This window comes from Kineococcus sp. AC630 (assembly GCF_979255925.1).
In genome coordinates this window covers 1-44,994 of sequence record NZ_CEEDMJ010000034.1, presented here as the reverse complement: position 1 = coordinate 44,994, position 44,994 = coordinate 1, and the positions used below count along the sequence as shown (strand labels likewise).

Sequence of the window (44,994 nt, the reverse complement as noted above, 5' to 3'; positions counted from 1 at the left end):
GGCCCCCGCAGCCGTCCCCGAACCCCGGGACCCGTCCCGCGACCGACCGCCTCCCGAACCGGTCCCGTCCTGCTCCTCACCGACGACGACGAGCTCGCCGCCGCCGTCGTCAGGTTGGCGGCCGCGGCTGGGTGCGTCCTCCGGCGCACCTGTGCACCGTCGGAGGAACCGGCCCTCGTGCTCGCCGACGCGGGCACCGACCCCGCGGAACTCGACGCGTTGCGACGGCCCGGCCTCGCCGTGGTCGTCGTGGGCAGCGCCCCCGTCGGGCCCGCCTGGTGGCAAAGCGCGGCGGGGGTGGACGCCGACCACGCCGTCCTGCTCCCCGAAGCCGAGGACTGGCTGCTAGAACTCCTCACCGACGCGGCCACCGGACCCGGCGGGTCCGGCACCCTGCTCGCGGTCGTCGGCGGCGCCGGCGGTGCGGGGGCCAGCGTCCTCGCCGCCGGACTGGCCCGGGCGCTCGCGGACACCCTGGGTGGTTGCCTCCTCGTCGACGCCGACCCGCGCTCCGGCGGCCTGGACCTGCTGCTCGGTGCGGACGCGCTGCCCGGGCTGCGCTGGGGCGACCTGGCCGGCGTCGACGGGCGCATCAGCCCCGACGTGCTGCGCGCCAGCGTCCGCCTCGGGGCCGGGCTGCAGGTCCTGGCGACCGACCGCCGCGGAGGCCGGGGACCCGCTCCGGACCAGCTGTGGGCCGTCGTCGAGGCCTCCCGCCGGGCGTTCGCGGCGACCGTCCTCGACCTGCCCCGAGCGGGGTTGGACGGGCTGGGACCGGTGCTGGGGGCGTGCGCGGAAGTGCTCGTCGTCGTCCCGGGGACGACCCGGGCCGCGGCGGCGGCCTGCGTCGTCGTCGACGAGTTGCGGGCCGCGACGACCGCCCCGGTGCGGTTGGTGGTGCGCGACGTCGGGACGGGGACGGACGCCGAGGACGTGGCCGACGCCGCCGGGGCACCGCTGGCCGGGGTGGTCCGCCCCGACCGCGACCTCGACGTCGGCATGGAGCGGGGGGAGGGCGTCCCCGGCGGCCGCCGCAGTGGGCTGCGCAGCTTCGCCCTGGCCTGCGCCCGCGACTGGGTCCAGACCTCGTGAGACTGCCCGAGGAGGAGTTCTTCCACCTCGTCCAACGGGTCCGGGACCGTCTGGCGCGCAACGGGTCGACCCCCGATCCGCCGACGGTCGCCGCTGCCGCGCGGGCCGAGGGGGTCGTGCTCGCGGCGCCCGACCTGTTGCGGTTGCTGGACGGGGTCGGGGCCGCGGTGCGCGGCGCCGGGCGGTTGCAGCCGCTGCTGGAACTCGACGGGGTCACCGACGTGCTGGTCAACGGCGGGGGAGCGGCCTGGATCGACGACGGGGACGGTCTGCGTCGCGCCGACGTCACCCTGGACGGTGAGGCGGAGGTCCGGACCCTGGCCGTCCGGCTCGCCGCCGGCGCCGGACGACGCCTCGACGAGGCGAGCCCGTTCGTCGACGCCCGGTTGCCCGACGGGACCCGGCTGCACGCGGTGCTGCCCCCGCTCTCCCCCGACGGGACGCACCTCAGCCTGCGGGTACCGGCCGTGCGACGTTTCGGCCTCCCCGAACTCCTCGCCCGCGCAGCGGTCCCGGCCGGGTGGGAACCGGTCCTGCGCGCTGTCGTCGCGCGCCGGACGTCGTTCCTCGTGAGCGGCGGGACGGGCAGCGGCAAGACGACGCTGCTGCAGGCCCTGCTGGGTCTCGTCGGTAGCGGCGAACGGATCGTGCTCGTCGAGGACTCCGGCGAACTGCGCCCCGACCACCCCCACGTCGTCCGCCTCGAGGCCCGGCACGGCAACGTGGAGGGTCGTGGTGCCGTCGGCCTCGACGTCCTCGTGCGGCAGGCCCTGCGGATGCGCCCGGACCGCCTGGTGGTGGGGGAGTGCCGCGGCGCGGAGGTCCGCGACCTGCTCGCCGCCCTGAACACCGGGCACGCCGGAGGGGCCGGGACCGTGCACGCCAACACCGCCGCCGACGTCCCGGCGCGCCTGCACGCGCTGGCCTCGACGGCCGGGCTGACCCCCGGGGCGGTCGACGCCCAGGTGCTGGCGGGGATCGACGTCGTGCTGCACGTGGCCCGCCGAGCGGGGGCCCGCGGGCTCGTGGAGGTCGGCGTGGTCGCCGCCGAGGGCGGACGGGCGGTCGTGGTCCCGGCGCTGGTGGCCGGGCGGGAGGAGCCGGGCCCGGGCTGGCAGCGCCTCGCCGGGCTGCTCGACCTCCCCGGTGAGGTGCGGGGGTGAGCGGGCTCCTCGTCGGCGGGCTGCTCGGGGCCGCGGTCCTGGTGGCACCCGGACGGCGGGCTCCGCGCGCCCCCGACGTCCGCAGCCCGCGACCACGGCGGGCGAACCGGCCGAGGGCGGGTGACGAGGCCCTCCTCGGAGCCCGCCAGGCCGAGCGGGCCGCCGCCCTGCTGCGGGCCGGGATCGCCCCCGCCCTGGTCTGGGAGCACGCGGGGGGAGGTGTCGAGGGGCCGGCGGAGGCCTCCCCGGTCGCGGTGCGCGCCGTCTGGCGACTCGTCACGGCGACCGGTGCCCCGGCCGCCGACGCGCTCGAGGCCGCCGCCGAGGGGTTGCGGGCCGACGCTGGCGCCCGGGCCGCGGTCCGCACGGCGCTGGCGGGGGCCCGGGTGAGTGCACGGACGGTCTCGGCCCTGCCCCTGCTCGGCCTCGCGCTCGGTGCCGCCCTCGGCGCACCCCCGTGGGAGGCCCTCGGCTCCGGACCGGGGCGGCTGGCCGGCGCCGTCGGCGGGGTCCTGCTCGTGCTCGGCTGGTCCTGGAGCGCCCGGCTGGTTGCGTCCGCCGAACGAGCGGCCCGGTGAGCGGTCTGCTGGTGGCGCTCGTCCTCGGGGCCGCGGTCCTGGTCGCCACGGGCGGGGGCCCCTCCCGGCCCCGGCTGCCCCGGGGCCGGCTGCGGGCCCTCCGTGGCCGCCTGGCCCGGGCGCCCGGGGTGCGTCGGGGGAGCGTCGAACCGGCCGACGTCCCGCTCGTCCTCGACCTCGTCGCCGCGGCCGTGCGGGCCGGCCTGCCCCCGGGGCGGGCGCTGGAGGCGACGCTCGACGCGCTCTCGGCCGCCGGGGTGCCCGAGGACCCGCCCCTGCGCCGGGTCGCGGTGCAGTTGTCCTGGGGTTCCGCGCCCGAGGAGGCCTGGAACTCACTGACCGCGCAGACCGCCCGGTGGGACGAACTGGCCGAGGCGTTGCTGCTCTCCACCCGCACGGGTGCGCCCGCGGCCTCGCTGCTCGCCTCGGCGGCGTCCTCGGCCCGGGCCACCCGCCGGTGGAACGCCGAGGCCGCCGCGGCCAGGTTGTCCGCGTTCCTCGTGCTGCCGCTGGGGTTGTGCACCCTGCCGGCGTTCCTCCTCCTCGGGGTGGTCCCCGTCGTGCTGACGCTCGCCGGGGAGGTCCTCGGGACGGGTTCGTGACGCCGCGGTCTCCACAGGGCCGGACGGCGGCGGCTCCGTCCACAGGTGCCGGAAGCACACCGGAAACCCCCGTCCTCCGGGTCGAGAGTGGTTGCGGGCCGGAGGATCCGGCGCCGAACCAGAGGAGGTCGAGTTGAACCAGGACGTCGAGGAACCGGTGGAGGAGATTCCACGCGATGCAGGCGATGCGGGCATGGCGACGGCGGAGTACGCGATGGCGACGCTGGCGGCGTGTGGTTTCGCCGCGCTGCTCATCGCGATCCTGCGCAGCGACGAGGTGCGCGGGATGTTGCTGGGCATCGTCCGGCAGGGTTTGAGCCTGGGATGAGGGGAGCAGGACGGGACACCGGTTCGGTCACCTCCGAGTTCGCGCTGGCGCTGCCGGCGGTGCTCGTCCTGCTGGCCCTGGCCCTCGGTGCGGTCCGTGTCGTGCTCACCCAGGTGCAGTGCGTCGACGCGGCCCGCGCCGGGGCCCGGGTGGCCGCCCGCGGGGAGGACCCGGACGTCGTCCGCGCCGCCGCCGCGGCCCTCGCCCCGGACGGCGCCGGCGTCTCGGTCACCCGTTCCCCCGGTCACGTCGTCGTCGAGGTGAGCTCCGCCGCGCGACTGGTCGGGCCGCTCGGCGGTTCGGTGCCGGCCCGGGCGAGCGCGACCGCGGCGGTGGAGGGGTGAGACGCGACGAGGGGAGCGGGAGCGTCCTCGTGCTGGGGATCTGCTCGGCGCTGATCTCGCTGCTCCTGCTGGTGCTCGCGCTCTGTGGCGCGGTGCTGGCCCGGCACCGGGCCGAGGCCGCGGCCGACCTCGCGGCGCTCGCGGGCGCCGACGTGGTCGTGGGTCGGGCCGCGGGTGACCCGTGCGCCCGGGCCCGGCAGGTGCTGCTCGCGCAGGGCGCGGCCCCGGCGGGGTGCGTCGTGGCGGGCGACGGTTCGGTGCTCGTGGGTGCGAGCGTCCGGCCGTCGGGTCTCGCCGGGGTCCTCGGTCCGGCCCGGGCCCAGGCCCGCGCGGGTCAGGCGACCGAGACCGCCCCGGGGACGGACCCGAGGGCGTCGTGGTGAGCCACGAGCGCGGCGACGAGCACGTCGAGCACGGCGACGGCGCCCGCCTTGTCGAGGGGTTCGTTGCCGTTGCCGCACTTGGGCGACTGCACGCAGCCGGGGCACCCCTGCGCGCAGCGGCAGGAGGCCACGGCGTCGCGGGTGGCGGTCAGCCACTCCTCGACGCGGGCGTGGCCGCGGTCGGCGAAACCCGCTCCGCCGGGAACCGCGTCGTGCACGAAGACGGTGGGCAGACCGGTGTCGGCGTGCAGCGCGGTGGAGAGACCGCCGAGGTCCCAGCGGTCGCAGGTCGCCAGCAGCGGCAGCATCCCGATCGAGGCGTGCTCGGCGGCGTGCAGCGCACCGGGCAGGCGCAGGACGTCTCCGAGGACCCCCTCGGCGACGTCCTCGTCGAGGGTCCACCAGACGGCCCGGGTCCGCAGCCGGCGTTCCGGGAGGTCCAGCGGACGTTCGCCGATGACGGTCCCGGAGCCGACGAGCCGGCGCAGGAAACCCGTGACCTGGCTGGACACCTCGACCACCCCGGAGGAGATCGTGACCGGCCCGGCGCGGTGGGTCCCGTCGACGGCGAGGACCCGGACGTCGGAACTCGACCGGGCGTGGGTGGTGTAACCGGGTTCGGGTTCCGGGTGCACGGTCGCGAGGCCGTCCTCGAGGTCGAGGTGGTCCACGACGTAGGTCCGTCCCTGGTGCACGTGGACGGCCCCGTCGTGGACCTGGGAATCGGCCGAACTCGCCTCGATCGTCCCGAGGACCCGGCCGGTGCGTTCCTCGACGATCCGTACGCTGCCACCCGCGCCGCGCAGGTCGGTGAGGTCGCAGGCACGGTCGCGTCGGGTCCAGTACCAGCCGTTCACCCTGCGCCGCAACAGACCTCGTCGCACCAGGAGGTCGACGACGTCGCGGGCGACGGGGGAGAAGAGTTCCAGGTCGGCTTCGGTCAACGGCAGTTCCTGCGCCGCCGCGGCCAGGTGGGGGGCCAGGACGTAGGCGTTGTCGGGGTCGAGCACCGTCGCCTCCACGCCGACGCCGAACAACGACTCCGGGTGGTGCGCGAGGTAGGTGTCCAGGGGGTCGTCCCGGCAGACGAGGACCCCGAGCGCGGGGTTCCCCCGACGCCCCGCACGACCGACCTGCTGCCAGAACGAGGCTCGCGTGCCCGGCCACCCGGCGACGAGGACGGCGTCGAGGCCGGCGACGTCGACGCCGAGTTCGAGGGCGTTGGTGGTCGCCATGCCGACGACCCGTCCGGAACGCAGACCCTCCTCCAGCACCCGGCGGTCCTCGGGGAGGTACCCGCCGCGGTAGGCGAGCACCCGCTCGCCCAGCGACGGGTCGACCTCGGCGAGGCGACGCCGGGCCCCGGCCGCGACGGACTCCGCCCCGGCCCGGCTGCGGACGAAGGCCAGCGTCCGGACCCCGTCGGCGACGAGGTCGCCCAGCAGGTCGGAGGTCTCGGCCGTCGCGGTCCGGCGCGACGGCTCGGCGGGCTTCGACCCGTCGGGGCCCGCCGGCGCGGCGCGCAGCGGCGGTTCCCACAGCGCGACCGAGACCGGCGGCCGGGCGGAGGTGTCCTCGGCCACGACGTGGACGTCGACCCCGGTGAGCCGGCGGGCCGTCGTGGCCGGTTCGGAGACCGTGGCCGAGGCCAGCACGAAGACCGGTTCACTGCCGTAGCGCGCCGCGATCCGACGCAGCCGTCGCAGCACCGCGGCCGCGTGCCCGCCGAAGACCCCGCGGTAGGTGTGCAGCTCGTCGACGACCACGAAGCGCAACCTCCGCAGGAAGCTCGCCCAGTGCTCGTGCCCGGGCAGCACCGAACGGTGCAGCATGTCGACGTTGGTCAGGACCACGCCCGCGTGCTCGCGGATCCAGCGGCGCACCTCCGGCGGGGTGTCGCCGTCGTAGGTGCTGGTGATCGGCGCGTCCAGGCCCAGGGCGCGCAACCTCGCGTCCTGGTCGGCGGCCAGCGCCTTGGTGGGCGAGAGGTAGAGCGCGGTGGCGCCCTTGCCGTTGGGGGCGGCGGCCGCGGTGGCGCGCAGCGAGGTCAGCACCGGCAGCTGGAAGGCGAGCGACTTCCCCGACGCCGTCCCCGCCGAGATCACGGTCGAGCGCCCGGCCCAGACGGCGTCGGCCGCCTCGACCTGGTGGCGCCAGGGCAGCCCACCGGTTCCGCGTTCGAGGGCCGCCACGACCTCCGGGTCGGCCCACCCGGGCCACGGCAGCCGCTCACCGGTGCGCCCGGGGAGGTTCTCGACGTGGCGGACGCGGTCGCTGCGGACACCGGCGTCGAGCAGGTGCTGCCAGCGGGATTCCACGCCGCCAGTGTCCCCCCGATCGGCCCGGTCCCTGGGCGAGGCACTCCCCGGGGGGACGACGTGGCCGAAGTTGGACAAGCTGCTCACGGAGCGCGATGGTTGAATGCACGGGAGGGCAGCGCACGACGGCCCTCGCAAGGCAGCCCAGAGCACGCACGTCTGCTCCGCGACCAGCGAGCATCAACCAGCAGCGAGGAGGGTCCCAGTGGACCTGTCGGTGACCAGCCGCGAGGAGAGCGGCCGGACTGTCGTCGAGGTGTCCGGCGAGATCGACGTGTACACGGCACCGACCCTGCGCGAGCGGTTGAACGAACTCGTCGGGGCCGGCCACCACCACCTGGTGGTGGACATGGAGGGTGTCGAGTTCCTCGACTCCACCGGGCTCGGTGTCCTCGTCGGAGGCCTCAAGCGGGTCCGTTCGCACGACGGCTCGCTGCACCTCGTGTGCCAGCGCGAGAAGATCCTCAAGGTGTTCCGGATCACGGGCCTGACCAAGGTCTTCCCGATCCACGACACCGTGGCCGACGCGATCGCCGCCTCGTCGGCGACGGACGAGGCCAACGCCTCGTCCTGACCGAGCAAGCCCCGGATCCCCTCGAGCAACAGGAATCGTCGAACCCGTGCCCACCGTCACCCTGCGGTTCTCGCCGCTCGCCGAGCACGTACGCACCGCTCGGCTCGTGGCGGTCTCCGTGGCCCGGCGGGCCGGGTTCGGCGAGAACCAGCTCGACGAGATCCGGATCGCCATCGGCGAGGCGTGTGCGCGCGCCGTCGCCGGTGGCACCCGGACCTCCGCCCCGCCCGTCGGTCTCGTCGACATGCGGTTGTGCGACGACCAGGACCGCCTCGACGTGACGGTCGTGCAGTGCGACGCGCACGGTGAGCCCCTGCCCGACACGGGGTCCGACCTCTCCGAGACGGACTCCCTCTCGTTGGCGCTGATGGCCGGCATGGCCGACACCAGCGAGCAGACGGCGTCCGCGGACGGTGTCGCCCTCAGCTGGACCCGTCAGGCCGTCGAAGGCCCCGGGCACTACGCGCACTGACGCGCGTCGTCCCTTCCGCCGTGCCCTCGTGCGCGCGGTGACCTCACGCCCGAACCGCACGCCTCTCGCCGACGCCGTGATCATCGGCGATCGCAGGGTGTAGCACTCTCGGCGGTGCGGCCCTACGCTGCGTGTCAAGGTCATCACACGTCGAGGAGGACGGATGCCCCCCACCGTGCCCGTGAACCTGTCGAGTTCCGCGCAGAGCATCGCGATCGCTGTCGCGGTCGTCGCTGTCCTGTCGCTGGTCGCCGCCTGGGTCTTCCGACGACAGGTGCTGGAGGCCGGCGAGGGCACCGAACGCATGCAGGAGATCGCTGGTGCCGTGCAGAACGGCGCCGCGGCCTACCTGCGGCGGCAGTTCCGCACGCTGGTCTGGTTCGCCGTGGCCGTGCTGCTCCTGCTGCTGGCCCTGCCCGCCGACGGCTGGGACCTGCGCATCGCCCGCAGTGGCGCCTTCGTGCTGGGTGCGGTGTTCTCGGCGGCCATCGGCTACCTCGGGATGTCGCTCGCGGTGCGCGCCAACGTGCGCGTCGCGGCCGCGGCCCGCCAGGGCGTCGGGGGCCGGGAGACCGGCATGCGGATCGCGTTCCGCACCGGCGGTGTCGTCGGGATGACGACGGTCGGGCTGGGCCTGCTGGGCGCGTCGATCGCCGTCCTCGCCTTCGGCCCCGACGCCCCCACCGTCCTGGAGGGCTTCGGCTTCGGCGCCGCGCTGCTGGCGATGTTCATGCGCGTCGGCGGCGGCATCTTCACCAAGGCCGCCGACGTCGGTGCCGACCTCGTCGGGAAGATCGAGAAGGGCATCCCCGAGGACGACCCGCGCAACCCGGCCACCATCGCCGACAACGTGGGCGACAACGTGGGCGACTGCGCCGGCATGGCGGCCGATCTCTTCGAGTCCTACGCCGTCACGATCGTCGCCGCGGTCATCCTCGGCAGCACCGCCGTCGGGGAGGACGGACTCGTCCTGCCGCTGCTCATCCCGGCCATCGGGGCCATCACGGCGGCGCTGGGGGTCGTCCTGGTCCGGGCCCGGCCCGGGGTCAGCGGGCTCACCTCCATCCAGAACGGCTTCTACCTCTCCGCGGGCATCGCCCTGCTCGGTTCCGCGGTCGCGTGCTACGCCTACCTCCCCTCCCGCTTCTCCGGGTTCGCCGGCGCCGACGCCAGCGTCGCGGGCCTCAACGGCGATCCCCGGCTCATCGCCTCCGCGGCGGTGCTGCTGGGGATCCTGCTCGCGGTCCTCATCCTCTTCCTCACCGGTCACTACACCGGCACCGAGTCGAAGCCCACGCGCGACGTCGCGAACGCGTCGACGACGGGTGCGGCGACCGTCCTGCTCTCCGGGATCGGTCTCGGACTGGAGTCCGCCGTCTACACGACCCTCGTCATCGCCGGAGCCGTGTTCTTCGCCTTCGTCCTCGCCGGCGGGGTCCTCGCGCTGGCGATGTTCCTGGTGGCGCTGGCCGGGTGCGGGTTGCTGACCACCGTGGGGGTCATCGTCGCGATGGACACCTTCGGGCCGGTCAGCGACAACGCCCAGGGCATCGCCGAGATGAGCGGAGACGTCGACGAGGAGGGGGCCGCGGTCCTCACCGAGCTCGACGCCGTCGGCAACACCACCAAGGCGGTCACCAAGGGGATCGCCATCGCGACCGCGGTGCTCGCCGCGACGGCGCTGTTCGGCTCCTACCAGGACGCCGTCCTCACCCGGATCAACGAGGTCGCGGTCGCGATCGAGACCCCGTCGCAGTACCTGCAGCGCACCATCGGCGACTTCAGCGTCTCGACGCCGACGACGCTGGTCGGGGTCCTGCTCGGCGCGGCCGTCGTGTTCCTCTTCGCGGGTCTGGCCATCAACGCCGTCGGCCGCTCCGCCGGGGCGGTCGTCCTCGAGGTCCGGCGGCAGTTCGCCGAGCACCCCGGGATCATGGACGGGACGGAGAAGCCCGACCACGGCCGGGTCGTGGACCTCTGCACCCGTGACGCCCTGCGTGAGCTCGCGACGCCGGGCCTGCTCGCCGCCTTCGCCCCGATCGCCGTCGGCTTCGGACTCGGGGTCGCCCCGCTGGCCGGTTTCCTCGGCGGCGCGATCGGGGCGGGGGTGCTGATGGCGGTCTTCCTCGCGAACTCCGGTGGGGCCTGGGACAACGCCAAGAAGCTCGTCGAGGACGGGTTGCACGGCGGGAAGGGGTCCGCGGCGCACGAGGCGACCGTCATCGGCGACACCGTCGGCGACCCGTTCAAGGACACCGCCGGGCCCTCGATCAACCCGCTCATCAAGGTGATGAACCTCGTCGCCCTGCTCATCGCCCCGGCCGTCGTGACGTTGTCCATCGGGGCCGACGCGAACGCCTGGCTGCGCTACGGGATCGCGGTCGTGGCGACGGTGATCATCGTGGCCGCGGTCGCCGTCAGCAAGCTCCGGCAGGTCGACATGGCCGCTCCCACGGGCTCCGCAGCGGACCTGGACCTGCGCACCCAGGAGAACGTCGAACGCCTGCCTTGAGGCGGGTGCGGCAGACTCGCCCGACGTGAGCACTCCCATCACCGACCCCCGCGTCCTCGTCGCCGACCTGCGGGCGGACCTGCAGGCCGCGAACTACACCGTGGACGGGGTCGGTGCGCTCGTCGGCGACGTCGCCTCGGCGGCGCTGGACCGGGAGCAGTCCCTGCCTGCGCTGCGGGCGACGGAGGGGTCGAGCGATCCCGCGGCCGTCCTGCTGCGGGTCACGACCCTCGGGCGGGCCGTGACCCGGGCCGCCCTGGACGCGGCGCTGCCGCGGACCGGGACCGCCGGGGCCGAACGGCTCGGGCTGGTCCGGGCCGCGGGCCCGGGCCCCGACGACGAGGTGAAACCCCTCGTCGACCTCCGGCCGTACTCCGTCGACGACGCCCTGCCCGGCGGTGGGAGCACCGCGCACTGGTGGCTGGTCAGCGACCTCGGGGAGCTCGCGACGGGGGAGGCGCTGTCCGCCGACCACGTCCTGGGCGTCGGCGGCGCGTCGCTGACGCTGGCCTCGGCGACGATCCGCACCCCGGTCGAGCGCGTCCTCGACCTCGGCACCGGCTGCGGCATCCAGGCGCTGCACGCCTCCCGGCACGCCCGCCGGGTCACGGCCACCGACACCTCCGAGCGCGCGCTCGACCTCGCCGCCGTCAACGCCGCGCTCAACGAGGTCGCCCTCGACCTGCGCCAGGGCTCGCTCTTCGACCCCGTCGAGGCGGGGGAGCGGTTCGACCTCGTCGTCTCCAACCCGCCGTTCGTCATCACCCCGCGCACCGACGCGGTGCCGACCTACGAGTACCGCGACGGCGGGATGCCGGGCGACTCCCTCGTGCAGCGCCTGGTCGGCGGGGTGGGCGAGGTGCTCGCGCCGGGCGGCGTCGCGCAGCTGCTGGGCAACTGGGAACTGCACGACGGGCAGAGCTGGTCCCAGCGCCTGGAGGAGTGGCTGGCGGGGACCGGGCTGGACGCCTGGGTCGTCCAGCGCGAGGTCGCCGACCCGGCGCTGTACGCCGAGACGTGGATCCGCGACGGCGGGCAGAAGTCCGGGCCCCGCTTCGACGAGCTGTACACGGCCTGGCTCGACGACTTCGCCGCCCGCGGGGTCACCGGGGTCGGGTTCGGGGTGCTGACGCTGCGCCGGCCGCTGCGCTCCGGGGCCCCGCTGCGCCGCTTCGAGGAGAACTTCGCGACGCTCTCCGACCCGCTGGGCGAGGTGTTCGCGGCCGGGCTGGCCGTGCACGACCGCCTCGCCGGGCTCGCCGACCCGGACGACCTCGGTGACCTCACCCTCCAGGTCGCGCCCGACGTCACCGACGAGCGCTTCCACACCCCCGGGGACCCCGACCCGCGGATCGTGCTGCTGCGCCAGGGCGGCGGACTGCGCCACGTCGCGCAGGTCGACGGCGACCTCGCGGGACTCGTCGGGGCCTGCGACGGGGAGCTGACCGTGGGCCAGATCACCGCCGGGCTCGCCGTGCTGGGGGAGGAGGCGGTCGGCGAGGTTCGCACCCGCCTCTACCCCCGCGTCCGCGACCTGATCGCCGACGGGATCCTGCTGCTGCCCTGAGGCGGTCGGGGGCCGGGTCGGGTTCGGGTCGTGGACTCGACGCGACGAACCTAGCGGCGCGTGGAGTCCACGACCCACCCCCGGAGGGCGCGGGACGAGCGCCGGTTGCGGGGGACGCGACGCGGCGTGCGACATTGTCAGCGCGCTCGTTCGATGCACGGAGTGGCAGCACGGCGTGCGAGAGTGCACAGGGTGTGACGGCCCGGCGGGCCGCGCCCGGCACCCGAGCAGGGTGGACGAGAAGTCGAAGGTGAGAGGCAGGACCAGTGGCGGGCAAGTCCCAGGGAACGCGAGCGTCCGGCGACGGACTGCGCCGACTGGTGATCGTCGAGTCGCCGAGCAAGATCGACAAGATCTCGACGTACCTCGGGCCGGGTTACCAGGTGGAGGCCAGCTACGGCCACATCCGTGACCTCCCTCAGCCCTCCCAGCTGCCCGACGACGTCAAGAAGGGCCCGTACGGGAAGTTCGCGGTCGACGTCGACCACGGCTTCGAGCCGTACTACGTCGTCGACGACGACAAGAAGAAGAAGGTCAACGAGCTCAAGCGCGCCCTCAAGGACGCCGACGAGCTCATCCTCGCCACCGACCGCGACCGCGAGGGCGAGGCCATCGCCTGGCACCTCGTGCAGGCCCTCGAACCGCGCGTCCCCTACCGCCGCATGGTCTTCGGCGAGATCACCCGCGAGGCGATCCAGCAGGCCGTCGGCGAGCTGCGCGACATCGACGACCGCATGGTCGACGCGCAGGAGACCCGCCGCATCCTCGACCGCCTCTACGGCTACGAGCTCTCGCCCGTGCTGTGGCGCAAGGTCCGCGCGGGGCTCTCCGCCGGCCGCGTCCAGTCCGTCGCGACCCGCCTCTGCGTCGAGCGCGAACGCGAGCGGATGGCGTTCGTCGCCGCGAGCTACGCCGACGTCACGGGCACCTTCACGGCCGACGACGGCGCGTTCGGGGCCCGCCTGTCCAGCCTCGACGGCAAGCGCGTGGCCACGGGCCGCGACTTCGGCGACGACGGCCGGCTCAAGAGCCAGAACGTGGCGCACCTCGACGTCCCCGCCGCCCAGGCCCTCGTCGACGGTCTCGCCGGCGCGAGCTTCGCCGTGCGCGGGGTGGAGGAGAAGCCGTACACCCGCCGTCCGGCGGCGCCGTTCATCACCTCCACGCTGCAGCAGGAGGCGTCGCGCAAGCTGCGCCTCAACGCCCGCCAGGCCATGCGCACCGCGCAGGGCCTCTACGAGCGCGGCTACATCACCTACATGCGTACCGACTCCATCCAGCTGTCCTCGCAGGCGCTGTCGGCGGCCCGGGCGCAGGCGCGGGAGCTCTACGGCAACGAGTACGTGCCGGAGCAGCCGCGCGCGTACGCGTCGAAGTCGAAGAACGCGCAGGAGGGCCACGAGGCCATCCGTCCCGCGGGGGAGACGTTCCGCACCCCCGCGCAGGTCTCCGGTGAACTGCGCGGCGACGACTTCCGGATGTACGACCTGATCTGGAAGCGCACCGTCGCGTCGCAGATGCAGGACGCCCGTGGCACCACCGCGACCGTCCGCCTCGGCGCCACCACGGCCGACGGCCGCGACGCCGAGTTCTCCGCCTCGGGCACGATCATCACCTTCCGCGGTTTCCTCGCCGCCTACGAGGAGGGTCGCGACCAGACCCGCGACGCGGACACCGACAGCGGTGACGACGACCGTCGCCTGCCCCAGGTCAGCGCGGGGGACGCCCTGCGCGCCTCCGACCTCGCGACCGCCGGGCACGAGACCTCCCCGCCCGCCCGCTACACCGAGGCGAGCCTGGTGAAGGCGCTGGAGGAGAAGGGGATCGGGCGTCCCTCGACCTTCGCCTCGATCATCTCGACCATCGTCGACCGCGGCTACGTGCAGTACAAGGGCAACGCCCTGGTGCCGATGTGGCTGGCGTTCGCGGTGACGCGCCTGCTCGAGGAGCACTTCCCCAAGCTCGTCGACTACGACTTCACGGCCGAGATGGAGAACGACCTCGACGCGATCTCGCGCGGTGAGGCCGAACGCGTCGACTGGCTGACGAAGTTCTACTTCGGTGCCGACGGCCCGGCCGGCGGCGTCGTCGCGACCCCGCCGAACCCGGACGGGTCCAGCGGCGGCGCGACCGCGCTCAACGGCATCAAGGGCCTCGCCGACGACCTCGGGGCGATCGACGCCCGCGAGATCTCGACGATCCCCATCGGTGAGGGCATCGTCCTGCGGGTCGGGCGCTACGGCCCCTACCTCGAGGGCCCGGACCGCGAGACCGGGGAGCTGCTCAAGGCCTCCGTCCCCGAGGACATCGCGCCCGACGAGATGACCGTCGACAAGGCCTACGAGCTGCTCACGACGCAGTCCGAGGGCGACAACGTCCTGGGGCAGGACCCGGAGTCGGGGCGCACGATCGTGGCCCGCGTCGGCCGCTACGGCCCCTACGTCACCGAGCTCGTCGAGGACGAACCCGCGCCGGAACCACCGGTCGAGGGGGCGCCGAAGAAGCGCGCGGCGAAGAAGGCCGTGAAGGCGAAGCCGCGCACGGGGTCGCTGTTCAAGGACATGTCGGTGGAGTCCGTCACCCTCGAGCAGGCCCTCCAGCTGCTGTCGCTGCCGCGCGTCGTCGGTGCCGACCCCGAGTCCGGTGACGAGATCACCGCGCAGAACGGCCGCTACGGCCCGTACCTGAAGAAGGGCACGGACTCCCGGTCGCTGGAGTCCGAGGACCAGATCTTCTCGATCACCCTGCCCGAGGTCCTCGCGATCTACGCCCAGCCGAAGATGCGCCGCGGCCAGGTCGCCAAGCCCCCGCTCAAGGAGCTCGGCGCGGACCCCGAGTCCGGTCAGCCCATCGTGATCAAGGACGGCCGCTTCGGCCCGTACGCGACGGACGGCACCACCAACGCCACCCTGCGCAAGGACGACGACCCCGAGACGGTGACGCTGGAACGCGCCGCCGAGCTGCTCGCCGAGAAGCGGGCCAAGGGGCCGGTCAAGAAGACCGCACGCAAGACGGTGGCCAAGAAGACGACCGCGAAGAAGGCCGCCACGAAGACCGCGGCCACGAAGACCGCGGCGAAGAAGACCGCTGCGAAGAAGACCGTCGCCTCCGACGTCTGACGCCTCCTCCCGATCGGTGATCTCGCTGGGAATCCCGGCAAGATCACCGATCGGGGTGTGGCCGGTGGCCGGGGGGTGTCGGAGGTGGCGCTTACCCTGACGACGTGACTGAGACCGCGGCGCCCGACACGGCGGTTCCGAACCACGACGTCCGGGCGTTGCTGCGTCAGTACCCCGACTTCCGCCGCATGTGGCTCTCGCTCATGCTCTCCAGCTTCGGCGACTGGCTGGGCATGCTGGCCAAGCTGGGCACGGCCGCCGGGCTGACGGTGGGGAACTCGACCCAGACCAGCGTCGCCGTCTCGACGGTCTTCATCCTCCAGCTGGCGCCGGCCGCCCTCCTCGGGCCGCTGGCCGGAGCGTTGGCCGACCGCCTCGACCGGCGGGCGACGATGGTCGTCGGTGACGTGCTGCGCTTCGGGCTGTTCATCTCCATCCCCATCGTGGGCAGCCTCACCTGGCTCTTCGTCGCGACGCTGCTCATCGAGCTGGTGACGCTGTTCTGGGGCCCGGCCAAGGACGCGACGGTGCCGAACCTGGTGCCGAAGGAACGCCTCGAGGTCGCCAACCAGATCAGCCTCGTCGCGACCTACGGCTCCGCCCCGGTCGCCGGGCTCGCCTTCATCCTGCTGACGCTGCTCACCGGGGTCCTGGACAACGCCCTGCCCTTCCTCGCGGGCAACCAGTCGAACCTCGCGATGTACGTCAACGCGTTCACCTTCCTCATCGCCGCGGTGGTCATCTGGCGCCTGGACATCCCGCCGCGCCCGCCGCGTCCGCGCGAGGGCGGGCTCGCCCCGACGCTGGGCCGCGACATCGTCGAGGGCTGGAAGTTCGTCGGGGGGTCCCCGCTGCTGCGCGGCCTCGTCTTCGGGATGCTCGTCGCCTTCGGCGCCGGCGGGGTCGTGCTCGGGCTCGGCCGGGCCTTCGTGACCGGGCTCGGCGCGGGTGACCCGGGCTACGGCGTCGTGGTGATGGCCGTCTTCGCCGGCGTCGCGCTCGGGGTCTGGCAGGGGCCGCGCTGGCTGTCCGGGCTGAGCCGCCGGCGCACCTTCGGGCTCGCGCTCTCCGCGGCCGGGGTCGCCCTCGTGCTCGTCGCCCTCGTCGGCAACATCGTCGTCGCCTCCCTCTTCGTCGTCGCGCTGGGGCTGTTCACCGGGCTCGCCTACGTCTCGGCGTACACGCTGCTCGGCCTCGAGGTCGACGACGACGTCCGCGGCCGGACGTTCTCCTTCGTCGGCTCCAGCACCCGCGTCGTGATCATCGCCGTCATGCTCGTCGCCCCGTGGGTGGCGCGCTTCCTCGGCGACCGCACGATCGCCCCCAGCGCGCACTGGTCGGTGACGTACTCGGGCGCCTCCCTCGCGATGGCCGTCGCCGGCGTGATCACCGGGATCGCCGGGTTCGTCTCGCTGCGCCAGATGGACGACCGGCGCGGCACCAGCCTCTGGGCCGACCTCCTCGACGCCTTCCGGCGCGGGGAGACGCCCGCCCTCGACGCCCCCGCCCACACGGCGCGCACCGGTGGCGGGTGCTTCGTCGCCTTCGAGGGCGGCGACGGGTCGGGCAAGACGACCCAGGCGAGGTTGCTCGCCGAGTGGCTGCAGGACCTCGGCCACGAGGTCGTGATCACCCGTGAACCCGGCGGCACGGCCACCGGTCGGGAGCTGCGCGAGGTCCTGCTCAGCCACCGCGGGGACGAGCAGCCGCTGAGCCCGCGCGCCGAGGCCCTGCTCTTCGCCGCCGACCGCGCCCAGCACGTCGCGGAGGTCGTCCGGCCCGGGCTGGCCCGCGGGGCGGTCGTGCTGAGCGACCGCTACGTCGACTCCTCCCTCGCCTACCAGGGCGCGGGTCGCGACCTGCCCGCCCACGAGGTCGAGCGGCTGTCGGGCTGGGCCACCGAGGGCCTGCTGCCCGACGTCACCGTCGTCCTCGACGTCGACCCGGTCACCGCCGCCGCCCGCCGGGCCGGGCGCGCCGCCGACGACCGGATGGAGGCGGAGTCGCAGGCCTTCCACGCCCGGGTGCGCGAGCAGTTCCTGCTGCTGGCCGCCCGCGACCCCGGGCGCTACCTCGTGCTCGACGCGACCGCCTCGCCGGGAGCCGTGCAGGAGAAGCTGCGCACCCACCTCGCGACCCGGCTGCCCGCACCGGCCAGGGTGGCCGCGCGGTGAGCGTCTGGGACGACGTCGTCGGGCAGGGCCCGGCCGTCGAGGTCCTCGCCCGGGCGGCGCTCGCCGCCCGTCGAGGGACCAACGGGATGACCCACGCCTGGCTGCTCACCGGCCCGCCGGGGTCGGGGCGGTCCACCGCGGCGCGCGCCTTCGCGGCGGCGCTGGAGTGCGAGGACCCGGTCGAGATCGGCTGCGGAGTGTGCAGCGGCTGCCGGACGGCGCTGGCCGGGTCGCACGCCAGCGTCACGGTCTTCACGACCGAGCACACCTGGATCCGCCGCGAGAACGTCGAACCGCTGATCCAGACCGCCCAGCGCCGTCCGTCGGTGGGGCGCTGGCGGGTCATCGTCATCGAGGACGCCGACCGGCTCAACGAGACGTCCGGCAACGTCCTGCTCAAGACCATCGAGGAACCGCCGCCGCAGACGGTGTGGCTGCTCTGCGCGCCGGCCGTCGACGACGTGCTGCCGACGATCCGCTCGCGCTCGCGGCACGTGCCGCTGCGGATCCCGCCCGCCGACGCCGTCGCGGAGCTGCTGGTGCGCCGCGACGGGATCGACCCCGTGATGGCCGCCTTCGCGGCCCGCGCCGCGCAGAGCCACGTCGGCCTGGCCCGGCGCCTGGCCCGCGACGAGGGCGCCCGCATCCGGCGGCGCGAGGTCCTGCGGTTGCCGCAGCGGCTGCGCGGGGTGGGCGACGCCGTCGTCGCGGCCGGGGAGCTCGTCGAGGTCGCGGCCGAGGAGGCCGGCTCCTCGACCACCGAACGCGACGCCCAGGAGAAGGCGAACCTGCTGCGGGCCCTCGGCGCCGACGGCGTCGCGACCGTCCCCCCGGCCGTGCGGGCCCAGGTCCGTCAGCTCGAGGAGGACCAGAAGCGGCGGGCGCGCCGGCACCAGACCGACGTCCTCGACCGCTCGCTCGTCGACCTGCTCGGCCTGCTGCGCGACGTCCTCGTCGTGCAGCTCGGGGCCCCGGTGGACCTGGTGAACTCCGACATGACCGGCGAGATCCGCTCGATGGCCGAGGGCTCGACCCCCGAGGACACCCTGCGCCGGGCCGACGCGGTGCAGCTCGCGCGCGAGCGGCTGGCGCAGAACGTCGCCCCGCTGCTGGCGATCGAGGCGCTGGCGCTGAGCCTGCGGGCACCGAACCGCTGACCCGGCCCGTCCCGTACGGTGGGAACACCATGCGCAGCACCCGAGGAGTTCTGCCGCGCCGGGCCGCGGTGCCCCTCGCCGTCGTCCTGCTGGCCGGGTGCTCGGCCTTCGGCGGCTCCAGTCCGCAACCCTCCCCGGTGGGCACGGCGTCCAGCGTCGCGAGCGAACCTGCGACCGACCCGTCGCTGGCGGCCTTCTACGACCAGGACCTGCAGTGGGCCGACTGCTCCGGCGGGTTCCAGTGCTCGCAGCTGACCGTCCCGCTCGACTACGCCGCCCCGCAGGGCGCGACGATCTCGCTGGCCGTCGTGCGGTTGCGGACGGCGGCCAAGGGTGACGACCGGCTGGGTTCGCTCGTCCTGAACCCGGGCGGGCCGGGCGCCTCCGGCGTCGAGTACGCCCGCGCCGCCGAGAACGTCACCTCCGACGCCGTCCGCAACCACTTCGACGTCGTCGGCTTCGACCCCCGCGGGGTGGGGACGTCGGCGCCCCTGCAGTGCCTGCCCGACAGCGCGATCGACCGGTTCCTCGCCACCGACCCCACCCCGGACGACCCGACCGAGGTGGCCGCGCTGGGCGAGCAGACGACCGCGCTGGGCGCCGGGTGCGCGGCCGCGGGGGAACTCGCCGCGCACGTCGACACCCGCTCCGCGGCGAAGGACATGGACGTCCTGCGCGCCGCCCTCGGCGACGACAAGCTGAACTACCTCGGCAAGTCCTACGGCACCTACCTCGGCGACTGGTACGCCGAGCTGTTCCCGCAGCGCGTCGGCCGGTTCGTGCTCGACGGGGTCCTCGACCCCGCGCTGAGCAGCGTGCAGGTCAACGCGGGACAGGCCGCCGGGTTCGAGGTGGCGTTGCGCTCCTACGTGCAGGGGTGCCAGGACGGCGACGACTGCCCGCTGACCGGCAGCGTCGACGACGGTGTCGCGCAGGTCCGCGCGTTCCTCGACGCCCTCGACGCGAAGCCCCTGCCGACGAGCTCGAAGCGGGACCTGGTGCAGGGGCTCGGCTACCTCGGCGTCGCCTACCCGCTCTACGCGGAGTCGTTGTGGCCGCAGCTCTCGGCCGCGCTGAAGAGCGCGTTCGCGGGGGACGGGACGGCGCTGCTGACCCTCGCCGACGCCTACGCCCACCGCGGCGCGAACGGTGCCTACCTCGACAACTCCAGCACGGTCATCTACGCCGTGAACTGCCTGGACCGCGACGACGCCGAGACGCTGCCGCAGGTCGAGGCGACCGCGGCGCAGTTCGCGGCGACGTCGCCGACGTTCGGACCGTTCCTGGCCTGGGGCGGTCTGGCCTGCACGAACTGGCCCATCGCCCCCGTGGGGGAGGCCCGCGCGCTGCACGCCGAGGGGGCCGGTCCGATCCTCGTCGTCGGCACCACGCGGGACCCGGCCACGCCGTACCGGTGGGCGCAGAACGTCGCGGGCGAGCTGTCCTCGGGGAGGCTGCTGACCTACGACGGCGACGGGCACACCGCCTACGGCATGGGGTCGAAGTGCATCGACGCCGCCGTCGACACCTACGTCGTGTCCGGTGTCCAGCCGGACGAGGGCACGACCTGCTCCTGACCCGACCTCGACCCCGACTGCGCGGCGGCTACGACCCGTGGCGCGATCGGCCGCGACGTTCGGCCCACGACACCGCGCCGGTGGACACCTACCGTGACGAGGTGACCGCAACGAACCTCTCCGTCGGGTTCGGCGTCCCGGGACGTTGGGGGCGCGCGCTGCGGATCACCGGTGACGTGCTCGTCGTCCTGGTCTGCTGGAGCCTCGGGGCCGTGCTCATCGGGGTCGGTCTGGACGAGGCCCCGGGGCAGCGGGCCGACGGCTGGATCGCCCTCGACGCGCTGCTCGGCCTCGTCTGCACGCCGTTGCTGTTCCTGCGACGGCGCCGGCCGGTGCTGGTCGCCGGCGTGCTCGTCCTGGCCTCGGTGCTCTCCCTGGCCGTCGCGGTCGCCTCGGTGGTGGCGGTGTTCTCGGTGGCCGTCCGTCGCCGCTGGCCGACCGCGGCCACCGTCACGGCGGCGTCGGCGGCGGCCGGGCTGACCCAGTCGGCGCTGTGGCCGGACCCCGACCTGGCCTGGTGGCTGCTGGTGCTCAGCCAGGTCGGGATCCTGCTGCCGGTGCTGGCCTGGGGGATGTACGTCCGCAGCCGGCGGGAACTGGCCGCGTCCTGGCGCGAGCAGGCCGTCCGCGCCCGGGCGGAGCAGGAACTGCGCGCGGAGCAGGCCAGGACGGTCGAACGCTCCCGCATCGCGCGCGAGATGCACGACGTCCTGGCCCACCGGATCTCGCTGGTCAGCATGCACGCCGGGGCGCTGGAACTGCGGCTGGAGGGTTCCGGCGATCCCGAGGTGGTGAACTCGGCGGCGACGATCCGGCGTTCCGCGCACGCCGCGCTGGAGGACCTGCGCGACATCCTCGGGGTGCTGCGCCAGAGCGTGGAACCCGCGGCGGTCCCGCGGCCGCAGCCGACGCTGGCGGACCTCCCGGAACTCGTCGCGGAGGTCTCCTCGCTGGGGTTCACCGTCGACCTCGACGTCCGGTTGCCGGACCTCGCCCTCGTGCCGGAGGCGTTGGGTCGCACGGCGTTCCGCGTCGTGCAGGAGGCGCTGACCAACGTCCGGAAGCACACCTCGGGTCACCGCGTGCGCGTGCTGGTGGAGGGTCGACGCGGGCGGTCCCTGCTGGTCTCGGTGGTGGACCAGCCGCTGGGGTCCGGCCCGGTCCCCGTCGTCGTCGGCGCGGCGCCCGTCTCGGGTTTCGGACTCGTCGGTCTCGCCGAGCGGGTCGCGCTCGTCGGCGGCCGGTTGCGGTCGGGTCCGCTCGGCGCCGGGTTCGAGGTCTGCGCGCGGATGCCCTGGCCGCGGTAGTCCCCGCTGCAGTGGCCCTTGCCGGCTCGGGTCAGTCGTCGGTGTGCAGGTGGGTCCGCTCGCCGTCGCGGTCGAAGATCGACAGCAGTTCCAGGTCACCGGCGCCGGGGTCGACGCCGATCCGGTGCGGGGTCATGGTGTCGAACTCCGCGGCCTCGCCCGGGTTCACGAGGAACGTCCGGTCGCCGAGTTCCAGACGGGCCCGCCCGGCGAGGACGGTGAACCACTCGCGGCCGGGGTGGATCCGGGGTTCGCCGGCGGTGACGTGATCGGCGCTGATGCGGGCCTTCGCGACCGTCACCCCGGCGACGGCCCGTTCCCTCGACAGCAGCCAGGTGGTGACTCCGGGGCGGTGCTGGGGGAGTGCGCGGATGACCACGTCGTCGGTGCCGGTGGTGTCGACGAGGTCGTCGAGGGTGGTGTCCAGGGCCCGGGCCAGGGGGACGAGCTGGTCGAGGGCGATGCGGCGGTGACCGGTCTCGATCCGGCTGAGCGTCGAGGGGCTCATGAAGCAGCGGGCGGCGAGGGAGTCGAGCGACCAGCCCTTGGCCAAGCGCAGGCCGCGGATGCGCCCGCGGATGATCGCGTCGATGTCTTGCTCCATGCGCAAGACTCTATGCGCTGAACGCAGGACACGTCTACCGTGGCGGCATGGACCACCACGCACCCCACGGAACCACCCACGGGCACGGGCACGGTGAGCAGGAGTCGGTGCTCGACCTCGACGCGGAGGTCTTCGGCGCCCAGCTCGGCGAAGCCCTCGACCTCGTCCCCGTGACGACTCCGCGCCGCGTCGTCGACCTCGGCGCCGGGACCGGGACGGGGACCCGTCTGCTGCGGTCCCGCTTCCCCGACGCCCACCTCACCGCCGTCGACAACTCCCCCGGCATGGCGCAGCGGCTCCGGCAGCAGGGCTTCTACGTCCACGAGGCCGACCTCGACGCGGGGTTCCCGCCGCTGGGGCCGGTGGACCTGGTCTGGGCGTCCTCGTCGCTGCACCACGTCGCCGACCCGGCCGCCCTGCTGGCCGGAGTCCGCGCGGCGCTCGCCCCCGGCGGGGTGGTCGTCGTCCTGGAACTCGACGGCCTGCCGCGGTTCCTGACCGCCCCGGGTTTCGAGGACCAGGCGCACGCGGCCGCCGCCGCGGCCGGCTGGAACCACTACCCCGAGTGGCAGTCGGTGCTGGAGGCCACGGGGTTCTCGGTCACCCGCACGTCCCTGACCACCACCGCCCCCGACGGCCCGACGGCGCGCCGCTACGCACGGCTGTGGTTCGACCGGTTCTCAGCGGGTTTCGGGATGAGCCTGCAGGGTGATCCGGTCGAGTTCGCCCCCCGGGTCACCCGCACCGTCTGGGTCGCGGAGGTGGCCCGGTGACCCTCGACTGCGACGTCGTCGTCGTGGGGGCCGGCGCGGCGGGGACCTCCGGCGCGATCGCCCTCGCCCGCTCGGTGCGTTCCGTCGTCGTGGTCGACGGCGGTGAACCCCGCAACGGCGTCTCCGACCACGCCCACAACGTCCTCGGCCGGGAAGGGGTCCGGCCGCTGGACCTGCTCGCCGAGGGCCGGCGGGAGGCCGAGGGGTACGGGGTCCGCTTCGTCGACGACCGGGTCGTCGTCGCCCGGCGCGAGCACGACCGGTTCGAACTCGTCCTGCTCGGCGGGACGACCGTGCGCGCCCGGCGGGTGCTGCTGGCGTCCGGGCTCGTCGACGAACTCCCCGACGTCCCGGGGGTGCGGGAGTTCTGGGGCAGCAGCGTCCTGCACTGCCCGTACTGCCACGGCTGGGAGGTCCGCGGGCAGCGGATCGGGGTCCTCGGCAGCGGCCCGAACAGCCTGCACCAGACGTTGCTGTTCCGGCAGCTGTCGCCCGACGTGACGTTGTTCCAGCACACCTTGGACGACGTGCCGGAGGAGACCCGACGGCAGTTCGCGGCCCTCGGGGTCCGCGTCGTCCGCGGTGAGGTGCGCCGGGTGTCGGGCGCCGACGGGAACCTCGTCCTCGACCTGGGGGAGACGGCGGAGACCGTCCAGGCCCTCGTCGTCGCCCCCCGGTTCCGCGCCCGGGGCGACCTGTTCGCCCAGCTCGGTGGGGAACTCACCCCGCACCCGCTGGGGGAGTTCGTGCAGACCGGGACGGGGGGCGTCACCGACGTTCCCGGGGTCTTCGCCGCCGGGAACGTCACCGACCTGGGGGCGATGGTGGCCGCCGCCAGCGGTTCGGGGGTGCTCGCCGGCGCGGCGATCAACGGCGACCTCGTCGCCGAGGACGCGCGCGCCGCCGTCCCGGCGTGAGGAAACCGCTGGGTTCCCGGCCGGGTTCCTGGGAAGGTGGGCCGGTGCAGACGCAGTGGTTCGAACGGGACGACGTGGCCCTGGCGTACGAACACCGACCCGGCTCGGGGCCGCTCGTGGTGTTCCTGCACGCAGGGGTCGCGGACCGGCGCAGTTGGCGGGACGTGGTGCTCGACGGGACTCCCGACGGGACTCCCGACGGGACTCCCGACGGGACCGCGACGCTGACCTGGGACCGGCGGGGTTTCGGGGAGTCCGCCCCGGGCGGCACGGCGTTCAGCCACCTCGAGGACCTCCGGGCCCTGCTCGACGCCACCTCGCCGGAACCCGTGGTCCTCGTCGGGAACTCCATGGGCGGCGGCCTCGCGCTGGACGCGGCGCTGGAGTTCCCCGACCGGATCGCCGCCCTGCTGCTGATCGGGACGGCCGTGAGCGGTGCCCCGTCGCCGACGGTCGCGGACCTGGAACCCCGCACGCTCGAACTCGACGCCGCGGTGGACGCGGCGGTCGCGGCCGGTGACCTCGACCGTGCGGCGGAGTTCGAGGCCGAGCTCTGGCTCGACGGTCCGCTCGCCGCACCCGGCCGGGTCGGCGGGGTAGCGCGCGGGCTGTTCCTCGACATGGCCCGGACCGTCCTGCGCACCGGTGCCGCCGAGCACGGCGGTTCCGCCGTCGACGCCTGGTCCCGCCTCGGCGAGCTCGACCTCCCGGTGACGCTCGCGAGCGGTGACCTCGACGCGCGCTACCTGCAGACCCGCACCGAGGAGCTCGCCGAGCGGATCCCCGGGGCCGTGCGGGCGGAACTCCCCGGGACGGCGCACCTGCCGTCGCTGGAACGCCCCGACCTGGTCCGGGACCTGGTGCGGGGCGTCCTGCGACGGGTCGCTCAGAGGTAGGGACGCGTCGTCAGCTCGAGGTAGTGCCCGGCCGGGTCGAGGAAGTAGACCCCGTGACCGCCGTGCTCGGTGTTCGTCTCACCGGGCCGGGTGCGCTGCGGATCGGCCCAGTGCTCGCGTCCCTGCGCGAGGAGGCGGGCGTGGGCGCGGTCGAACAGCTCCTCGTCGACGAGGAACGCGTAGTGCTGCGGCTGGATGTCCTCCACGGGCGGTTCGGCGAACTGCAGCAGTACGCCGTCGGGCAGCAGCAGGTTGGTGAACGGCCCCCAGCTCGGGGCGTCGGAGAGTTCGATCAGGTCGCGCAGGAACGCCGCCGACGCGTGGCGGTCGCGGGCGGCGACGATGGTGTGGTTGAACGATGCGGGCACGGTGCGCTCCTCGGGTGGTCACGGCGATCGGGGTCGCCGGAGGAGGAGCTCGTGCGCGCGCCCCCGGACGGGGTCTGACCGGAACCTCCCAGCGACTCGGGGCCCTGAGGGCGCACTCGCGAAGCTAGCAGCGCCCGACCGGCGACGGAAGACGCGGTGGAGGTGAAGAGCACCCGGGGAGTCCTGTAAGCTCACTCACCGTGCCTGTGAGGGCGCTGCAGTTGAAGATGCCGCCTTAGCTCAGTCGGCCAGAGCGACGCTCTCGTAAAGCGTAGGTCCGGGGTTCGATTCCCCGAGGCGGCTCCCCGGAGGCCCGTCCCGCACCAGCGGGGCGGGCCTCTTGCCGTTCCCGGGCGGTGCGATCCTGAACCCACTGTGAGCCACCTCCTCGACCCCGCCGCCCACGCCGACAACTGGCTCTGGGCGCTCTGCGTGCTCCTCGCGACCGTGGTGGTCGGTGCGGTGCTGCCGGTCCTGCCGACGGGGGCGGCGGTGAGCGCGATGGCGGCCCTGGCCCACCACCGGTCCTGGGTCTCGCTGAGCGAGGTCGTCGTCGTCGGGGGAGCCGCCGCCTACGCGGGCGACCTGGTCCTCTACGCGGTGCTGCTCAAGGGGTCTCACACCCGGCTGGGCCGCTGGTTGCACCGTCGCGCGGGCGGGCTGGACGACCGGCTCGACGACCTCGGGGAGCGCCTCGCGCGCCACGACGTGGGGACGCTCACGACGTCGCGGCTGCTGCCGGGCGCGCGGATCCCGGTGATGGCCGCGGCCGCCGCGACGGAGTACCCGCTCGTGCGCTTCGCCGTCGCCAACGTCGTCCCGGTGGCCTGCTGGGCGCTCGCCTACAGCGCGATCGGCCTCGCCGGGCGCAGCGTCAGCGACCGCCCGTGGGTCGGGGCCCTCGTCGCGATCGCCTTCGGGGTCGCGGCCTCGGCTGTGGTCGGTCTCGTCCGGCGGCGGCGCGCCGGCTGACCCTCACCCCCGGGTCGTGCCCGAGGGGGAGCGCACCGCGCACTCGGCGTCGGGCAGTTCCGAGGGCGGCACCGGACGCGCGAACAGGAAGCCCTGTGCAGCGTCGCAGCTGGCGGCGAGCAGGGCGTTGAGCTGGTCGTCCTCCTCCACGCCCTCGGCCACCACGCCGAGGGAGAAGCTGTGGGCGGCGCTGATCAGCAGCCGCACCAGGTCGCCGTGGCCGGCCTCGGGGGAGGACACGAAGCTGCGGTCGATCTTCAGCACGTCCACGGGCAGCCGGGAGAGCTGACCGATCGAGGTGTAGCCGGTGCCGAAGTCGTCGATGGCGACCCGGACGCCGATCTCGCGCAACGAGCGGAGGTGCTCCAGCGCCTGCGGTTCGTCGACGAGGACGGTCTCGGTGATCTCGATCGTCAACCGGTTCGGGTGGATCCCGCTGCTGCTCAGGGCGTCCGCGACGTCGTCGAGCAGGTGTGCCTGGGCCAGGTGGCGCCCGGAGATGTTGACCGCGACGTCGAGCCCGGCGCGGTGGCCGCCCTCGGCGTCCCAGCGCACCAGCTGCCGGGTGGCCTCGGCCAGCGCCCAGCGACCGAGGTCGCAGACGAGCGAGGACGCCTCGGCGACGGGGATGAACGCGTCGGGCGGGACGAGGCCGTGCCCGGGGCGCTGCCAGCGGACGAGGGCCTCGACGCTCTTGGTCCGGCCCGTGGCGAGGTCCAGGACCGGCTGGTAGTAGAGGACGAGTTCGCCGGTCTCGAGACCGGTCCGCAACGCCTTCTCGAGTTCCGCGCGGGCCGAGATCTCGATCCGCAGCTCGTCGTCGAAGACCTCGACGACCCCGCGGCCCGCGTTCTTGGCCCGGTAGGCGGCGGCGTCGGCGTCGCGCAGCAGGAGGGTGGCGTCCAGCGCACCCGCCACGCCGACGGCGACCCCGATGCTGGCCCCGACCCGGACGTGCTGGGCCTGCGGCAGACCCTTCAGCGCGACGGGGGCGCTGACGGCCCGGATGAGGCGTTCGCCGAGGTCGACGAGGCCCTTCTCGTCCTCGACCCCCTCGACGAGGACGACGAACTCGTCGCCCCCGAGGCGGCACACGACGTCGCCGCCGCGGACGGTCTCGTGCATCCGCTGCGCGACGGTGCGCAGCAGTTCGTCGCCGGCGGCGTGACCGAAGCTGTCGTTGACGGCCTTGAAGTGGTCGAGGTCGACGAAGAGCAGCCCGACGCGACCGTGCGAGCGCGCCGCGCGGTACAGGGCGCGTTCGGTGAGGACGAGGGTCTGGGCGCGGTTGGGCAGTTCGGTGAGGGCGTCGTGCGCGGCCCGGTGGGCGAGGTCGGCCTCCAGCTGTTCGCGCTCGTGGAAGGCGGCGAGGACCTGGGTCACCGAGGCGTGCACGAACTCCCCCAGCGGACCGGGGACGGGGGTGCGCACGACCTCGCAGTCGAGGTCCCCGGCGGCGATCGCGGCGGCCTGGGCGCGGACCCGGCGCAGGCTGTCGACGGCCGCGGCCAGGCCCTGGGCGACGACGCGGACCTCCGCGGGGCCGGCCTCCACGACGTCGACGAGCTCGCCGGCGGCGACCGCCCGGGACTGCTCGGCGAGGTGACGCAGCGGACCCGCGATGGCGCGGCGGACGAGCAGCGTCCCGGCCAGCGTCACCGCGGTGACCGACCCGCAGAGCAGGAGCAGCTGGTGGTACTGGCGGGTGGCGTCGGTGGACTGCTCCTGCGCCTCGGCGACGACGACGTCCGCGACCCGGGTCAGGACCGCCCGCAGGTCCGCGTTCCGGGTGGCGGACGCGCGCGCGAGGGTCATCACGTCGGTCATCGTGGGGGAGGTCCCCGTGACGGCGACGGCCGTGAGGAGCGCGTCGACGTCGCGGGCCGCGTCGGAACCGGTCGCCGTGTCCCAGGCCCGCACGAGGGCGGGGTCGTCGCTCGTCTCGCGCACGTCCGCCGCGGCCTGCTGGTAGGCGCCCCAGACGCGGACGAAGTCGGGGCGGTCCATCGTGCTGGTCCGGGTGACGGTGCCGAGGTAGAGCGAGATCTCGTCGCCGGCGAGCGCCGCGGCGCGTGACACCCGCTGCAGCGTCAGCAGAGCCGTCGCGACGTCGCCCTCCAGCCCGAGGGCGCGGGCGTCGTGCAGGTGCTGGTCGACCTCGTGGCCGAGGGTCGAGACGAGGGTCTCGTAGAGCGGGAACCCGGTGTCGACGTCGGACGCGGTCGTGGTGCGGGCGGCGCGGAGGGCGAACGCGGTCGCGCGGGCCTGCGCCTCGGTGGTGGGCAGGGCGAGGGCGGCGGCGACGGCGGTGTCGGTGGCGGTCGTGCTCGCCGTCCGGTCCAGGGCCGGACCGCTGCGGTGTTCGAGCAGCGCGGCCTGGTTCGGGGTGATCCCGAAGGTGGCGAGGACGTGGGTCTGGGACAGCGCGGCCTCCCCCAGGACGGGGAGGACCTCCTGGGCCACGGCGCTGCGGACCGCGTCGAGGGCGATGGCCGCCCGGACCTCCGAGAGCGCGGTCTCGGCGTCCCGGGCGCGGGTGAGCCGGTCGTCGATGGCGACGCCGCCGACGGTGCTGAGGCCGACGACGGGCACGAGGACCAGGGTGAGCAGCATCGCCTGCAGCGACCGGCGCCGACGGGGACCCCGGGTGCCCCGGGTGCCGTGCGGCGGCGTGCGGGGCGTCGGCCGCGGGCTCGGAGGGGTCACGTCCGGCGTCTCGACCCGGCCGCCGACCGACCTGAGGATCGGCGGCCGAAACCACCCGGATGCTGCGTCCTGCCTAGAACCGCAACGGATCCGGGTTCTAGAAGGTCAGGGCTTGAGGAGGACCTTCAGCGCTCCGGTGCGCGCCGCGAGGACGTCGAGGGCCGCCTGGGCGTCGGCGATGTCGAACTCGTGGGTGATGAGCGGCGTCGGGTCCAGGACGCCGGTGGAGAACGCCCGGACGGCGTAGGCCCAGGCCCGGGTCGGGGCCCCGAAGACGGTCAGGACGTGGACGTTGCGCGACACCAGTTCCAGCGCGGACAGGTCGTCGGCGTCGGTGGCGGGGATGCCCGTCAGGACGACGCGACCGCCGCGGCGGGCCAGGCGGACGGCCGTGCGCGCGATGCCGGGGACACCGGCGGCCTCGATGACGGCGTCGAAGGTGGCGTCCAGCGTGGTGGCGTCACCGGTGTAGTGCGCGGCCCCGCAGGTCGCGGCGAGCTCGCGGCGCTCGTCGTTGTGGTGGACCACGGTGACCTCGCAGCCCGCGCCCTTGAGCAGCTGCACGCACAGCAGCCCCAGGGTGCCGGCGCCGACGACGGCCACCTTCGAACCGACGGTGACGTCGGCGAGCAGGACGGCCTCGGCCACGCAGGCGGCGGGTTCGATGCCGGCGGCGGCGCGCAGGTCGGCGCCCTCGTTCAGCAGGTGCAGGTAGCGCGCGGGCAGCGTGAGCCACGTGGCCCACCCACCGGAGAGGGTGAACCCGGTCTCCTCGTAGTCCTGCGGCCAGCCGTCGGTGTCACCGGCGACGGAGGCCGGGGTGCCCTCGGCGGTGCGGATGCCCTGGCCCACGACCCCGCGCCCGACGATCCCGTCGGGGACGCCCGCGCCGACGGCCACGACGGTGCCGGACCACTCGTGACCGGGGACGACGGGGTAGCGCACGAACTCCGCGGGCCGGGTTCCGGCGAACACCTCGCGGTCGGAGCCGCAGATGCCGCAGTAGGCGACCTGGACGAGGGCCTCACCCGGGCCGGGGTCCGGGACGGTCACGTCGTCGAGGAGTTCGAGGGTCCCGGGTTCGGTGATCCGGACCGCCCGGCCGGTGCGCTGCGTCATGGGGGCAAGTTACCGGGTCGGCGCTGCGCTCCGGCGACCGCGCGATCAGAGCGAGGGGTGGCCCTCGGCGCGCCGGATGACGTCGGTCAGCGCGGTCACGAGGCTCTGCGCCTCCGGCAGCGAGAGCTGCGCGATGTCGCCGATGAAGACGCGCGGGCCGAAGCGGCGCAGGACGGTCTGGCCGTTCTCGGCGTAGGCGAGGTCGGTGGACTCCAGGCGCACGGGGCAGGGACGTTCGGCGCCCTCGTCACCCTCGAGGGGGACCGTCTGGGCCTGGTAGCTGTGTAGCCAGCCACCCTCGACCTCGAGCCCGCGCGACGCCCAGGGCGGGGCGTCCCAGCGGATGACCTGGATCGAGTCGTCGGCCACCTGGGCCACGCTGTCCCCGGTGGGGGTGCGCTGGTCGTCCATCGACGCTCCACGGTTGAGTAGTAGGTGCTGAAGGTGATCCCAAGAAGGAGCAGACCGTGATCGTGCAATCGCAGAGCGTTGCTGGGTCAGCCTGCCAGACTCTTCACGATTCCGCCGCGTGTTCGTGACAACACTCTCAGTTGATCTCGATGACCGGGACCACCGCCGTGGAGGTGATGACGGGTTCCCGAGGTTGCCTCGGGGTTCGTCCCGGCGGCACCATCGGAGTGTGCTCCCGCGCCTGGTCGTCCTCGACCCCTTCTGGCCGGGCCGACGTCCGTACGTGTTCGACGGGTGGTGTCGACGCTCCTGAGAGCGCCCGCACCCCATCCGACCGAACTGAAGGACCCCTTGTGACCAGCGACAACGTTCCCGCCGTCGACCCGTCGACCTGGAGCTTCGAGACCCTCCAGGTCCACGCCGGGCAGAGCCCCGACCCCACCACCGGGGCCCGCGCGCTGCCGATTTACCAGACGACCAGCTACGCCTTCCGCGACACCGACCACGCCGCCGCGCTGTTCGGGCTCACCGAGGCCGGCAACATCTACACGCGGATCATGAACCCGACCCAGGACACCGTCGAGCAGCGCATCGCCGCCCTCGAGGGCGGGATCGGCGCGCTGCTCGTCGCCTCCGGGCAAGCCGCGGAGACCCTCGCGATCCTCAACATCGCCTCCGCCGGCGACCACGTCGTCGCCAGCCCCCGCCTCTACGGCGGCACGCAGAACCTCTTCCACCACACGCTGCCCAAGATGGGCATCACGGTGAGCTTCGTCGAGGACCCCGACGACGCGGCCTCGTGGGCCGCGGCCGTGCGCCCGGAGACCAAGCTGTTCTACGGCGAGACCATCTCCAACCCCGCCGGTGACGTCCTCGACCTCGAGGTCGTCGCGGGGGTCGCGCACGAGCACGGGGTCCCGCTGATCGTGGACAACACCATCGCCACGCCCTACCTGATCCGGCCCTTCGAGCACGGCGTCGACATCGTGGTCCACTCCGCGACGAAGTACCTCGGCGGGCACGGGACGTCCGTCGCGGGCGTCGTCGTGGACTCCGGGAACTTCGACTGGGCCGCCTCCGACCGCTTCCCCGGTCTCACCACCCCCGACCCCAGCTACCACGGGGTCGTCTTCACCGACGCCGTCGGGAAGGCCGCCTACCTCACCAAGCTGCGGGTGCAGCTGCTGCGCGACCTCGGCCCGGCCGTCGCGCCGTTCAACGCCTTCCTCATCGCCCAGGGGCTGGAGACGCTGTCGCTGCGGGTCGAGCGCCACGTCGAGAACGCCCTCGCGGTGGCGCAGTTCCTCGAGGCCCGCGACGACGTCCTCTCGGTGAACTACGCCGCGCTGGCGTCCTCGCCCTGGCACGCCCAGCAGCTCAAGTACGCGCCCAAGGGCTCCGGGGCCGTGCTCGCCTTCGAGATCGCCGGCGGCCTCCCCGCCGGGAAGGCGTTCGTCGACGCCCTCGTCCTGCACAGCCACGTCGCCAACATCGGCGACGTGCGCTCCCTGGTCATCCACCCCGCCTCCACCACCCACTCCCAGCTCACCCCCGAGGCCCAGCTCGCCGCGGGGGTCACCCCCGGCCTGGTCCGCCTCGCGGTCGGGATCGAGAAGCTCGACGACATCCTCGCGGACCTCCGCGTCGGGTTCTCCGCCGCTGCGGCCACCACGTCCCGGACCGCCTGACGCCCGCGCGTCAGGGACACTGGGACCGAGCAGGGGGGTCGAGCGGGAGTGGTGGTCGTCGACGTGGTGGGTACGCACGAACTCGTCCAGGAGGTGCCGGAGCAGGCGTCGCGGGCGCTGTCGTCGAAGGGGCCCCCGGCCTCGGGGGCGTGGCGCGAGGGCGACTTCGCCGGCCACCGGCGCTTCGCCGACGTCGGGGACCTGCCGCTGCAGCTCGGCGGTGTCCTGCCGCAGGTCCGGCTCGCCTACGAGACGTGGGGGACGCTGAACGCCGACGCCTCCAACGCCGTCCTCGTCGAGCACGCCCTCACCGGTGACGCCCACGTCACCGGTGAGGCCGGGCCCGGCCACCCGACCGCCGGCTGGTGGTCGACGCTCGTCGGGCCCGGCAAGGCCCTCGACACCGAGCGGTACTTCGTCGTCGCGGCCAACGTCGTCGGCGGCTGCCAGGGCTCGACCGGCCCCGCCTCCACCCGCCCCGGCACCGACCGGGCGTGGGGTTCGGCCTTCCCGCGGATCACCGTCGCCGACCAGGTCGCGGCCGAGGCCCGCCTGGCCGACGTGCTCGGCATCGCCCGCTTCGTCGCCGTCCTGGGCGGCTCCATGGGGGGCATGCGCTCGCTGGAATGGGCTGCGGCGCAGCCGGACCGCGTGGGCTCCGCCCTCGTCCTCGCGACCACGGCCGCCTCCGGGGCCGACCAGATCGGCGCCCAGAGCGCCCAGCTCGCAGCGATCCTCGGCGATCCGGGCTGGCGCGGTGGCGACTACCACGGCGCCCCGGACGGGCACGGCCCGCACGTCGGCCTCGGCCTCGCCCGCCGCCTCGCCCACCTGACCTACCGCAGCGCCGCCGAGCTCGACAGCCGCTTCGGCCGCTCCGCGCAGTTCGGCGAGGACCCGCTCGCGCCCCGCGAACCCGGCCGCTACGCCGTGCAGAGCTACCTCGACCACCACGCCGAGAAGCTCGTGCGCCGCTTCGACGCCGGCTCCTACGTCGCCCTCACCGACGCCATGAACACCTGGGACGTCGGCCTCGGGCGCGGCGGGACCGAGCAGGCGCTCGCCGCCGTCACCGTGCCGCTGGTCGTCGTGGCCGTCGACTCCGACCGGCTCTACCCCGTCGAGGACTCGCGCCGGATCGTCGCCGCGGCCCCCGCCGCCGTCGGGGGGCTGCGGGTGGTGACGTCGGTCTCCGGCCACGACGGGTTCCTGCTCGAGTCCGACCAGATCGCGCCGCTCGTCCTCGAGACGCTGGCCCTCGGCGCCCGCTGAGCCGGGCCCCGGGGCAGTGGCGTGTCTCAGCGAGTCGCGCTGAGCCGCACCGCGGGGAAGTCGAGCGGGACGGCCAGCCCGACGTTGAGGTAGTTGGTGAAGAGGTTCAGGGCCACGTGGGCCACGACCTCGACCACCTCCTCGTCGTCGAAACCGGCCGCGCGCAGGGCCTCGACGTCCTCGTCGCGGACCTGACCGCGGTTCTCGACGAGTTCGTGGGCGAAGGCCAGGGCCGCAGCCGTGCGCGGGTCCTGCGAGCGGCCGAGCTGGGCCTCGCGCATCTCCGCCGAACTCGCCCCGGCCTTGCGCCCCAGCGCGGTGTGCGCGGCGAGGCAGTACTCGCAGCGGTTGTGGTCCGCGACCGCGACGGCGATCTGCTCACCCAGCCTGGCGTCCAGGCGACCGCTGCCGAGCACGGTGAAGGCGCCCCACATCATCCGCAGGGCCGCGGGGGAGTGGGCGACGACGCGGAACATGGCCGGCGTGACGCCGAAGGCGGTGGTGATCTCGGCGAGCAGGGCGGCGGTCTCGCCGGTGGCCCCTTCGGCCGCCAGCACCTGCGGCCGGCCTGCGGGGAGCACGAGGACGCCCAGTCCCCGCAGCAGGAGGAGCTGTGGGAACGGTTCACCGCCGGCGACCCCGGCAGGCCCTGACCCTCGCGCACGTCCCGCGGAAACAACACTTTCCGCCCTCCCGCACCCCCCGCGCGGGGCGGAAAGCGTTGTTTCCGCCCCAGGGGGCGAATCGGAAGGGCGGAAAGTGTTGTTTCCGCGGGGGAGGGGCGGGTCAGGCGGTGGGGACGTGCGCCCCGTCGCGGACGTCGGTGGCGGTGTGGGTCGGGTCCATCGAGCGTTCGTCGAAGGGGATCTCCCCGGCCAGGACCCGCGTCGCGCGGGCGTGGTCGATCTGGTGGGTCCAGGTGCCGATGACGACGGTGCCCACCGAGTTCCCGATGAAGTTCGTCACCGCGCGGGCCTCGGACATGAACCGGTCGATCCCGACGATGAGCCCGACCCCGTCCAGCAGAGCGGGTTTGTGCGAGGCCAGGCCACCGGCCAGCGTCGCCAGGCCGGCGCCGGACACCCCGGCGGCACCCTTGGAGGCGATGACCATGAAGACCAGCAGCGAGACCTGCTCGCCCACCGACATCGGCTGGCCGAGGGAGTTCGCGATGAACAACGAGGCCATCGTCAGGTAGATCGCGGTGCCGTCCAGGTTGAAGGAGTACCCCGTCGGGACGGTGATGCCGACGGTCGGCTTCGAGACCCCGAGGTGTTCCATCTTCGCGATGAGCCGGGGCAGCGCCGTCTCGGAACTCGAGGTCGAGACGATGAGCAGGAGTTCCCGGGCGACGTAGCGCAGCAGCTTGAAGATCGACATCTTCGCGACGATCCGCAGCATCAGGCCCAGCACGATGAACACGAACAGCGCGCAGGTGACGTAGAAGCCGACCATCACCGTCGCGAGCGCCTTCAACGCGTCCACGCCGGTCTCCCCGACGACGGCCGCGATCGCGCCGAACGCCCCGATGGGGGCGACCCACATGATCATCGCGAGGACCTTGAAGACGACCTTCTGGATCGTCTGGACCCCGCGCAGCGCGACCTGACCGGGTTCCCCGAGCGCCTGGATCGCGAAACCGACGAGCAGGGCGACGAACAGGGCCTGCAGCACCGACCCCGCGGTCAGCGCCGAGAACAACGTCGTCGGGATGATGCTCAGCAGGAACCCGGAGGTCCCCTGGGTCTCGGACTTCGGCACGAGACCGGGCCCGGCCTTCCTCAGGTCGTCGGTGAGCTGCAGGTCGGTGACCGGCAGCAGGTTCCCGACGACGAGGCCGATGACCAGGGCGAAGCCGCTCATCACCAGGAAGTAGAGCAGCGCCGTCCCGCCCACCTTGCCGACGGACGCGGCCTGGCGGACGGAACCCACCCCGAGGACGATCGTGCAGAAGATGATCGGCCCGATCATCATCTTCACCAGGGCGACGAACCCCGTCCCGAGCGGCTTCAGCTCCTTGCCGACGTCGGGGAAGATCAGACCGACGGCGATGCCGAGGGCGACGGCGACGATCACCGCGATGTAGAGGAAGTGCGTGCGGTCACGCTTGACCGTCTGGTTCTGAGCGCCAGTGCTCATGGGACCCTCTCGGTGACGTTCGGATGCTGGAGGTGATCGTGGTCACAGCGACCCCGTCACGTCCCGCTTCCGGTCGTTTCGTTCACCGGTCGCACTGGACCCTCGCCTCGCGCGTCCTCGTCCTGCAGCTGCTCGTCGTGCTCGTCGTCGTCCTCGGCGCGACGGCCGCCCTGGGCTGGCAGCTGCGCAGCGACACCCGCCGCGACGCCACCACCGAGGTCACCGACGTCGCCGCCGCCGTCGCGCAGTCGCCCGACGTGCAGGCCGGGCTCGAGGACCCCGCGACCGCGGACCGCGCCGGGATCCAGCGTCACGTCGAGGCCGTCCGGACGGCCACCGGCGTCGACTTCATCACCGTCGTGGACCGCGACGCGATCCGCTGGACCCACCCCGACCCCAGCCAGATCGGCAGACCGTTCCTCGGCCACAGCGCCCCCGCCCTGGCCGGCGGGGAGGTCGTCGAGACCTACACCGGCACCCTCGGCCCGTCGGTGCGCACCGTGCTGCCCGTCCGGGCACAGGACGGGGCCGTCGTCGGCGCGGTCGCCGTCGGGGTGACGACCCGCTCGGTCACCGCGGACCTGCTCGACCGGCTGCCCGTCCTGCTGCTCGCCCTCGCCCTGGCCCTCGGGCTCTCGTTCGCGGGCAGCTGGGCGCTCTCGCGCTGGGTCCGCCGCCGCACCCACGGTCTCGAACCCACCGACCTGACCCGCCTCTGGGAGGTCAACGACGCCGTCCTGCACTCGCTGCGCGAAGGCCTCGTCGTCCTCGACCCCGCCGGGCGGGTCCAGGTCGTCAACGACGAGGCCCGCCGGCTGCTGCCCACCGCCCCCGACGGGGAGCTGGAGATCCCGCCCGCCGTGCAGCGCCTCCTCGACGCCGACGAGGACGTCGTCGACGACCTGCAGGTCAGCGACGACCGCGTCCTCGTCGTCAACCGGCTCGACGCCCGCTGGGAGGGCCGCCGCGTCGGCACCGTCGTGACCCTGCGCGACCACACCGAGCTGCAGGCCCTCACCCGCGACCTCGACGCCGTCCGCGGCCTCGCCGACGCGCTGCGCTCCCAGGCCCACGAGGCCGCGAACCGGCTGCACGTCGTCGTCACCCTCGTCGAGCAGGGCCAGCCCGAACGCGCCGTCGCCTTCGCCACCTCCGAGCTCGCCGCCGCCCAGCAGCTCACCGACCTCGTCGTCGCCGACGTCGCCGACCCGGCCGTCGCCGCGCTGCTCATCGGCAAGTCCGCCCAGGCCGCCGAACGCGGTGTCGAGCTCGAGGTCGAACCCGACACGGCGCTGGCCGACGCGTTGCTGCCCGCGCGCGACCTGGTCACCGTCGTCGGGAACCTCGTCGACAACGCCGTCGAGGCCGCGCTGGACGCGGCGGGGCCCCGCTGGGTGCGGGTCCGGATCACCGGGGGCGGGGGAGCCGTCGAGGTCCGGGTCACGGACTCGGGGGAGGGCCTGCCGCCCGGCTGGCTGGAACGGGCGATGCGCCGCGGCTGGTCGCGCAAGGAGAACCGGCTAGCCCCCGAGGGCACCCACGGGCTCGGGCTGGCCCTCGTCGGGCAGGTCGTGCGCCGCCACGGCGGGACGATCGCCGTCGAGGAACCCGTGACCCTCGACGACGGCGGCGGGACGATCGTGGTGCGGCTGCCGTGCGGGGTGGCGTGCGGGGTGGCGACGTGATCCGGGTCCTCGTCGTCGAGGACGACCCGGTGCTCGCCGCCGGGCACGCCGAGAAGGTCTCGGCGATCCCGGGGTTCGTCGTCGTCGCCGCCGTGCACTCCGGGCGGGAGGCGCTCGCGGCCGTCGGCGCCGCCGGTGCGGACACCCCGATCGACCTGGTGCTGCTGGACATGACGTTGCCGGACGTCGACGGGCTGCAGGTGCTGCGCGCGTTGCGGGCCGCCGCCGTCCCCGCCGACGTCATCGCCGTGACGGCCGTCCGCGAACCCGCGACCGTGCGGGCGTCGTTGTCGATGGGGGTCGTGCAGTACCTGCTGAAACCCTTCTCGGCCGCCGCGCTGGAGGAACGGCTCCTCGCCTACGCGCGGTTCCGGGCCGACGTCGTCGCCGCCTCGGGGGAGCACGGCATCGACCAGCAGGCCATCGACGAGGCGCTCTCGCAGTTGCGCACCGCCGCCGGCCCCGCCCGCGGGATCGCCGCGCCGACGTTGCTGGCCGTCGTGGCGGCGCTGCGGGAAGCGTCTGCGGCGCGGGGGTTGTCAGCGGCCGAGGTGGCCGCGGTGACGGGGTTGTCGCGGGTCAGCGCGCGACGCTACCTGGAGCACCTGTCCGGTGCGGGCCGGGTGCGGCGCGAACCCCGCTACGGCGGTTCCGGTCGCCCCGAACTCGCCTACCTGCCCACCGCCGCCCTCTGACGGGTTCCGGGGCCGCCGGGGTTCCGGCGTGCACGGGGGGTTCCCCGGGCGCAGCATCGTGGTTCGTGAGCGACAGCACGAGAACCACCCCCCGGGCCAGCGACCTCGGCGGCGTCTCCGACGAGCGGGCCCCCTCCCCGGGGACCGTCCGCACCATCCTGACCGCCATCGGCCTCCTGCTGGCGACGGCGCTGCTGCTCTACGTCGTGCTGCAGACCCTGCAGGTCCTGACCTGGATCGTCGTGGCCGCGTTCTTCGCCGTGGCCCTCTACCCCGTCGTCGGGTGGGTGGAGCGCCGCCTGCTGGGCGGCAGGCGCCGCCCCCTGGCCACGCTGCTCGTCTTCGTCGTCATCGTCCTGCTGCTCGCCGCGATCGGGACCCTCTTCGTCGTCCCCCTCGCCCAGGAGGGCACCAAGTTCGCCGGGCAGCTGCCCCAGCTCGTCGACGACGCCCGCGCCGGGCGCGGCCCCGTCGGGAACCTGCTGGAGCGCACCCACGCCCTGACCTACGTCCAGGACAACCAGGACCGCATCAAGGCCTTCGCCACCGGCCTGACCACCCCGGCCGCCGGGGCGTTGCGCGGGGTCGCGACCGGGGCCGCCGGAGCGGCCTCGATCTTCGTCCTCGCCTTCCTCATGGTCCTCGAGGGCCCCAAGGTCGTCGACGGTTTCGTCAACCTCTTCCACCCCCCCACCGCCCACCGGCTGCGCACCGTGGGTGCGGACTGCGCGAAGTCGGTCACGGGGTACCTGTCGGGGAACCTCCTCATCAGCGCCATCTGCGGCGTCCTCACCTACGTCGTGCTGAAGGTCGCCGGTGTCCCCTTCGCCGGGCTGATCGCTCTCTTCGTCGCGATCGCCGACCTCGTCCCGCTGGTCGGGGCCACCATCGGCGCCGTCGTGGCCGTCGTCGCCGGGCTCGTGCACTCGGTGCCCGCCGGCATCGCGGTGCTGGTGTTCTTCCTCGTCTACCAGCAGCTGGAGAACCACCTGCTGCAGCCGCTGATCTTCTCCCGCACGGTGAAGCTGAACCCGCTGACGGTCATCGTGGCCATCCTGCTCTCCGTCGAGCTGGCGGGGATCCTCGGCGCGCTGCTGGCGATCCCGGTGGCGAGCATCGCCCAGGTCGTCGTCCGCGACGTGTGGGACCATCGCACGGGCCGCCCCAAGGACGAGGTGACGGTGGGTGAGGACCGCGAGTCCGTCGGCACCGCGACCCGGGAGATCCGGCTGCCGGGCGAAGGCGCGCACCAGGCGTGAGCGCGACCCCGGACTACGCCGTCCCGGCGCAGGTGGACTGCCCCACCCCGGGTCAGGCGCCGCCCACCGGCCTCAAGCGCTGGCTGCTGGCGGACCGCGTGCAGCCGGCCGGCCCGGTCGCCGCGGCTGAGCAGGTCCACCCGCAGGCGTGGTGGAAGGTCATGTGCCTCACCGGGGTGGACTACTTCTCCACCCTGTCCTACCTGCCCGGGATCGCGGCCCTGGCTGCCGGGGCGCTCTCCCCGCTGGCCACCCTGCTCATCGTCGCGCTGACCCTGCTGGGGATGCTGCCGATGTACCGCCGGGTCGCGGCGGAGAGCCCCCACGGGCAGGGCTCGGTCGCGATGCTGGAGGACCTCCTGCCGTTCTGGCGGGGCAAGGTCTTCGTGCTCGTCCTCCTCGGGTTCGTCGCCACCTCCTGGATCATCACGATCACCCTGTCCAGCGCCGACGCCTCGGTGCACCTGCTGGAGAACCCCTACGCGCCCGCCGCGCTGCACGGGCACGCCGTGCTCGTCACCGTGGCCCTGCTGCTCGTCCTGGGCGGGGTGTTCCTGCTGGGCTTCAGCGAGGCCGTCGTCGTCGCCATCCCGCTGGTGGCGGTGTTCCTGCTGCTCAACGCCGCGGTCGTCGTCGTCGGCCTCCTCGACGTCGTGCGCGACCCGGCCGCCCTGACGGGGTGGAGCGACCGGCTCACCGCGGGCGGCGGGGGCGTGGGCGGGGTGCTGGGCCCGGCCGTGCTCGCCTTCCCGCTGCTGGTGCTGGGGCTCTCGGGCTTCGAGACCGGGGTCTCGATGATGCCGCTGATCGCCGCGAAGGGGGCCACGCCCGAGGAGGTGCTGGCCTCGCGCGTGCGCAACACCCGCAAGCTGCTGACCGCGGCCGCGCTGATCATGAGCGTCTACCTGCTGGCGACCAGCTTCGTGACCACCGTGCTCATCCCCGCGCCGGAGTTCCGTGCCGGCGGGGCGGCCAGCGGCCGGGCGATGGCCTACCTGGCCCACGAGCGCCTCGGCGGCGGCTTCGGCACCGTCTACGACGTCTCCAGCGTCCTCATCCTCTGGTTCGCGGGCGCCTCGGCCATGGCCGGGCTGATCAACATCGTGCCCCGCTACCTGCCGGCCTACGGCATGGCGCCGGAGTGGGGGCGCGCGGTGCGCCCGGTCGTCCTCGTCTACACCGCCATCAGCGTCCTCATCACCCTCGCCTTCCGCGCCGACGTCGACGCCCAGGCCGGGGCCTACGCCACCGGGATCCTGGTGATGATGGTCTCGGGGGCCGTGGCGGTCACCGTCTCCGCGCGCCGCGCCCGCCGGCGCCGGGCCACCGCGGGCTTCGCCGTCCTGACCGCGGTCCTGCTCTACGCGCTGGTGGAGAACGTCCGGGAGAAGCCCGACGGCATCGCGATCTCGGGGTTGTTCATCGCCGGCATCGTCGTCGTCTCCCTGGTCTCGCGGGTCTCGCGCACCACCGAGCTGCGGGCCGAGCGCATCGAGTTCGACGACGCCGCGCGCCGCATCGTCACCGACTCGCTGACCTTCGACGGGGCCCTGCACCTCATCGCCAACCGCCCGGGGGTGGGCGACGAGGCCGAGTACGCGGCCAAGGAGGCGCGGGTGCGGGCGATGGACCCCGTGCCCGGCGGCGCCGACGTGGAGTTCCTCGAGGTGGAGGTCGTGGACCCCTCGGCGTTCTCCGAGGTCCTCCTCGTACGCGGGGTGTTCGTGGGCCCTTACCGGGTCCTGCGGACGCAGGCCCCGGCCGCGCCCAACGCCGTCGCCGCGATCCTGCTCGCGCTGCGCGACGCCACCGGGGTCCGCCCCCACGCCCACTTCGAGTGGTCCGAGGGCAACCCCCTGGGCCACCTCATGCGCTACCTGATCCTCGGCCGCGGCGACACCGCCCCCGTCGTCCGCGAGATCCTCCGCACCCTGGAACCGGACCCGGAGCGCCGTCCCGGCATCCACGTCGGCGGCTGACCGCCCGTGCGGCGCAGCACGAGGGGCCCTAGGGTCGCTGCCGTGGCAGCAGCGGAGCGGATCACCGACAGGCTCGTGGGACACGGCGAAGGCCCGTGCTGGTCGCCGACGTGGGGAGGGTTGCGGTTCGTCGACCTCTACGAGGGCGACATCGTCACCCTCGACGCGTCCGGGGCGACCAGCCGGAAGCACTACGGCGACGTGGTGGCGATCACCCGGCCGCGGGTCGGCGGGGGAGCCGTCGTCGCCGTGGAGCGCGGGATCGTCCTCGAGGCGCCCGACGGCTCGCTGGAGCGGCTGCCGGAGCTGTGGGGCCCACGGGTCCGGCTGCGGATGAACGAGGGCGGCTGCGACCCCGACGGCCGCTTCTACGCGGGGAACATGGCCTACGACCAGGCCGACGGCAAGGGCACCGGGCGGGGGGCGGTCTTCCGCCTCGACGTCGACGGCACCACCTCGATCGTCGTCGAGGAGGTCACGATCTCCAACGGTCTCGGCTGGAGCCCGGACGGGACGCTGGCCTACTACAACGACACCCCGACCGGTCGCACCGACGTCTTCGACTACACCCGCGACGGCGGCCTCACGAACCGCCGCCCCTTCGCCCAGGTCAACGACGAGTCGGGCCGCAACCGGCCCGACGGGCTGACCGTCGACGCCGAGGGTGGGGTCTGGACGGCCCTCTTCGGGGGTTCCGCGGTCCGTCGCTACGCCCCGGACGGCACGCTGGACGCCGTCGTCGAGGTCGGTGCCCGGCAGGTCACGGCCTGCACGTTCGGCGGTGAGGACTACAGCGAGCTGTTCATCACGACGTCGCGCGAGGGCCTCGCGGACGACGACGACCCTCAGGCCGGGAGCATCTTCCGCTTCGTGCCCGGGGTGAAGGGCCTGCCGGCGCTGCCCTACGCGGGCTGAGCGCAGGCGCTGCGCGCGACGCGGACCAGGGACTCGGCGACGAGGAGGTCGCCGGTCCAGGTCGCGGCGACGCAGTCCCCGGGGTGCAGTCCGGTCAGGCCCAGGTGGTCGACGTGCTCCCGGTCCAGGCAGACGTCGTGCCCGACGGTGCGCAGGCAGACCTCGGTCCGGGCGGCGCGGGTGACCGTGCCGGGTGCGGTGCTCGGCGTCGGCGGGCGCAGCAGCACGGCCAGGGCGAGCGCCAGCAGCGCGACCGCCACCACGACGGGCAGCGCGCGGCGGAGGGTCACACCCCGTCGTCGGCCGTCCGCGTCGGCCCCTTGAGTCGTGATGCCGCTGGGACTCCCAGCGAGATCTCCGGCGCAGGGCGCCGGCTCCAGGTCAGGGGGTGGTCTCGCGGACGGGGGGTTCGGGGGCGGGGGAGCCGCCGTCGGTGCGCCCGGCGGCCTCGTCGCGCAGTCGCTGCGCGAACTCCTCGGCCATCATCAGCCGCTCGCGGAGCTTCTCGACGCGGGCGTCGGCGGCGGCGCGGAAGGTGTCGAGGCGTTCGAACAGCGTGTCGCGCGGGGTCTCGGAGGGGAGCCGGCCGTCGAGGGCGTCGAGGACCTGCAGCAGTTCGCGCATCTCGTCGAGGGAGAAGTCCAGCGGCTTCATCCGCTTGAGGACGAGGAGGCGGTAGACGTCCATCTCGGTGTAGAGCCGGAACCCGCCGGGGGTGCGCTGGGTCGGGGTGACCAGACCCATCTCGTCGTAGTAGCGGATGGTGCGGAAGCTGTAGCCGACCCGTTCGACGACCTCGCCGATCTGCATGAGTTCGGGCATCGAGATCTCCTTGATCGACGGACGGGCGTCGCCGGGACGACAGTCGATCGTAACGGCCAGGTCGCCCCCGTTCGGCCCGTCTGCGGGGTGGTTCCCCCGGAGGCAGGTACCGACGCGCGGGGCCCGGGGTGTTCCGCACGGGACGTTTGGTGGTTAACCTGCACACTGTGACGCGACTGACTACGCTGGGTGACGATCGTGACTGAGGGTCGCACAGCCCGCCGCACCCTGCTGCTGGCCCTGACCGCTGCGGTCCCGCTGATCGCGGTGGGCGGCCCGGCCCTGGCCGACCCGGTCTACCCCAGCCAGGGCGACGTCGACGCCGCCAAGGCCGCCGCCGCCACCACGGCCGCGCAGGTCGACTCGTTGCAGGCGCAGCTGAACAGCCAGCAGGCCCAGCTCGACGCCGCCCAGACCTCGCTGTCCGTCGCGACCGAGGACTACGACGAGGCCCGTGCGCTGCTCGAGCAGCGCACGACCGAGGCCACCGCCGCCGCCCAGGCCGCCGCCGACGCCGCGCAGGCCTACGAGGAGGCCCGGATCGCCGTCGGCCAGCTCGCCTCCCAGACCTACCGCGGGTCCTCCGGGGACTACTCCTCGTTCACGTCCGTCCTCGCCTCCGGCTCCATCACCGACTACGTCGACGGCAAGGCCACTCTCGACCACCTCGCCGGCGGCCGCGCCGACGTCCAGGCCGAGGCCGCCGCCGCGAAGACCCTCGCCGAGAGCACCGCCGCCCAGGCCGCCGACGCGAAGAAGGCCCAGCAGGACGCCACCGACGCCACCGCCAAGGCCCAGAAGGCCGCGCAGAAGGCCGCCGACGCCGCCGACGCGGTGGTCGCGGGCACCCAGGCCAAGACCGACGCCCTCGTCGCCCAGCTCGCGCAGCTGCAGCAGACCACCGTCGCGCTCGAGCAGCAGCGCCAGGCCGGTCTCGAGGCCGAACGCCAGGCCGCGGCGGCCGCCGCCGCGCAGGCCGCGGCCGCCGCGCAGGCCGCCGCCGCAGCCCGGGCCGCCTCCGCCCCGTCCGCGCGCAGTTCGTCTTCCGCGGGTGGGTCCGCGGGTGGGTCCGCGGGTGGGTCCGCGGGCAGCGCCTCGGTGCGCCGGGCCGCCGGCCCCACCGCGGGCGCGAACACCGCCGTCGGCTGGGCGCTCGCGCAGCTCGGCAAGCCCTACCTGTGGGCCGGCGACGGCCCCGACTCCTTCGACTGCTCCGGCCTGACGATGCGCGCCTGGCAGGCCGCCGGGGTCGGGCTGCCGCACTCCTCGCGCATCCAGTACAGCGGCGAGGCCAAGGTCGACCTCTCCGACCTCGAAGCCGGCGACCTCGTCTTCTACGCCACCGACACCGCCAGCCCCGGCACGATCCACCACGTCGGCATGGTCATCGCGCCCGGGACGATGGTCGAGGCCCCGCACACCGGCGCCAACGTGCGGACCTCCTCGATCTACCGCTCCGGGCTCATGCCCTACGGCACCCGTCCCGCCTGACCTCCGCGTCCCACCCGGGCCGCGAACGCGAGAGGGATCGTTGCCTCCCCGAGGTCGTAGGACGACATCGGGGAGGCAACGATCCCTCGGCGGAACCGGGCCGAAGCCTCAGTGCTTGGCGGCGCCGGCCTCGTAGGACGTGCCCTTGGCGCGCTCGTAGGACGCCGCGATCTCCTTCTCGGCCTCCGCGCGACCGGCCCAGTTCGCGCCCTCGACGCTCTTGCCGGGCTCGAGGTCCTTGTAGGTCTCGAAGAAGTGCTGGATCTCCAGGCGGTCGAACTCGGAGATGTCCTCCAGGTCCTGGATCTTCTCCCAGCGCGGGTCGCCCGCGGGGACGGCGAGGATCTTGTCGTCGCCGCCGGCCTCGTCGCGCATGTGGAACATGCCGATCGCGCGCGAGGAGATGAGGCAACCGGGGAACGTCGGCTCCTCGAGGATGACGAGGACGTCCAGCGGGTCCCCGTCCTCGCCCAGCGTGCCCTCGATGAACCCGTAGTCGTGCGGGTAGCGCGTCGAGGTGAACAACATGCGGTCCAGGCGGATGCGCCCGGTCTCGTGGTCGACCTCGTACTTGTTGCGCTGACCCTTGGGGATCTCGATGGTCGCGTCGAACTCGACTGGGGTGCTCACGTGGCTCCTCTCGTCGGGGCCCGGGGACCCCGTCTGGTTCTTCGCCCGACCGGAGGGTCTGCTCCGCCGGGGGTGCGCGCTAGTGTCGCGCAGACCGGCGCTCGCGGACGAACTCGGGGTGGCACCCCGGTGACGGACCGCTGCGCCACCCAGGACGAGGAACGGGAGTACCGGACGCGTGCGCAAGGCCGCCACCGCCGCCGTGACGGCCGCCACGGTGCTCGTGCTGGCCGGTGGCTACGCCGGGCTCGACGCCGGCGGGGTCGTCCCCGGTCCGCTGACCACGACGCCCGCCCCCACCGCGCCGGCCCTGCCGACCGCTCCGGCCGCCACCCGTCCGGCCCAGGACCCGCAGGCCGTCCTGCCCGCGCTGGACCCCGACGCCC

General features: G+C 74.1%; 39 protein-coding genes, 1 tRNA gene and 1 pseudogene. 30 read left to right on the top strand and 11 right to left on the bottom strand.

Features of this window, described 5'->3' with window-relative positions:
* From ssd to AC0I8G_RS23900, 7 genes are all read left to right on the top strand, one after another.
* On the top strand, positions 1–1,092 hold a 1,092-nt coding region (gene ssd / locus AC0I8G_RS23930), incomplete at its 5' end, for a septum site-determining protein Ssd (RefSeq protein ID WP_471732181.1).
* Positions 1,089–2,255 carry a TadA family conjugal transfer-associated ATPase gene (locus AC0I8G_RS23925; protein ID WP_471732180.1) on the top strand — a complete coding sequence of 389 codons (1,167 nt, stop codon included), beginning with the start codon at positions 1,089–1,091 and terminating at the stop codon, positions 2,253–2,255. The genes ssd and AC0I8G_RS23925, both read left to right, overlap by 4 nt.
* A complete protein-coding gene (locus tag AC0I8G_RS23920) occupies positions 2,252–2,833 on the top strand; it encodes a hypothetical protein (protein ID WP_471732179.1) in 582 nt (193 codons plus the stop codon). Before AC0I8G_RS23925 ends, AC0I8G_RS23920 begins: the two co-directional genes overlap by 4 nt.
* Complete coding sequence (locus tag AC0I8G_RS23915) at positions 2,830–3,435, top strand: type II secretion system F family protein (protein ID WP_471732178.1); 606 nt, start codon at positions 2,830–2,832, stop codon at positions 3,433–3,435. Before AC0I8G_RS23920 ends, AC0I8G_RS23915 begins: the two co-directional genes overlap by 4 nt.
* Positions 3,436–3,568: 133 nt before the next feature.
* Positions 3,569–3,763 carry a DUF4244 domain-containing protein gene (locus AC0I8G_RS23910; RefSeq protein ID WP_471732177.1) on the top strand — a complete coding sequence of 65 codons (195 nt, stop codon included), beginning with the start codon at positions 3,569–3,571 and terminating at the stop codon, positions 3,761–3,763.
* The gene (locus tag AC0I8G_RS23905; RefSeq protein ID WP_328294441.1) at positions 3,760–4,107 is read left to right on the top strand and encodes a TadE family type IV pilus minor pilin; all 348 of its coding nucleotides are present in this window, start codon (positions 3,760–3,762) and stop codon (positions 4,105–4,107) included. Before AC0I8G_RS23910 ends, AC0I8G_RS23905 begins: the two co-directional genes overlap by 4 nt.
* Positions 4,104–4,490, top strand: coding sequence for an Rv3654c family TadE-like protein (locus AC0I8G_RS23900; RefSeq protein ID WP_471732176.1), 387 nt, complete (start codon positions 4,104–4,106; stop codon positions 4,488–4,490). Before AC0I8G_RS23905 ends, AC0I8G_RS23900 begins: the two co-directional genes overlap by 4 nt.
* Here the strand turns inward: AC0I8G_RS23900 and AC0I8G_RS23895 are convergent.
* Positions 4,442–6,808 carry a DEAD/DEAH box helicase gene (locus AC0I8G_RS23895; RefSeq protein WP_471732175.1) on the bottom strand — a complete coding sequence of 789 codons (2,367 nt, stop codon included), beginning with the start codon at positions 6,806–6,808 and terminating at the stop codon, positions 4,442–4,444. The two genes, AC0I8G_RS23900 and AC0I8G_RS23895, sit on opposite strands and share 49 nt — an antisense overlap.
* Positions 6,809–7,013: 205 nt before the next feature.
* Here AC0I8G_RS23895 and AC0I8G_RS23890 point away from each other — a divergent pair, with 205 nt between their 5' ends.
* From AC0I8G_RS23890 to AC0I8G_RS23850, 9 genes are all read left to right on the top strand, one after another.
* Complete coding sequence (locus AC0I8G_RS23890) at positions 7,014–7,382, top strand: STAS domain-containing protein (RefSeq protein WP_328294444.1); 369 nt, start codon at positions 7,014–7,016, stop codon at positions 7,380–7,382.
* A 46-nt stretch (positions 7,383–7,428) separates the two neighbouring features.
* The gene (locus AC0I8G_RS23885; protein WP_471732174.1) at positions 7,429–7,854 is read left to right on the top strand and encodes an ATP-binding protein; all 426 of its coding nucleotides are present in this window, start codon (positions 7,429–7,431) and stop codon (positions 7,852–7,854) included.
* 163 nt (positions 7,855–8,017) lie between these two features.
* On the top strand, positions 8,018–10,366 hold the full coding sequence (locus tag AC0I8G_RS23880) for a sodium-translocating pyrophosphatase (RefSeq protein ID WP_471732173.1): 2,349 nt from the start codon (positions 8,018–8,020) through the stop codon (positions 10,364–10,366).
* Positions 10,367–10,391: 25 nt separating this feature from the next.
* Positions 10,392–11,933 (top strand): DUF7059 domain-containing protein, encoded by a 1,542-nt coding sequence (locus AC0I8G_RS23875; protein WP_471732172.1) that lies wholly within the window; start codon positions 10,392–10,394, stop codon positions 11,931–11,933.
* Between the two features lie 266 nt (positions 11,934–12,199).
* On the top strand, positions 12,200–15,052 hold the full coding sequence (topA, locus tag AC0I8G_RS23870) for a type I DNA topoisomerase (protein WP_471732171.1): 2,853 nt from the start codon (positions 12,200–12,202) through the stop codon (positions 15,050–15,052).
* A gap of 104 nt (positions 15,053–15,156) precedes the next feature.
* The gene (gene tmk, locus AC0I8G_RS23865; RefSeq protein ID WP_471732170.1) at positions 15,157–17,226 is read left to right on the top strand and encodes a dTMP kinase; all 2,070 of its coding nucleotides are present in this window, start codon (positions 15,157–15,159) and stop codon (positions 17,224–17,226) included.
* Positions 17,223–18,383: a DNA polymerase III subunit delta' gene (locus tag AC0I8G_RS23860; protein WP_471732169.1), complete on the top strand. Its 1,161-nt coding sequence runs from the start codon at positions 17,223–17,225 to the stop codon at positions 18,381–18,383. Before tmk ends, AC0I8G_RS23860 begins: the two co-directional genes overlap by 4 nt.
* A gap of 29 nt (positions 18,384–18,412) precedes the next feature.
* A complete protein-coding gene (locus tag AC0I8G_RS23855) occupies positions 18,413–19,960 on the top strand; it encodes an alpha/beta hydrolase (protein WP_471732168.1) in 1,548 nt (515 codons plus the stop codon).
* A 101-nt stretch (positions 19,961–20,061) separates the two neighbouring features.
* Positions 20,062–21,267, top strand: a complete 1,206-nt coding sequence (locus AC0I8G_RS23850; protein WP_471732167.1) for a sensor histidine kinase — start codon at positions 20,062–20,064, stop codon at positions 21,265–21,267.
* A 31-nt stretch (positions 21,268–21,298) separates the two neighbouring features.
* Here AC0I8G_RS23850 and AC0I8G_RS23845 read toward each other — a convergent pair whose 3' ends face one another.
* Positions 21,299–21,871 carry a helix-turn-helix domain-containing protein gene (locus AC0I8G_RS23845; protein ID WP_471732166.1) on the bottom strand — a complete coding sequence of 191 codons (573 nt, stop codon included), beginning with the start codon at positions 21,869–21,871 and terminating at the stop codon, positions 21,299–21,301.
* Between the two features lie 47 nt (positions 21,872–21,918).
* On the opposite strand from AC0I8G_RS23845, the gene AC0I8G_RS23840 reads away from it, so the two are divergent.
* From AC0I8G_RS23840 to AC0I8G_RS23830, 3 genes are read left to right on the top strand one after another with little or no spacing between them, the layout of a single operon-like run.
* Positions 21,919–22,644 (top strand): class I SAM-dependent methyltransferase, encoded by a 726-nt coding sequence (locus tag AC0I8G_RS23840; protein WP_471732165.1) that lies wholly within the window; start codon positions 21,919–21,921, stop codon positions 22,642–22,644.
* Entirely contained in the window at positions 22,641–23,561 is a 921-nt protein-coding gene (locus AC0I8G_RS23835; protein WP_471732164.1) for an NAD(P)/FAD-dependent oxidoreductase, read from the top strand. Before AC0I8G_RS23840 ends, AC0I8G_RS23835 begins: the two co-directional genes overlap by 4 nt.
* Positions 23,562–23,605: 44 nt before the next feature.
* On the top strand, positions 23,606–24,457 hold the full coding sequence (locus AC0I8G_RS23830; protein ID WP_471732163.1) for an alpha/beta fold hydrolase: 852 nt from the start codon (positions 23,606–23,608) through the stop codon (positions 24,455–24,457).
* On the opposite strand, the gene AC0I8G_RS23825 is transcribed toward AC0I8G_RS23830, so the two are convergent.
* Positions 24,448–24,825: a VOC family protein gene (locus AC0I8G_RS23825; RefSeq protein ID WP_471732162.1), complete on the bottom strand. Its 378-nt coding sequence runs from the start codon at positions 24,823–24,825 to the stop codon at positions 24,448–24,450. The genes AC0I8G_RS23830 and AC0I8G_RS23825 overlap by 10 nt on opposite strands.
* A gap of 229 nt (positions 24,826–25,054) precedes the next feature.
* On the opposite strand from AC0I8G_RS23825, the gene AC0I8G_RS23820 reads away from it, so the two are divergent.
* Together AC0I8G_RS23820 and AC0I8G_RS23815 are read left to right on the top strand one after the other, a co-directional pair.
* Positions 25,055–25,128: transfer RNA gene (locus AC0I8G_RS23820), tRNA-Thr, on the top strand.
* 72 nt (positions 25,129–25,200) lie between these two features.
* Positions 25,201–25,797: a DedA family protein gene (locus AC0I8G_RS23815; protein WP_471732161.1), complete on the top strand. Its 597-nt coding sequence runs from the start codon at positions 25,201–25,203 to the stop codon at positions 25,795–25,797.
* A gap of 3 nt (positions 25,798–25,800) precedes the next feature.
* Here the strand turns inward: AC0I8G_RS23815 and AC0I8G_RS23810 are convergent, their stop codons facing one another.
* From AC0I8G_RS23810 to AC0I8G_RS23800, 3 genes are all read right to left on the bottom strand, one after another.
* A complete protein-coding gene (locus AC0I8G_RS23810; protein WP_471732160.1) occupies positions 25,801–28,503 on the bottom strand; it encodes a putative bifunctional diguanylate cyclase/phosphodiesterase in 2,703 nt (900 codons plus the stop codon).
* A 105-nt stretch (positions 28,504–28,608) separates the two neighbouring features.
* On the bottom strand, positions 28,609–29,622 hold the full coding sequence (locus AC0I8G_RS23805) for a zinc-dependent alcohol dehydrogenase (protein ID WP_471732159.1): 1,014 nt from the start codon (positions 29,620–29,622) through the stop codon (positions 28,609–28,611).
* 45 nt (positions 29,623–29,667) lie between these two features.
* On the bottom strand, positions 29,668–30,033 hold the full coding sequence (locus AC0I8G_RS23800; RefSeq protein WP_471732158.1) for a hypothetical protein: 366 nt from the start codon (positions 30,031–30,033) through the stop codon (positions 29,668–29,670).
* 353 nt (positions 30,034–30,386) lie between these two features.
* Between AC0I8G_RS23800 and AC0I8G_RS23795 the strand changes: the two genes are divergently transcribed.
* Both AC0I8G_RS23795 and metX read left to right on the top strand, forming a co-directional pair.
* On the top strand, positions 30,387–31,721 hold the full coding sequence (locus AC0I8G_RS23795) for a bifunctional o-acetylhomoserine/o-acetylserine sulfhydrylase (protein WP_471732157.1): 1,335 nt from the start codon (positions 30,387–30,389) through the stop codon (positions 31,719–31,721).
* A gap of 48 nt (positions 31,722–31,769) precedes the next feature.
* Complete coding sequence (gene metX / locus AC0I8G_RS23790; RefSeq protein WP_471732156.1) at positions 31,770–32,993, top strand: homoserine O-acetyltransferase MetX; 1,224 nt, start codon at positions 31,770–31,772, stop codon at positions 32,991–32,993.
* Between the two features lie 26 nt (positions 32,994–33,019).
* On the opposite strand, the gene AC0I8G_RS23785 is transcribed toward metX, so the two are convergent.
* Together AC0I8G_RS23785 and AC0I8G_RS23780 are read right to left on the bottom strand one after the other, a co-directional pair.
* The gene (locus AC0I8G_RS23785; protein WP_471732155.1) at positions 33,020–33,574 is read right to left on the bottom strand and encodes a carboxymuconolactone decarboxylase family protein; all 555 of its coding nucleotides are present in this window, start codon (positions 33,572–33,574) and stop codon (positions 33,020–33,022) included.
* Positions 33,575–33,779: 205 nt separating this feature from the next.
* Complete coding sequence (locus AC0I8G_RS23780) at positions 33,780–35,132, bottom strand: cation:dicarboxylate symporter family transporter (RefSeq protein ID WP_471732154.1); 1,353 nt, start codon at positions 35,130–35,132, stop codon at positions 33,780–33,782.
* Between the two features lie 38 nt (positions 35,133–35,170).
* Here AC0I8G_RS23780 and AC0I8G_RS23775 point away from each other — a divergent pair, with 38 nt between their 5' ends.
* The 5 genes from AC0I8G_RS23775 (at position 35,171) to AC0I8G_RS23755 (ending at position 41,665) form a co-directional block, all read left to right on the top strand.
* Complete coding sequence (locus AC0I8G_RS23775; protein ID WP_471732153.1) at positions 35,171–36,817, top strand: sensor histidine kinase; 1,647 nt, start codon at positions 35,171–35,173, stop codon at positions 36,815–36,817.
* Positions 36,814–37,512 carry a response regulator gene (locus tag AC0I8G_RS23770; RefSeq protein ID WP_471732152.1) on the top strand — a complete coding sequence of 233 codons (699 nt, stop codon included), beginning with the start codon at positions 36,814–36,816 and terminating at the stop codon, positions 37,510–37,512. The genes AC0I8G_RS23775 and AC0I8G_RS23770 overlap by 4 nt, the downstream gene beginning before the upstream one ends.
* Positions 37,513–37,577: 65 nt before the next feature.
* Positions 37,578–38,771: an AI-2E family transporter gene (locus AC0I8G_RS23765; protein ID WP_471732151.1), complete on the top strand. Its 1,194-nt coding sequence runs from the start codon at positions 37,578–37,580 to the stop codon at positions 38,769–38,771.
* On the top strand, positions 38,768–40,750 hold the full coding sequence (locus AC0I8G_RS23760) for an amino acid transporter (protein ID WP_471732150.1): 1,983 nt from the start codon (positions 38,768–38,770) through the stop codon (positions 40,748–40,750). The genes AC0I8G_RS23765 and AC0I8G_RS23760 overlap by 4 nt, the downstream gene beginning before the upstream one ends.
* Before the next feature lie 42 nt (positions 40,751–40,792).
* Positions 40,793–41,665: an SMP-30/gluconolactonase/LRE family protein gene (locus AC0I8G_RS23755; RefSeq protein WP_380158690.1), complete on the top strand. Its 873-nt coding sequence runs from the start codon at positions 40,793–40,795 to the stop codon at positions 41,663–41,665.
* Here AC0I8G_RS23755 and AC0I8G_RS23750 read toward each other — a convergent pair.
* A complete protein-coding gene (locus AC0I8G_RS23750) occupies positions 41,653–41,955 on the bottom strand; it encodes a hypothetical protein (protein ID WP_471732149.1) in 303 nt (100 codons plus the stop codon). The genes AC0I8G_RS23755 and AC0I8G_RS23750 overlap by 13 nt on opposite strands.
* Positions 41,956–42,046: 91 nt before the next feature.
* Positions 42,047–42,487 carry a MerR family transcriptional regulator gene (locus AC0I8G_RS23745; RefSeq protein WP_328294469.1) on the bottom strand — a complete coding sequence of 147 codons (441 nt, stop codon included), beginning with the start codon at positions 42,485–42,487 and terminating at the stop codon, positions 42,047–42,049.
* 198 nt (positions 42,488–42,685) lie between these two features.
* Here AC0I8G_RS23745 and AC0I8G_RS23740 point away from each other — a divergent pair, with 198 nt between their 5' ends.
* On the top strand, positions 42,686–43,978 hold the full coding sequence (locus AC0I8G_RS23740; RefSeq protein ID WP_471732148.1) for a C40 family peptidase: 1,293 nt from the start codon (positions 42,686–42,688) through the stop codon (positions 43,976–43,978).
* Positions 43,979–44,086: 108 nt separating this feature from the next.
* Here the strand turns inward: AC0I8G_RS23740 and AC0I8G_RS23735 are convergent, their stop codons facing one another.
* Positions 44,087–44,608: an inorganic diphosphatase gene (locus AC0I8G_RS23735; RefSeq protein ID WP_328294471.1), complete on the bottom strand. Its 522-nt coding sequence runs from the start codon at positions 44,606–44,608 to the stop codon at positions 44,087–44,089.
* 178 nt (positions 44,609–44,786) lie between these two features.
* Between AC0I8G_RS23735 and AC0I8G_RS23730 the strand changes: the two are divergent.
* Positions 44,787–44,994: pseudogene (locus tag AC0I8G_RS23730) on the top strand (D-alanyl-D-alanine carboxypeptidase/D-alanyl-D-alanine endopeptidase); the annotation flags it as partial.

Coding starts and splice junctions, on each gene's coding strand:
- AC0I8G_RS23905 (WP_328294441.1), top strand. CDS start 3,760: ATGAGGGGAGCAGGACGGGACACCGGTTCGGTCACCTCCGAGTTCGCG.
- AC0I8G_RS23880 (WP_471732173.1), top strand. CDS start 8,018: ATGCCCCCCACCGTGCCCGTGAACCTGTCGAGTTCCGCGCAGAGCATC.
- AC0I8G_RS23855 (WP_471732168.1), top strand. CDS start 18,413: ATGCGCAGCACCCGAGGAGTTCTGCCGCGCCGGGCCGCGGTGCCCCTC.
- AC0I8G_RS23845 (WP_471732166.1), bottom strand. CDS start 21,871: ATGGAGCAAGACATCGACGCGATCATCCGCGGGCGCATCCGCGGCCTG.
- AC0I8G_RS23840 (WP_471732165.1), top strand. CDS start 21,919: ATGGACCACCACGCACCCCACGGAACCACCCACGGGCACGGGCACGGT.
- AC0I8G_RS23805 (WP_471732159.1), bottom strand. CDS start 29,622: ATGACGCAGCGCACCGGCCGGGCGGTCCGGATCACCGAACCCGGGACC.
- AC0I8G_RS23800 (WP_471732158.1), bottom strand. CDS start 30,033: ATGGACGACCAGCGCACCCCCACCGGGGACAGCGTGGCCCAGGTGGCC.
- AC0I8G_RS23780 (WP_471732154.1), bottom strand. CDS start 35,132: ATGAGCACTGGCGCTCAGAACCAGACGGTCAAGCGTGACCGCACGCAC.
- AC0I8G_RS23745 (WP_328294469.1), bottom strand. CDS start 42,487: ATGCCCGAACTCATGCAGATCGGCGAGGTCGTCGAACGGGTCGGCTAC.